We start from the raw sequence: 57,671 nt of genomic DNA, 5'->3' as shown, positions 1-57,671 counted from the left end.
GAATCGCGTTATCCATCGCCACGCCAACGCCAGCGTACTCGATCATCGCAATGTCGTTTTCCTGGTCGCCAATGGCCATGATCTCTTCCTGCTTGATACCCAGCACCTCGGCCAGTGATTTCACGCCGGTACCCTTATTGACGCGCTTATCAAGAATTTCGAGGAAGTACGGCGAGCTCTTCAGCACGGTGTATTTTTCTTTCACTTCCGGCGGAATACGGGCAATGGCTTTGTCGAGAATGGCCGGCTCGTCGATCATCATCACCTTCAGGAACTCGATAGACGGATCCATTTTCTCGGCTTCACAGAACACCAGCGGGATGGTGGCGACAAAGGATTCATGCACCGTGTAATAGCTGATATCGCGGTTGGCGGTGTACAGCGTGTTGCGATCCAGCGCGTGGAAGTGGGAACCCACCTTGCGGGACAGCTCTTCCAGGAAGCGATAGTCATCGTACTTAAGCGCGGTCTGCGCCACGGTGCTTCCGTCACCCGCCTTCTGGACCAGCGCGCCGTTGTAGGTGATGCAGTAATCTCCCGGCTCGTTCATGCCCAGCTCTTTCAGGTAGCTGTGCACGCCAGCGTAGGGACGCCCGGTGGTCAGAACCACGTTAACCCCTTTTGCGCGTGCCGCCGCGAGAGCGTTTTTCACTGCAGGAGAGATAGTGTGGTCCGGCAACAGCAATGTTCCGTCCATGTCGATTGCGATCAGTTTAATAGCCATGAGATCCCCAGGTTAAATGAGCCTGCCCTCATGCTAACTCGATTTAGCGCAAAAAACAGCAGCAAAGGCGGCTTTAAACGGGGATACAACGTGTTGCGCGTTCTCCCCTTTTGCATGGCCTTAGCCAAATAACTTACCGCCCTTGAGCAGGTCCATTCCGGCGGATAACAGGTCGTTGTGCGCCTGCGGATCGACCTCACCCTTCGGCGAGAGCGCATCGACGATTTTCGGCAGGTATTCCGCCAGCATCGTCGAGGCGGAGCTGGCATCGGTACCGAGCTTTTCACCGAGATCGGCAACGGCAGGCGTACCAAGCGCCGAAACCACCTGATCGCTGCTAATGGATTGATTATTTTGCTGATTACTTATCCAGGATGAGACAATGTCACCCAGCCCGCCGCTTTGCAGTTTCTCCAGCAGCGCCTGTATTCCCCCCTGCTCGTTGACCCAGCTCAGGATAGCCTGATATTTACCCGCATCGCCGCTGAGCAGCGAACCGACCACATCATCGAAAAGTCCCATTTTCCACCTCGAATTACGCTAAAGAGAAGACGTAGTGAAGTATAGTTCGCGTACGCAAGGCATAAAAAAACGCCTGAAAAAATTCAGGCGTTTTTCGCGTTAATTCCCCGACGTCGAGGCTACGATACGGATTAGATATCGATGTTCGCCGCCTTCAGGGCGTTCTCTTCGATAAACGCACGACGCGGCTCAACGGCATCACCCATCAGGGTGGTGAACAGCTGGTCAGCGGCAATCGCGTCCTTCACGGTAACGCGCAGCATGCGACGGCTGTCCGGATCCATGGTGGTTTCCCACAGCTGTTCCGGGTTCATCTCGCCCAGACCTTTATAACGCTGAATCGCAAGGCCACGGCGGGACTCTTTCACCAGCCAGTCCAGCGCCTGCTCGAAGCTGGCTACCGGCTGACGACGTTCGCCACGTTCAATGAACGCATCTTCTTCCACCAGACCACGCAGCTTCTCGCCCAGCGTGAAGATACGACGGTATTCAGCACCGTTAACGAATTCGCTATCCAGCACATAGTCGGTATCCACGCCGTGGGTACGCACGCGGATAATCGGCTCGAACTGCTGCTGTTCAGCATTGTGCTGAATATCAAACTTCCACAGGCTGCCGTGCTGCTCTTTTTCGTTCAGCTCGGTCACCAGCGCGTTCACCCAACGGGTGACTTTCTGTTCGTCGGAGAGATCGGCTTCCACCAGCGTTGGCTGATAGATAAGCTCTTTCAGCAGCGCTTTCGGGAAGCGACGTTCCATACGATTGATCATTTTCTGGGTGGCGTTGAATTCGGCAACCAGTTTTTCCAGCGGCTCGCCCGCTAACGCCGGAGCGCTGGCGTTGGTGTGCAGGGTTGCGCCATCAAGCGCAATGGAAATCTGGTACTGATCCATCGCTTCGTCGTCTTTGATGTACTGTTCCTGCTTGCCTTTCTTCACTTTGTACAGCGGTGGCTGCGCAATGTAGACGTGGCCGCGTTCAACGATTTCCGGCATCTGACGGTAGAAGAAGGTCAACAGCAGCGTACGAATGTGCGAGCCGTCGACGTCCGCATCGGTCATGATGATGATGCTGTGGTAACGCAGTTTGTCCGGGTTGTACTCGTCGCGACCGATGCCGCAGCCCAGCGCGGTAATCAGCGTCGCCACTTCCTGAGAAGAGAGCATCTTGTCGAAGCGCGCTTTCTCAACGTTGAGGATTTTACCCTTCAGCGGCAGAATCGCCTGGTTCTTACGGTTACGCCCCTGCTTCGCAGAGCCACCCGCGGAGTCCCCTTCCACGAGGTACAGTTCAGACAGCGCCGGGTCGCGTTCCTGGCAGTCGGCCAGTTTGCCCGGCAGGCCAGCGAGGTCCAGCGCGCCTTTACGACGGGTCATTTCACGGGCTTTACGCGCCGCTTCACGGGCACGCGCCGCATCGATAATCTTGCCGACCACGATTTTCGCGTCGGACGGGTTTTCCAGCAGGTATTCGGCCAGCAGTTCGTTCATCTGCTGTTCAACCGCCGATTTCACCTCGGAGGAGACCAGCTTGTCTTTGGTCTGCGAGGAGAATTTCGGATCCGGCACCTTCACGGAAACCACCGCAATCAGGCCTTCACGGGCATCATCACCGGTTGCGCTGACTTTGGCTTTTTTGCTGTAGCCTTCTTTGTCCATGTAGGCGTTCAGCGTACGGGTCATCGCCGCACGGAAGCCTGCAAGGTGGGTACCGCCATCACGCTGCGGAATGTTGTTGGTGAAGCAGTAGATGTTTTCCTGGAAACCATCGTTCCACTGCAGCGCCACTTCAACGCCGATACCGTCTTTTTCGGTAGAGAAATAGAAGATATTCGGGTGGATCGGCGTTTTGTTCTTGTTGAGGTACTCAACGAACGCCTTGATGCCGCCTTCGTAGTGGAAATGGTCTTCTTTGCCGTCACGCTTGTCGCGCAGACGGATGGACACGCCGGAGTTCAGGAACGACAGCTCGCGCAGACGTTTCGCCAGAATGTCATATTCGAATTCGGTGACGTTGGTGAAGGTTTCATAGCTCGGCCAGAAACGCACCATGGTACCGGTTTTTTCAGTATCACCCGTGACCGCCAGCGGTGCCTGCGGCACGCCGTGCTCATAGATCTGACGGTGAATTTTGTTATCACGCTGGATAACCAGCTCCAGCTTCTGGGACAGGGCGTTAACAACCGAGACGCCCACGCCGTGCAGACCGCCGGACACTTTATAGGAGTTATCATCGAATTTACCGCCGGCGTGCAGCACGGTCATGATAACTTCCGCCGCGGAGACGCCCTCTTCCGGGTGAATCCCGGTTGGGATGCCGCGGCCATCATCCTGTACGGAGACAGAGTTGTCGCTGTGGATGGTGACGATGATATCTTTGCAGTAACCAGCGAGCGCTTCGTCGATAGCGTTATCCACAACCTCGAATACCATGTGGTGCAGACCGGTGCCGTCATCCGTGTCGCCGATATACATACCCGGGCGCTTACGCACCGCATCCAGCCCTTTCAGGACTTTGATACTGGAGGAGTCATAAGAATTCGACATCAACGTTTCTCGCTCATTTAATCTTGGGTTAATCCGTTATTTTACCCTTTTCCACGGTAAACATCTTCGAATTTTCATCCGACATGTCCAGAACGTGTTCAGCGCTAATGGCGCTGACGAAAACCTGAGACTGCGTGGCTTTTAAACGGCTGGCCAGCAGGCCACGCCGCGCGTCGTCAAGTTCCGAGGCAAAATCATCTATCAGGTACAGGCAGCGTCTGCCGCTCTCGCGGGTCAGAAACTCGCCCTGCGCCAGGCGTAGCGCGCACATCAGCAGCTTAAGCTGCCCGCGCGATAAGGTGTCTTCCACCGGCGCGCCGTCGGCGCGAATGCGGAAGTCCGCCTTGTGCGGGCCGTGTGCCGTGTAGGTCAGCATACGGTCGCGTTCGAAGTTTCTCTCCAGCACTTCGGCATAATCGGTTTCTTTCTCCCAGCCGCGCTGGAAGGAGAAGGTCAAAGAGAACTCCGGAAGAAATTGTTGGCAGGTATCGGCCATATCTTCGGCGATACCGGCGCTGTATTCCGCCCGCCAGCGGCTGATTTGCTCGGCCAGCGGGATAAGTTCGAGATCCCATGGACGCAGCTGCGCGTAGCGGCTCACCTGGCGCAGCGCGGCATTGCGCTGCTTGAGCAACCGCTTCAGGTTGCTCCAGGCGTTGAAGAATCCGGCTTCGTTGTGGAAGCATCCCCAATCGAGGAACGCTCTTCTGTATTTGGGGCCGCCGTTGAGTAAAGTAAACCCCTCGGGCGTAATCAGCTGCATTGGCATCAACAGCGCCAGCTCGGCAACCTTGTGGCCGTCGGTGCCGTCGATGCGCACTTTGCTGTCACCCAGTTTGTCTTTGGTCAGGCCGATTGACGTTTCGCGCTCTGCGCCCTGTAAACGGCCATGCAGCACGAAAGATTCCTGCTCGTGGCGAATCACGCGGCCAATCTGCAAACTGCGAAACGCCCGGCCATGGCCGAGCGTATAGATGGCTTCCAGCACGCTGGTTTTGCCGCTGCCGTTGGCGCCAACCAGGAAGTTAAAGCCGGGGGATAAAGCAAGATCCGCGTTTTCAATATTGCGAAAATCGCGGATCAACAGACGGGTGAGCGACATTACAGTCTCATTGGCATAACAACGTAAGCAGCACTCTGAGACGCCGCATCTTCAATCTGTACGCTGGACACGGAGTCAGTCAGCATGATGCGCACATTTTCGCACTTCAGCGCATTGAGCACATCCAGTACGTAGCTGACGTTAAAACCGATTTCAAGCTCGGTTCCTGGATAGGTGACATCCAGGATCTCTTCCGCTTCTTCCTGTTCCGGGTTATTGGCGGTGATTTTCAGCTGGTTTTCGCTGACGTACAGGCGTACGCCGCGGAATTTCTCGTTCGAGAGAATCGCCGCGCGGGCAAAGGCCTGTTTGAGAATGTCGCAACCCGCTTCCAGATGTTTATCCGGATTCTTCGGCAATACGCGGCGATAATCCGGGAAACGACCGTCAACCAGCTTGGAAGTAAAGATAAAGTCGCCAACGTGCGCACGGATGTTGTTGCTGCCGATCTGCACGCGCAGCGGCGTTTCGCCACCGTCGAGCATACGCATCAGTTCAATGACGCCTTTACGCGGCACGATCACCGAATGGCTCGGCAGGGACTGGCCCACCGGCATGGAGCAAACCGCCAGACGGTGGCCGTCGGTCGCCACGGTACGCAGCTCTTCGCCTTCGGTTTCGAACAGCATACCGTTTAAGTAATAACGCACATCCTGATGGGCCATCGAGAACTGGGTGGCTTCAATCAGGCGTTTCATTGTGGCCTGCGGCAGCGTGAATTCCACGTCGCTCTGCCAGTCGTCAAGGTTCGGGAAGTCGGCGGCAGGCAGCGTAGAGAGCGAGAAGCGGCTACGGCCAGAGCGCACCAGCATACGGTCGCCCTCCAGCTGGACGGCTATTTCCGCGCCTTCCGGCAAGCCGCGGCAAATATCGAAGAATTTACGCGCCGGGACGGTAGTCGCGCCCGGTTCATGTGCCTGCAGCAGCGCCACGCGCGCTACCATTTCCATTTCCAAATCGGTACCGGTCAGCGACAGCGTGCCGTCCGCGACCTGCAGCAACAGGTTACCCAGAATCGGCAATGTCGGACGCCCGCCTAACGGGCCACTCACCTGTTGTAACGGTTTTAATAAATGTTCACGTTCTACGGTAAATTTCATAGGATCACGACGACAATGTTCTGATTAAATTGGAAAAGTCTTCTTTGATATCGTGGCTTTCTTCACGCAGCTGTTCAATCTTACGGCAGGCGTGCAGCACGGTGGTATGGTCACGGCCACCAAACGCATCGCCAATCTCCGGCAGACTGTGGTTGGTGAGTTCTTTCGCCAACGCCATCGCCATCTGGCGCGGACGCGCTACCGAACGAGAACGTCGTTTGGAGAGCAGGTCCGCCACTTTAATTTTGTAGTACTCCGCCACCGTCTTCTGAATATTGTCGATGGTGACCAGCTTTTCCTGCAATGCCAGCAGGTCGCGCAGCGCTTCGCGCACGAAATCGATAGTGATCGCCCGGCCAGTAAAGTTGGCGTTGGCGATAACGCGGTTCAGTGCCCCTTCCAGCTCACGCACGTTAGAGCGTAGACGCTTGGCAATGAAGAACGCCACCTCACCGGGCAGACGAATGTCGTTTTCGTCGGCTTTTTTCATCAGGATAGCGACGCGGGTCTCAAGCTCAGGCGGTTCGATCGCCACCGTCAGCCCCCAGCCAAAGCGGGACTTCAGACGATCTTCTACACCGTTGATCTCTTTCGGATAACGATCCGACGTGAGGATGATCTGTTGATTACCTTCCAACAGGGCGTTGAAGGTATGGAAGAACTCTTCCTGCGAGCGCTCTTTGTTGGCGAAGAATTGAATGTCATCGATCAGCAGCGCGTCAACGGAGCGGTAGTAGCGTTTAAACTCTTCGATCGCATTGTTTTGCAGGGCTTTTACCATGTCCTGGACAAAACGCTCGGAGTGCATATACACCACTTTGGCGTTCGGTTTACGGGCGATAATGCCGTTGCCCACCGCGTGCAACAGGTGCGTTTTACCCAAACCGGTACCGCCGTACAGGAACAGCGGGTTATAAGCGCCGCCAGGGTTATCCGCCACCTGTCGCGCCGCCGCGCGGGCGAGCTGGTTCGATTTACCTTCGACGAAGTTATCAAAGGTGTGTTTAACGTTGACGTTGGAGCGGTAAGAAGGCTCAGCGGGCGCCGGGACGTTATCCCAGCCTGCGCGCGGTGCCGGGGCGACGCGCGGCGCGTGCACCTGGGCGGTTTGCGCCGGAGCGCTGACGTTGGCCGTCTCTCTTAACGTTTGGGTCACGGGCTTGGTACCCACCTCAAAACGCAGCTGCGGGGCATCCGCACCGCAGAAATCATTCAACAGACCGTTGATGTTATTGAGGTATTTATCTCTTACCCAATCAAGTACAAAACGATTTGGCGCGTACAAAGCCAGCGTGTTATCGCTCAGTTCCGCCTGCAAAGGGCGGATCCACATGCTGAATTCTGTGGCTGGTAACTCATCCTGCAATCGGGCAAGACATTGCTGCCAAAGCGAAAGTGACACGGCGGACTCCACTCGAAAAAAGTCGATACACATCATCCTCCAGGCAAACCTGAAGGCTACCTCCTGACGATCCTGCCGTCAGCGAAACGCAATGCTGTCGGGGATTCATTCAGCCGCTGCGCAAATGCAGCCCGAACGATGCTGTGTATAAGATTAAAAATTCGTGATTTTTGGCACACGTCGAAAAGACCCGATGCAAGCGGGTGACGCGCGAACCGCTATCTGCGGTTTTCAACGGCCTCTCTCAGACACTGTGCTGAAAGAACGCGGTTATTTTCCCCTTTTACGATCCACCGATCGCGATCGGGCCGAGGATCATAGCGTAAACTGCGCCAGAGATCTTCTGTTTCTCACAGATTCTTCCCGATTTATCCACAGGGAGGATCCAGAAGCGCTAAGTGTAAACGATCCCGGCAGAGAGAAGGCACGATTTCCTTCGCATATTGGAAAAATTAATGACTAGCGACAAATTTCTGCTTAAATGATCTAACAAAGATCCAGGATGATCCTTGCGCTTTAATCGGCAGCCCGTATAATCCCCCACCCGGCGTGTACCGCTCGAATTTCGGTGAGGGACGCTGCCCATTTGCCGGGCAAAAAACAGCGGTCAAACGCGGTTTTTTACGCGGTAAATAAGGAAAGAGAATTGACTCCGGAGTGTACAATTATTACAATCCGGCCTCTTTAATCACCCATGGCTTCGGCATCCGTCGTTCGATTTTCGTTCGGATATCCAATAAAGCCATTGAATTTATTCAAGTTTAGGTAGAAATCGCCATGAAACGCACTTTTCAACCGTCTGTACTGAAGCGCAACCGTTCTCACGGCTTCCGTGCTCGTATGGCTACTAAAAATGGTCGTCAGGTTCTGGCACGTCGTCGTGCTAAAGGCCGTTCTCGTCTGACCGTTTCCAAGTAATAAAGCTAACCCCTCGAGTGGTTAAGCTAGCATTTCCCAGGGAGTTACGTTTGTTAACTCCCAATCATTTCACATTCGTCTTCCAGCAGCCACAACGGGCTGGCACGCCGCAAATCACCATCCTCGGCCGCCTGAATTCGCTGGGGCATCCCCGCATCGGTCTTACCGTCGCCAAGAAAAACGTTAAACGCGCACATGAACGCAATCGGATTAAACGTCTGACGCGTGAAAGTTTTCGTTTGCGTCAACATGAACTCCCGCCAATGGATTTCGTGGTGGTGGCGAAGAAGGGGGTTGCCGACCTCGATAACCGTGCTCTCTCGGAAGCGTTGGAAAAGTTATGGCGCCGTCACTGTCGCCTGTATCCCGGCTCCTGATAGGCCTCATTCGGGTCTATCAGCGCCTGATTAGTCCGCTACTCGGGCCGCATTGCCGTTTCACGCCAACCTGTTCTCAATACGGAATTGAGGCATTGCGCAGGTTTGGAGTGATAAAAGGCAGTTGGTTGACAGTGAAACGCGTATTAAAATGCCACCCTTTACACCCTGGTGGTGACGACCCCGTCCCGCCTGGACCATTTGATACCAGAGAACACTAACGATGGATTCGCAACGCAATCTTCTTATCATCGCTTTGTTGTTCGTGTCTTTCATGATCTGGCAAGCCTGGGAGCAGGATAACAATCCTCAGACCCAGCAGCAGACCACGCAGACTACGACCACAGCAGCGGGTAGCGCCGCCGACCAGGGCGTACCGGCCAGTGGCCAAGGAAAACTGATTACGGTTAAAACTGATGTGCTTGAACTGACTATCAACACTCGCGGTGGTGATATTGAGCAAGCGCTGCTTCCGGCATACCCGAAAGCGCTGAAGTCTAACGAACCGTTCCAGTTACTGGAAACCACGCCACAGTTCGTCTATCAGGCACAGAGCGGCTTAACCGGTCGTGACGGCCCGGACAACCCGGCTAACGGCCCGCGTCCGCTGTATAACGTCGATAAAGATGCGTTTGTACTGGCCGATGGTCAGAACGAAATCGTCATTCCGCTGACCTACACCGATAAAGCCGGTAACGTCTTCACCAAAACCTTCACCCTGAAACGCGGTGATTATGCGGTGAACGTGGGTTACGACGTGAAGAACGCCAGCGACAAACCGCTGGAAGTGTCTACCTTCGGTCAGCTGAAGCAGACTGCGGCCCTACCTACTGCGCGTGATACGCAGACCGGCGGCCTGTCTACCATGCACACGTTCCGTGGCGCAGCGTATTCAACGTCTGACTCCAAGTACGAAAAATACAAATTCGATACCATCATCGATAACGAGAACCTGAACACCAACACTAAAAACGGTTGGGTTGCCATGCTGCAACAGTACTTCACGACTGCATGGGTTCCAGAAAACAACGGTACGAATAACTTCTACACAGCCAACCTCGGTAACGGTGTAGTGGCTATCGGCTACAAATCTCAGCCGGTTCTGGTTCAACCAGGCCAGGCAGATAAGCTGAACAGCACCCTGTGGGTTGGCCCGGCAATTCAGGACAAAATGGCTGCCGTTGCGCCGCACCTTGACCTGACCGTTGACTACGGCTGGCTGTGGTTTATCTCTCAGCCGCTGTTCAAACTGCTGAAATGGATCCATAGCTTCCTGGGCAACTGGGGCTTCTCCATCATCGTTATCACCTTTATCGTTCGTGGCATCATGTACCCGCTGACCAAAGCGCAGTACACCTCCATGGCGAAGATGCGTATGCTGCAGCCTAAGATTCAGGCCATGCGTGAGCGTCTGGGCGATGACAAACAGCGTCAAAGCCAGGAAATGATGGCTCTGTATAAAGCTGAGAAGGTTAACCCGCTGGGTGGCTGCTTCCCGCTGATTATCCAGATGCCAATCTTCCTTGCGCTGTACTACATGCTGAGTGCCTCGGTTGAACTGCGTCATGCGCCGTTTATCCTGTGGATCCACGACCTGTCTGCACAAGACCCGTACTACATCCTGCCGATCATCATGGGCGCGACGATGTTCTTCATCCAGAAGATGTCGCCGACTACCGTGACCGACCCGATGCAGCAGAAGATCATGACCTTTATGCCGGTCATCTTCACGGTGTTCTTCCTGTGGTTCCCGTCTGGCCTGGTGGTTTACTATATCGTCAGCAACCTGGTCACCATTATTCAGCAGCAGCTGATCTACCGTGGTCTGGAAAAACGTGGCCTGCATAGCCGCGAGAAGAAAAAATCCTGATTCGGTGTTAAGCACAAGCTAAAATGGAAGGCGGTCGAATGACCGCCTTTTTTATTTGCATCACAGTTGAGAAAAACCATGAGCCAAAACGACACTATCGTCGCCCAGGCCACCCCACCGGGACGCGGTGGTGTGGGCATTCTGCGTATCTCCGGCCTGAAGGCGCGCGATGTGGCGCAGGCGGTGCTGGGCAAGCTGCCAAAGCCGCGCTATGCCGACTACCTGCCGTTTAAAGACGTCGACGGCAGCGCGCTGGATCAGGGCATTGCGCTGTGGTTCCCCGGCCCGAACTCCTTTACCGGTGAAGACGTGCTGGAGCTACAGGGCCACGGCGGCCCGGTGATCCTCGACCTGCTGCTGAAACGCATTCTGACGCTGCCGGGCGTGCGTATCGCTAACCCGGGAGAGTTCTCCGAGCGTGCGTTCCTCAACGATAAGCTCGACCTGGCGCAAGCTGAGGCGATTGCCGACCTGATTGACGCCAGCTCCGAGCAGGCGGCCCGCTCCGCGCTAAACTCGCTACAAGGTGCCTTCTCAGCACGTGTTAATCACCTTGTGGAAGCACTTACTCACCTGCGCATCTATGTAGAAGCGGCTATCGACTTCCCGGACGAAGAGATCGACTTCCTTTCCGATGGGAAAATCGAAGCGCAGCTCAACGATGTGATTGCCGACCTCGACGCGGTGCGCGCCGAAGCGCGTCAGGGCAGTCTGCTGCGTGAAGGGATGAAGGTCGTGATTGCCGGTCGCCCGAACGCCGGGAAATCGAGCCTGCTGAACGCCCTGGCGGGCCGCGAAGCTGCAATTGTGACCGATATTGCCGGCACCACCCGCGACGTCCTGCGCGAGCACATCCACATCGACGGTATGCCGCTGCATATTATCGATACCGCGGGCCTGCGCGACGCTAACGATGAAGTGGAGCGTATCGGTATTGAGCGCGCGTGGCAGGAAATTGAGCAGGCCGACCGCGTGCTGTTTATGGTTGATGGCACCACCACCAGCGCCACCGACCCGGCGGAGATCTGGCCGGACTTTATCGCCCGTCTGCCGAAAAATCTGCCGATTACCGTAGTGCGTAACAAAGCGGATATTACCGGCGAGACGCTGGGTCTGAGCGAAGTGAATGACTACTCACTTGTGCGCCTCTCCGCGCGCACCGGCGAAGGCGTCGACGTACTGCGTAACCATCTCAAACAGAGTATGGGCTTCGAAAACAACATGGAAGGCGGCTTCCTGGCACGTCGTCGCCACCTGCAGGCGCTCTCCGACGCCGCTGAGCACCTTCAGCAGGGCAAGGCGCAGCTGTTAGGCGCGTGGGCCGGTGAGCTGCTGGCAGAAGAGCTGAGGCTGTCTCAGCAGTGCCTGAGCGAGATCACCGGGGAATTTACCTCCGACGATCTGCTGGGGCGGATTTTCTCCAGCTTCTGTATCGGCAAGTAAGCAATCAAACCCGAATTCGCGCCAGTGAATTCGGGTTTTTACTTTCCGTCTTCCAACTGCTAAAACCAGATAACCCCTCATTAAAAGGTTATCGAGATGGTCGCTGAATATACCTTAATCCCCACCGTTCCCTCCGCTGAGGACTTTTGCCGCCTGCGCAAAATTTCCGGCCTGTCCCCCCGCCCGCTGGATGCCGCAAAGGCCGGTCTGCCGCGCAGCTGCTACGGCGTGCATATCCTCTGGCAAGGTACGCCAGTCGGCATGGGTCGCATCGTTGGCGACGGCGCGCTGAACTTTGATATCGTAGACATCGCGGTGGACCCTGATCATCAGGGAAAAGGCCTGGGTCGGCAGATCATGGAAGCGCTCATCGCCTGGCTGGACGCTAACGCTTTTAAAGGCGCTTATGTCACTCTGGTGGCGGATGTTCCGGAGCTGTACGCCAAATTTGGCTTTGAATCTGTCCGTCCGGAAAGCGAAGGGATGGCGAGAGTCTGGAAGTAGATTTCCTTTCAGGCAATCACTGTTGTCCAAATGGCAACTCGTCGCCTCGCGCGACACCCCGTATGCTTAGCGCCACACTTTTTGTGAGGCCGCCATGACACGCTTTCTTCTTTGTAGTTTTGCCTTAGTTTTACTTTATCCCGCCGGTATCGATATGTACCTGGTCGGGTTGCCCCGCATTGCGGCTGATTTGCAGGCCAGCGAGGCGCAGCTGCATATCGCGTTTTCGGTCTATCTGGCGGGGATGGCGACCGCGATGCTGTTTGCCGGCAAGGTGGCCGACCAGTCCGGACGTAAACCCGTCGCCATTGTCGGTGCGCTGATTTACATCGTGGCTTCCGGCCTCTGCGCGTTAGCGGAGAGCGGCACGCCATTTCTGGTTGGCCGTTTTATTCAGGGCGTCGGCGCGGGCTGCTGCTACGTGGTCGCATTCGCTATTCTGCGCGATACGCTCGACGATCGTCGCCGGGCCAAGGTGCTATCGCTGTTGAACGGCATTACCTGCATCGTGCCGGTACTGGCGCCAGTGATGGGGCATCTGATTATGCTCAAATACCCGTGGCAGAGCTTGTTCTACACCATGATTGGCATGGGCGTGGTCGTGTGTCTGCTGTCCGTGTTTATTCTGCGTGAGTCGCGCCCGAATGCGCTGGCTGCTTCTTCAAAATCCAACGATGGCGCCGAGTCGCTGGTAAACCGCTTTTTCCTCAGTCGTCTGGCGATAACCACCCTCAGCGTGTCGGTTATTCTGACCTTTGTGAATACTTCTCCGGTGCTGCTGATGGAAGTGATGGGCTTCGACCGCGGCGAATACGCGACGACCATGGCAATGACCGCAGGTATCAGCATGGCGGTCTCGTTCTCTACGCCGTTCGCTCTGAGCCTGTTTAAACCCCGGACCCTGATGCTCACCTCACAAGCGCTATTCATGGCTGCAGGCATTGTATTAATCCTTGCCACGACGCACGCATTCACCCTCTTTGGGCTGACCTTGATCTGTGCGGGCTTCTCGGTGGGATTCGGCGTGGCGATGAGCCAGGCGTTGGGTCCGTTCTCGCTGCGTGCAGGCGTCGCCAGCTCTGCGCTGGGTATTGCGCAGGTTTGCGGTTCGTCGCTGTGGATTTGGCTGGCGGCTATCCTCGGTATCGATGCGCTGAATATGCTGATCGGGATTCTGATTGGCTGTAGCATAGTGAGCATCATGCTGATTATCTCAGTTGCCCCTAACCGGTCCGCGCCTGCTCATGAAGAAATCGCTCACCAGTCTCGATCTTAATCTACTGCTCTGCCTGCAGCTCCTGATGCAGGAGCGCAGCGTCACCAAAACCGCCAAACGGATGAACGTCACGCCGTCGGCGGTGAGCAAGTCGCTGGCAAAGCTGAGGGCCTGGTTCGACGATCCGTTATTTGTGAACACCCCGCTAGGGCTGACGCCAACACCGCTGATGTTCAGCATGGAGCAGAGCCTGGCGGAGTGGATGCAGATGGGTAATCAGCTGCTCGATAAGCCGCATCATGAAACGCCGCGCGGGTTGAAATTCGATCTGGTGGCCGAGTCGCCGCTGATCATGATCATGTTCAACGCACTCTCCAGACAGATCTATCAACGTTATCCCCAGGCAACGATCAAAGTCCGTAGCTGGGACTATGATTCCCTGGATGCCATCATTCGCGGCGAAGTGGATATCGGCTTCACCGGCCGCGAAAGCCATCCACGATCCCGCGAACTGTTGAGTCTGCTGCCGCTGTCGATCGACTACGAGGTGCTGTTTACCGATTTGCCGTGGGTGTGGTTGCGCGAGGATCATCCCGCACTACAGGAAGAGTGGAATCTGGAAACGTTTCTACGCTATCCGCACATCAGCATCTGCTGGGAACAGAGTGATACCTGGGCGCTGGATGATGTGCTCCAGGAAATGGGGCGTGAGCGCAATATCGCCCTAAGCCTGCCGGGGTTCGAACAGTCGCTGTTTATGGCCGCTCAGCCGGATCACACCATGCTGGCCACCGCGCCACGCTACTGCCAGTATTATAATCAGCTCCACCAGCTACCTCTGGTGGCCCGCCCTCTGCCTTTCGATGCTGCGCAACGGGACAAACTGCAGGTGCCGTTTACCCTACTCTGGCATAAACGAAATAGTCACAACCCGAAAATAATTTGGCTGCGCGAAACGCTTAAAGCCTTATATCTCGCTGTTTCCTGATTGATTATTCGTAAAAATAGTCCATTTCAGTTAGGGGAAAGTGTAAAAGTCTCGTAATACCCCTTTTCAATCGCATTTTTAGGCAGTAAAACCTGATCATCAGTGTCGTAAATGATACTCTCCTCATCACCACAGTCCATTAATCACGGAGCGAAAAATGGCGACGCACTTTGCAAGAGGGATCCTTAAGGACGGGCATCTACTATCGGTACGGTTGTCCTCCACCAGTCATAACATCGCACGCCAGCTGCCGGCACACCGCCGTACGCGCTATCTGGCTTCGCGCGCGCTGCTGGCCGAGCTGCTTTTTATGCTTTACGGCATCAGTGAATTACCGGAAATCGTTACGCCTGAAGACGGCAAACCGTATTTCAAAGATAGCCATCTACCTGATTTTTCCATCGCCTATGCGGGTAACATCGTCGGCGTCGCGCTGACCACCGAAGGGCACTGCGGTCTCGATATGGAGCTACTGCGCGTGCTGCGCAACACCCCGCAGGCCACCATCATGGAAAACTACCGTTTTACCAGTAATGAAAATCTGTGGATCAACAATCAGAATGATCCGCATGAAGCGCGTGCCCAGCTGATTACGCTGCGCCAGAGCGTGCTCAAAATGTCCGGCGACGTGCACCATGATTCCCCGCAAATGCTCCAGCTACTGCCGGGTTCCGGTCGCCTGCGTTCAGCCAATACCGACCATCTCGAAGCAATCTGCGATGCGGAAGACGTGCTGGTGTGGTCGCTATGCGCCTCGCCGGCGATTGAAAAGCTGAAAGTGTGGGAGTTCGACGGTAAATACGGCTGGCGCAGCCTGCCCGACGCGCAGACGCGAGCCAACGAACCGGCGGCGAGGTTGATGAGATTCACCAGCCTACCGGCAGAGAAAGCGCTTATACTCAACTGATTCGGCTGGAAAACAGCCTCATGATGCAAAGGAGTAGTCATGTCAGAAACGTTGAAAGTAGTTACGTTATTGGGAAGCCTGCGCAAAGGTTCATTCAACGGCATGGTGGCACGCACCCTGCCTAAGATCGCCCCGGCGGGCATGAGCGTTTCCGCGCTGCCATCAATTGGCGATATTCCACTGTACGATGCCGATCTCCAGCAAGATGAAGGCTTCCCGCAGAGCGTTGAAACGCTGGCTGAGCAGATCCGCCAGGCCGATGGCGTGGTCATCGTCACCCCTGAATATAACTATTCCGTCCCGGGCGGGTTAAAGAACGCCATCGATTGGCTGTCGCGTCTGCCGGACCAGCCGCTGTCAGGTAAACCGGTGCTGATTCAGACCAGCTCAATGGGCGCTATCGGCGGCGCGCGCTGCCAGTATCACCTGCGTCAGATTCTGGTGTTCCTCGATGCGATGGTGATGAACAAGCCGGAGTTTATGGGCGGCGTGATTCAGAACAAAGTCGACCCGCAGCTGGGCGAAGTGATTGAGCAGGGAACGTTAGATCATTTGACCGGTCAGTTGACCGCATTTGGCGAGTATATTCAGCGCGTTAAAGCGTAAGTACGTTAAAAACCCTCACCCCGATGGGGCGAGGGTTCATTTCATCAGTGTGCGTCAATAAACACAATCTTCAGCACAAACAGCAGTGCGACAACAATCACGCACGGGCTGAGGTCGCGGAAACGACCGGTACCGATTTTCATCACGCAGTAAGAGATAAAGCCCAGCGCGATACCTTCGGTAATGGAGAAGCTGAACGGCATCATTACGGCGGTAATAAACGCCGGAACGGCTTCGGTCAGGTCATCCCACTTCACGCGTGACAGGCTGGAGGTCATCAGCACCCCAACGTAGATCAGCGCGCCCGCGGCTGCGTAGCCCGGCACCATACCCGCCAGCGGCGACAGGAAAATCACCAACAGGAACAGAATGCCCACGACGACCGCCGTCAGGCCGGTACGACCGCCTACGGAAACGCCGGAGGAAGATTCGATGTATGCCGTCACGGAAGAGGTACCGATAAAGGAACCGGCTACCGAGGAGACGCTATCGACAAACAGCGCCTGCTTCATGCGCGGGAACTTACCTTTCGCATCCGCCAGGCCCGCTTTATCGGTCACGCCGATCAGGGTACCGGAGGAGTCGAACAGGTTCACCAGCATGAAGGAGAAGATAACGCCCGCCAGACCGAGGTTAAACGACCCGGCCAGATCGACGTGGCCCACGACGGTAGTAATGCTCGGCGGCGCGGAGACAATACCGTTGTAATGCACATCGCCCAGCATCCAGCCCAGCAGGGTGGTCACGATGATAGAGACCAGCACCGCCGCGTGAATATTGCGCGAAGCCAGAATGGCGATAATAAAGAAGCCCAGCACACCCAGCAGCACGCTGTGTGAAGTCAGGTTACCAATGGAAACCAGCGTGTCCTGGTTTGCGACAATCACGCCCGCATTTTTCAGGCCCATCATGCCGATGAACAGACCAATACCGCTGGTGATACCGACGCGCAGGCTCACGGGGATATTGGCAATCATCCAGTAACGAACGCGGAAAATGGTCAACAGCAACAGGCCGACAGCGCCCCAGAAAATGGCGCCCATGCCCACTTGCCACGGCAGCCCCATAGCCTGCACAACCACGAACGCGAAGAAGGCGTTCAGACCCATCGCTGGCGCCAGCGCCACCGGCAGGTTAGCAAATACGCCCATCAGGATACTGCCCAGCGCCGCAATCAGACAGGTGGTCACGAACACCGCGCTGGTGTCCATTCCGGCCACGCCAAGAATTTGCGGGTTTACAAAAACGATGTAGACCATCGTCAGGAAGGTGGTGAAACCGGCGATCACTTCGGTGCGTGCCGTCGTGCCGTGCTCGCGCAGTTTAAACACGCGCTCCAGTATCCCCTGGCCGGAAGCCGGGGTGGTGTGTTGTTGACTCATTATCAATTTCCGCAGACAAGGAAGGAAAATTCGTCGCTATCCTATACCAAAATGCGACAATAGGCGCGGTTGTGAGATGTTTTTTTTCATTGATTTTGCTTATACGGCAACGATTGCGTCTCTCAATTCAGCATTACGTAAACGTTAAACTTGTTAAAAAGGAAATGACATGTCCGGAGTTGAAGCGGTTTTTTTCGACTGTGACGGTACGCTGGTCGACAGCGAAGTAATCTGTTCACGGGCCTACGTCCACATGTTCAAAACATTTGGCATCACGCTCGATCTGGAAGAGATTTTTAAACGTTTCAAGGGCGTAAAGCTCTACGAGATTATCGACATTATCAACGCCGAGCACGGGGTGAACCTTGCCCGGGCGGATTTAGAACCGGTTTATCGCGCCGAGGTCGCACGCCTTTTCGACTCGGAGCTGGAGGTGATTGCCGGGGCTAACGCATTGGTCGATTCCGTTGCGATTCCGATGTGCATCGTGTCGAACGGCCCGGTCAGCAAAATGCAGCATTCGCTGGGCAAACTGGGCATGTTGCATTATTTCGAAAACAAACTGTTTAGCGGTTACGACATCCAGCGCTGGAAGCCGGACCCGGCGCTGATGCACCACGCGGCAAAAGCGATGAACGTAAACGTGGAGAACTGCATTCTGGTGGATGACTCCAGCGCAGGCGCGCAGTCAGGCATTGATGCGGGGATGGAAGTGTTCTATTTCTGCGCCGATCCGCACAATAAGCCGATTGACCACCCGAAGGTGACGACGTTTACCGATCTGGCGGAGCTGCCGGGGCTGTGGAAGGCGCGCGGTTGGGATATTACGCGATAAGATAGCGCAACGCGCATGGATAGGCCGGATAGCGGCGCTTTGCGCCTTATCCGGCATTTCCGTTCAACGCCTCATCCGGCTACCTGTCACTTAAACAGTTTCTGCACAAACGTAGCGTAAGCCGGGCGCCACACATCCATTTCATGGTTCAACCCCGGATAGACCGTGTAATCGAATTTAATACCTTTCTGCTCAAGCTCTTTCTTAAGACCCGCAATATCCGCCCCGGTGACGCTATCTTTCTCGCCCACCACAACGGTGAAATTACGCAGTTGTTTATTGATGGCCTGCGGATGATTGAACTGCGACTCAACGCCAGCGTTCGGTACCGTTGTGGTTGTCACGCCGCTGAAAGTGGCCAGCCAGCCAAAACTGTCGAGATGATTCATTCCAGAGACCAGCGCCTGATATCCGCCTTGCGATAGCCCTGCCAACGCGCGGCCATCGGCATCCTTGCGGACATCAAAGCGCTCGCCGATCAGCGGAATAATATCGTGCATAAGCTCGTTGTCCGCAGCCTTCGCATTCAGCGGATAGAACGATTTCCTTCGCTCCTGCGGCGGGAAATTCTCGGCAACCGCTTCTGGTACGTCAGTTTCGGTATCCGGCACGACCACCAGCATAGGTTTGATTTTTCCCTCTGCCAGCAGGTTATCCATCATCTGCGGAATTCGCCCCTGGTCAATCGCCGACAGCCCGGTATCACCGAAGCCATGGTAGAAATAGAGTACCGGTAACGGCTCGCCGCTGCCGGTATATCCCGGCGGCGTCCAGACATAAACGCGGCGTTCGGCATTGAGCGCCGTCGAGTGGTAGGTTAGCGTTCGCACATCACCATGCGCGACAGCGCGATCGTCCAGAATGCTTCCCGGCACCAGAATCAGGCTGGTATTCACCTGTCGCTGCGGTTTTGGGTAACGACTGCCGGTATCAATCGAACGAAAACCATCGACATCAAAATAATACTCATACAGGTTGGGCTTCTGTGCATCGCTTCGCCACGTCCAGATCCCCTGCTCATCTTTGGTCATATCATGCGAGACAAAGCTGTCTGGCGTGGAGCCAGTTACAACGGACACCCGTTTTGCCGTTGGCGCGAACAGGCGGTAGGTGATGCTTTTGTCGGCATTAACCTGTGTGATGTATTGGCTGACGGGAATCGCCTGGCTCGGCGTAGCGGGTAACGGCGCGGCCACTGCAGATAAAGAGGCGCATCCCAGCACGCTGGAGATGAGAAAAGCTGCACAACTCAGTTGTCGTTTCACGTTATTTCCTTATCCATGTTTGAAGCAGAACGCTCAGGGTAACCGGGATAGGGAAACGCGCGGTGTGATATTCCGCCAGTTTTACGGGCAATAGCGCTAAGAGCTAAAGCCAGAAAGCAAAAACCTGCCGCTTCAGCGAAGACGACAGGTTTTGCGGCGCTGAATTCAGCGATTACTCTTTCGGGTCTTTCCCCGCCAGCAGCTTATCCAGCTCATCGCCGCCCACGTGACGGAAATCTTGCCCCTTCACGAAGTAGAAGATGTATTCGCAGATATTCTGGCAGCGGTCGCCGATACGCTCGATAGAGCGCGCGCAGAACAGCGCGGTCAGCACGCTTGGAATGGTGCGCGAGTCTTCCATCATGTAGGTCATCAGCTGACGCACGATGCCTTCATATTCCTGGTCAACTTTCTTGTCTTCACGGTAAATACGCACCGCTTCGTCGAGATCCATGCGCGCGAACGCATCCAGCACGTCGTGCAGCATCTGCACGGTGTGACGGCCCAGCGACTCCAGGCTGACCAGCAGCGGCTGGTGCTGCTGGGAGAATTTCTCCAGCGCAGTGCGGCAAATTTTATCCGCCACGTCGCCAATACGTTCCAGCTCGGCGATAGTTTTGATAATCGCCATCACCAGACGCAGGTCGCTCGCAGTTGGCTGACGCTTGGCGATGATGCGCACGCAGGCTTCGTCGATCGCCACTTCCATCATGTTGACGTTCTTATCGCCTTCAATGACGCGCTTCGCCAACTCGCTATCCTGGTTGTGCATCGCGGTAATGGCATCAGAAAGCTGCTGCTCAACCATGCCGCCCATGGTCATCACCTGGGTACGAATGCTCTCCAGTTCTGCGTTGAACTGGCCGGAAATATGTTTATTAAGGTTCAGATTGTCCACAACGCGCTCCTGAATCAACCGTAACGACCGGTGATGTAATCTTCTGTTTGTTTCTTCGCGGGCTTGGTGAACAGATCGTCCGTGTTGCTGAACTCAATCAACTCGCCCAGGTACATAAACGCCGTGTGGTCGGAACAACGTGCAGCCTGCTGCATGTTGTGGGTAACGATAACGACGGTGTAATCCTCTTTCAGCTCGGTGATCAGCTCTTCGATACGCCCGGTGGAGATCGGGTCAAGGGCTGAACACGGCTCATCCAACAGAAGCACTTCCGGGCGAATCGCGATACCGCGCGCGATGCACAGACGCTGCTGCTGACCACCAGAGAGAGAGTACCCGCTCTGGTGCAGTTTATCTTTCGTTTCATTCCATAATGCGGCCTTGGTCAAGGCCCACTGCACGCGTTCATCCATGTCGGTACGCGACAGTTTTTCAAACAGACGCACGCCAAAAGCAATGTTGTCGTAGATAGACATCGGGAACGGCGTCGGCTTCTGGAACACCATCCCAACCTTGGCGCGCAGCAGCGCGATATCCTGGGTGTTGGTGAGAATATTGTCGCCATCCAGCAGGATTTCGCCTTCCGCCCGCTGCTCCGGGTACAGCTCAAACATCTTGTTGAAGGTACGCAGCAGCGTTGATTTACCACAGCCCGACGGGCCGATAAACGCCGTCACCTGGTTTTTGGCGATATCCAGGTTGATGTTCTTCAGGGCATGGAATTTGCCGTAGTAGAAGTTCAGGTCACGAACTGAAATTTTACCCGGTGTTGTGTTAACCATACTCATCTCAATCTCTTCCTCATCCAGCGCCGCCGTCGTTGGCCGCGCCGTAAAAAATTAACCGTGTTTCTTCTTCGCGAAAATAACGCGCGCCAGAATGTTCAGCAGCAATACGCACAGCGTGATAATCAGCACCCCGGCCCAGGCCAGTTGCTGCCACTCCGCAAACGGGCTCATCGCAAATTTAAAGATGGTCACCGGCAGGTTGGCGATAGGCTGCATCATGTCGGTGCTCCAGAACTGGTTCGAGAGCGCGGTGAACAGCAGCGGCGCCGTTTCACCGGCGATACGCGCAATAGCCAGCAGGATACCGGTCATAATTCCGGAGATAGAGGCTTTCAGCGTAATCGCGGAGATCATCTTCCACTTCGGCGTACCCAGCGCATAAGCGGCTTCACGCAGGCTATCCGGCACCAGCTTGAGCATGTTTTCAGTGGTACGAATAACGATCGGTACCTGCAGCAGCGCCAGCGCAATCACGCCCGCCCAACCGGAGAAGTGCTGCATTTGCGCCACGACGATGGTGTAGACGAACAGGCCCACGACGATCGACGGTGCGGAAAGCAGAATGTCGTTAATAAAGCGAATGACTTCGGCGAGCCAGGATTTACGGCCATACTCGGCCAGGTAAATACCCGCCATAATGCCCAGCGGCGTACCAAACACGGTCGCCCACAGAATCAGCAGGCCGCTGCCCGCCAGGGCATTCGCCAGACCGCCGCCTGCGGTATTTGGCGGTGGCGTCATTTCGGTAAACAGCGCCAGGGACATCCCGTCTATACCACGAGTGATGGTCGCCATCAGGATCCACACCAGCCAGAACAGGCCGAAGATCATGGTCGCCATCGACAGCGTCAGCGCGATACGGTTCTTCATGCGGCGTCTGGCCTGCATTTTGCGACGGGACTCAGCCAGCGCAGCGGTGTTTTGCATTTCCAGCGTTGCCATTAGCGTGCCCCCTCATTCTTCGCCAGACGCATAATCATGAACTTCGATGCCGCCAGCACGATAAAGGTAATCGCAAACAGGATCAGACCCAGTTCCATCAGCGCAGAGACATGCAGGCCGGATTCCGCTTCGGCGAATTCATTCGCCAGCGCGGAGGTAATGCTGTTACCCGGCATATACAGAGACGCGCTGTCGAGCTGGTAGGTGTTGCCGATGATAAAGGTGACCGCCATGGTTTCACCCAGCGCGCGGCCCAGGCCGAGCATCACGCCGCCGATCACGCCATTTTTGGTGAACGGCAGAACGATACGCCAGATAACTTCCCAGGTGGTGCAGCCAATGCCGTAGGCCGACTCTTTCATCATCACCGGAGTTTGTTCGAATACATCACGCATTACGGCGGAGATATAGGGGATGATCATGATGGCGAGGATAACCCCCGCCGCCAGGATACCGATACCAAAGGCCGGGCCGGAGAACAGCGCGCCGACAAACGGGATGTTAGAAAGGATATTGCCGACCGGCTCCTGGAAGTAGGTCGCGAACAGCGGCGCGAAGATAAACAGGCCCCACATGCCGTAAACGATACTGGGAATGGCCGCCAGCAGTTCAATCGCGATACCTAATGGGCGTTTAAGCCAGTTTGGCGCCAGTTCGGTCAGGAAGAGAGCGATGCCGAAACTCACCGGAACGGCGATCAGCAGGGCGATAACGGAGGTCACGAGCGTACCGTAAATCGGTACCAGCGCGCCGTAAATGTCGTTAGGCGCATCCCACTCTTTGGTCCACAGGAAGGCGAAGCCGAACTTCTCCATACTGGGCCACGAGGAGATAACGAGAGAGACGATAATCCCGCCCAACATCAATAGCACAATCAGCGCAGCCAGTCTTACCAGCGCGCTGAATATCATGTCACCCTTTTTACCCGGTGGGTTAAAAGCAGGCTTAGTTGCAGCCATAAATCACTCTTTCCAGTTTAAAATCCGCCACGACATTTACAGCTGCCCGGCGTTCCCGCCGGGCGACCGTCATCAGTACAGCGCTTTACCGCTGCTGTCTTTTACGTTGGTCTTCCATGCAGCACGAACCTGCTCAACCACGCTTTCCGGCAGAGAAGCATAATCAAGCTCGTTCGCCTGCTTGCCGCCGTTTTTGTATGCCCAGTCAAAGAACTTCAGCACTTCAGCGCCCTGCTCAGGTTTCTTCTGCTCTTTGTGCACCAGGATAAAGGTGGTGGAGGTAATCGGCCACGCGTTGTCACCCTTCTGGTTAGTCAGGTCCTGCGCGAAAGATTTGCTCCAGTCAACGCCCTTAGCGGCGTTAGCGAAGTTGTCTTCGGTTGGGCTAACCGGTTTGCCGTCGGCAGAAACCAGTTTGGTGTAAGCCAGGTTGTTCTGCTTAGCGTAAGCGTATTCAACGTAGCCGATAGAGCCTGGCAGACGCTGTACGAACGCCGCGATACCGTCGTTGCCTTTACCGCCCAGGCCGGTCGGCCAGTTTACGGTAGAGCCCGCACCAATTTTCGATTTCCACTCTTCGTTCACTTTCGCCAGGTAGCTGGTGAACACGAAGGAGGTACCGGAACCGTCAGCACGACGCACAACGGCGATGTTCTGAGAAGGTAGCTTAACGCCTGGGTTCAGTTTGGTGATGGCTTCGTCATCCCACTTCTTGATTTTGCCCAGGTAGATGTCGCCCAGCGTTTTACCGTCAAGCACCAGCTCGCCGGATTTCAGGCCAGGAATGTTAACGGCCAGCACCACACCGCCGATGACAGTCGGGAACTGGAACAGGCCTTCCTGAGCCAGTTTTTCGTCAGACAGCGGTGCATCGGATGCGCCGAAATCGACGGTGTTAGCGGTAATTTGTTTTACGCCACCGGAGGAGCCGATACCCTGGTAATTGACTTTATTACCGGTTTCTTTGTTGTAGGTATCCGCCCATTTGGCATACACCGGCGCAGGGAAAGTTGCACCCGCGCCTGTCAGACTTGCCGCTGCAAATGCAGAGAAAGCGCTCATCGATAAGGTCGCGGCGACAACAGTTGCGACAGTGGTACGCATAACTTTCATAATGTCTCCTGCAAGAATCCGTAAATGATTGTTTAGTGGCTACGAGGAGCAAAATAGGACAATCAGGTGACAGTTATATGTAAGGTTTATGACAGTTTGATGACACAGAAAAATCAGATGTAACAGAAGTGAAATTTGAGCGGCCGCGAAGGCGGCCGTGAGGGGTTTAGTTCTTGATTTCCATAGTAATCGTAGCGTTTGCGCTAAATGTACCTGGCTGCGGGCGGGTTCCCGTCGCACTGGCAGGCGCGGCGAAAAAATTAAACTCGCCATTCTCCACGCCCAGACGAGAGCGGGTTCCCATGTCGGTTTCCATCCGCCCACCGTTCACATCCACTTCTTTATTATATTCATCGTAAACTTTGATACCGACATCGGCATTCGTCGTCTCAATGACGGTTGGCAACGATCCCACCTGTGTGGCATGTAATGAAACTTCCACATCCTGCCCGGAAGACATCCCCGTACAGGAGACAGAAACCGATATCGGTACTTTCCGATCCGTCAACGCCGCCCCTGGCGTAGAGGAAAATGCAGAGGCAGGGATTTTACTAAAATCAACTTCAATCACCTGGCCACCATTAATGGTACATTCCTGGGGCGCAGTAATATCACCAGCAATATACACATCCGCCAGGGGTTGTGACTCGTCAATGGCTACAGTGGAACTTACGGTACCGTACAAACGGGCAATCAGCGTTTGTGGAATAGTGATCGTACCGATGAAAGGTTCGTTGATGTAAAAATAGATCGTTGCTTTGGTGCCACTATCAAAGGTTATGCCGCCGGCTAATGTATTGCATTTATAATCTTCCGGTGGAGAATTCGGTTGATCGGTAAAGGGAGCATTAACAAATCCACGCCCATAAATTTCAATAGATAACCCTACATCAAGATATTCATCAAGGTTGTAATAGCTCACACCAGACCGCTTTGCGGTAGCCGTTAATGCCGAACTCATCTGTGCTGTATAATAAAGATTACTCAGTGAGCCTGTTGTTCCGGTTCGGCATTCACACTTACCCGGATATCTGTCCGAGTTAGAGGTTTCATAGTTAACTGTTGTTCCTGCCCTATTTTGTATTGCTGTTATCGTTTTACCATAAAATGGCAGCACACTGTGGTGAGCGCCATTGGTGGCAGTGCACATCCCACTGTTAGCAGCCCATGCCGGTATAGAAGCGATGACTCCGGCGCTCAACAATCCCAGGAACATTACTTTTTTCATCATTAATTCCATTTAATGGCACTCCACACCAAGCTGCATTAACTCGGCATTCTGTGGCTTATTGTTCAATGAATATTTAGCGGTACATTTTTCTGCGACATTATTTCCCCAGGTCAGCGTAAACGCCCCCGACTCCGGCATCCCCGACAAATAGAGTTCGCCATTATCGCCAACGATGCCGGTCACCGTTCCCGAATCGAGCTCCGCCGACGCCATTGCGCCAAATGGCGCAGGCTTGCCATTTGCCTGAGTCACATTAAACAGCACACGATAACCAACATGCGTCACAAACGCCGCTTTCACTACCGCGCCGCGCGTTGGGACCAGGTTCACCACGGTGTTATCCAGCTCAATATTGGCTTTGGCAAAATAATTACTGTCAATCGCCACACGGTTTTCATCGTAAGGGTTGAGCTGCGTTTTCACCGTATACCCACGCCAGTCGGTAGAGACCCCGGTCGCATTTTCAACCGATAGCCCATCTGCACCCGGCGCTTCCACCAGCGCGACCGTTTCCCCCAACTCCTGAGAGAAGGTTACGCCGTCGCCATGAACCAAAATACCGCCACGCGCGCCATAATTCAGGCGCTGCGAATCACGGCTCCAGGCGTAGCCGCCGTTTACCGAACCATAAGTACCGTCATATCCCATACTGGCATTACCACTGTAGGTATCTTCCGGCGTACTCATCCATGATTCCTGTACGTTATAAGAGAGGTTGTTCCCTTCCAGTAACGTACCGCCGACGCCAGCCTGCATCGTGCTGTCGTTATGGTTGTTCTGCGTCATCGAGTAGTTGACGTAGCTATTTTCCATCCAGCCGGAGAGCGGAATAGACACCGATAACATGAAGACCTGTTCATGATTGTTGTCGTCGTTGTTATCATCATCGTCATAATGGTCATTGCCATAATAACGGTTGATGGAATCGGTGTAGTTCCACGACACATTCCAGGATATCTGTCGCCAGTTATTGCTGTAACCCAGTTGAACCAGGCGTTCAACTTCATCGGTCTGCCAGTATTCCTGGCGACTGACCGTCAGATAAATATTCCCCCAGCCGCGACCAAACGACTGCGTCCAGGTCCCTTCTACACGGCTTCGTCGGTTACCGGTCACCCAGAAATCAGAACTATTATCCTGTCGAGACACCCATTCATCGAGGGTGTAGTAGCCTTCTGTTGAATAGCGATACCCCACCAGACGGAAATTCGTGTCGGTATCATCAAAACGTTTGGAATACAGAAAACGGTATGACTGGCCGCTTTCATCATCGCCATCATCAAAGTGCGAGCGCGCATGAGTCATATCAACGGATACGGCGCCAAACGATCCCATATCTTTACCCATGCCGAACGCTGCGGAGGCATAGTCATTCGCTATCTGCGTCCCACCATAGAGTGTGAGGCCCCACGGCAAACCACGCAGCACCTGCGCCTGAATAACATTGGGAGTAAATCCGCTTTCATCGCGCATTTCCCCCACGCTGATATCAAAGTCAGTCTGGCCTTCACGTTTGAGAACCGCCAGTGATGCATATGGCTGGATAAAGTGCTGCTCGCTACCATCCTCTTCTTTGATGGTCACATCGAGGTCGCCGCCGCCGCTGGTAGTGTTCAGATCGGTGATTTCGAAAGCGCCCTGCGGCACTGCCGATTGATAAATGACATATTTATTCTGTCGGATAATCACGGTGGCATTACTTTTCGCCACCCCGCGCACCACTGGCGCAAAACCATTCTGACTCGACGGTAACATATCGTCATCGGTGTATAACCTGACACCACGGATCTGGGTGCCGTCAAACACATCACTCGCTGTCCAGGTGTCGCCGACCATAATCTGGCTGCGCAGCGCGGCAATATCCCGCTGGACGTAACTACTAATTGAATGGTATTCCGTATTGCTGCCCGTCGCGCTCAGCGTGCTGTAGTTACGCAACCGCCAGGCGCCCAGGTTAATTCCGTTACGCAAGTTCAGATAATAAGTATCATCCTCTTCGGAGTCGTAATTCGACTCCATGGTATGCGTGCCGGAAAAATCATAGTTGACCATCATCGCGTTAATGCCCTCATCCCAACGGGAGGGGCTGATGTAGTCATACGCCGCAGTATTCAAATAAATCTGTGGAATGGAAATATTTAGCGCTAACTTATTGGCATCAAATGACCAGATAGCACCATCAATTAATGGAACAGGATTTACACAAGCTTTATTATCGACAGTCTGCAATGATTTTACTGCATCAACTTTGACACCATACGAGGATAAAGCATCCTTAATAGCGACAAAACAGGGATGTAGTTCAGCATCTGGTTTATCCTGCACAAATTTGACATCCCGGCGCTCAAACAGCTTCCCGTTAACGATAATATCGACCTTATAATCGCCAGGCGGGAGCGTATTCGAACGGTTGAACTGACGAATATCAACATCGACCGGATGATCGATTTCTAAAAGCTTTGGATTAAACAGACTGTCTCTGGCAAAAGCATGGGTAGCAACTCCCAGACAGGCGCTCGAAACCAGCGCGAGACAAAGACGCGAACGCATCATCGAGATATCCTTATCGGGAGGTTAAAGTGCTTGTTTTACTGGTTCGCTAATCGCGCCATAATCATTAATAAAGCGCCAGACTACAGAATGACCGGAAACGCCTGCAGGTAAATCCAGCGTCAGTGTTTCAAAAGGGCGAATCATATTAAGAGGAATGTTTTTACCATCAATAACAACGTCCATAATATTAATATGGATAGGGCTTTTATTCTCCACTACCAACTGGCTACCTTGCTTATGCCATTTGACTTTTGCAATAGCTTTTTCTGGAATTAAGTTGATGCCGGCTGGACGCCAGAATAATTTGATTCTTGTTTTAATGGCAATTTCCAGCGTACTGGTATCTTTTTTATCACTTGATGGCGGAATATTTTTAACATTCAACCAGAAAACAGACTCCCGGTCTGTTGGTAATTCACCGGCGATTTTCACAATACGCAGCACTTTTTCCTGTCCAGGTTCCAGACGAGAGACCGGTGGGATTGCCGTAAAAGGTGGTTTGCTTTTATCGTCTTTATTAAACGGATCAACCCACACCTGGATAAGATAAGGTAATGTCGTTTCTTTATTATAAATAGAGATAGTGGTATCAGGCGCGTTACCTGGGAAAATAACGCGGGTTCCCCCTACCACAATCCCGGCAAAAGATTGCATGGTATAAAAAAGCACAACTATAGAAAAAACAAATTTAATTAGCCGTGTCATCATATATTTAATCATCCCAGAAAAGAGCAAAAAGACGCCCGCGACTCCAGACAAAAGAGTGCCTTAATGACAGGCGTCATTTAATTAATAAAACAAATCAACAGAATTGATGTTTGTATTATTTCACGTATTCAATTGTGAACTGAGAATCCGCGTTAGCGGTACCTGCGGTGACTGTAGCGCTGGTTGCGATATAACGCGCAATAAACTTCATTGAAGCTGTACCCGCAGTCGCATCAATATTGCTATACGCAGAATCTTTGTACAGCTGAACCTGAGAGTTATCAGCACGGTTATAGATACGGATTGCTACGCCGGTAGCGGTTGTCGCGGTACCAGTGCCAGTGAAATCGCCAGGTGCAGAAGCGGTAGCCGGAGTACCTACAGCCAGGTCGCCATTGCCATCAGAAGCTTCGGTGCCATCAAAACGAACGGCCGCTTTTGTATATGTCGCCGGGCATTTGTCCAGATCGATATGGAATTCTGTTGGCGCTGCAGTGCTGCCAACCCCACTAAATGCGGTGCGGTTAACTTTACCCAGATCAACGTTCTGATCGGCAGTATCAGCAGTGACTTCACAGGTGCTATCAATGACTTCGCCACGGAAATGCACTGTGCCATCAGATGCGAGAACATTGCCAGCGAATACGGTAGAAGACAGAACTAAAGCGCCTGCAATTAAATTAAGTTTCATTACAACCCCATTAATAATATTATATCCTTGTGTTTTATTTATATTTCAAAAAATAAAACACACCATCCTTACGGCGGCGAATAATACACCCAAGAATAGGGATTACAATAAAAATATTTTAATTAGATATTCATTTAATATTAATAGATGAATATGGGGTATGTGTTGTTTATTAAATATTAATTTCCATTATATACAAAAAAGGTGATTTTAAATACACCAGCCTATATATTTAGGAATTTATCAATACCATTATTCAACACTCGTCTAAAATGGCTCTTTTTTATCCAATTTAACAAAATAGATTCATTCACCACAAAAACGAAGTTGAATGTAAAGTTAGTTAAGCAAATAAATAAGCAAACAAGAATATTTGTAACCAAACATTAATAAAGGACAAAAGGTATAAAAAAAAGGCTGCCGATCGTTCAGCAGCCTTTTAGGTGACACATTTACTCTACGGTGACTGATTTCGCCAGGTTACGCGGCTGGTCAACGTCGGTGCCCTTAATCAGCGCCACGTGATAAGCCAGCAGCTGTAGCGGCACGGTGTAGAAGATTGGTGCAATAACCTCTTCCACATGCGGCAGCTCGATGATGTGCATGTTGTCGCTATCGGTAAACGCCGCGTCCTGATCGGCAAAGACATACAGCTCACCGCCGCGCGCGCGAACCTCTTCGATGTTGGATTTCAGTTTTTCCAGCAGCTCATTGTTCGGTGCGACGACAATCACCGGCATATCGGCGTCAATCAGCGCCAGCGGGCCGTGCTTCAGCTCACCGGCGGCGTAGGCTTCCGCATGAATGTAGGAGATCTCTTTCAGCTTCAGCGCGCCTTCCAGCGCGATCGGGTACTGATCGCCGCGCCCCAGGAACAGCGCATGATGCTTGTCGGAGAAGTCTTCCGCCAGCGCTTCGATGCGTTTGTCCTGCGACAGCATCTGCTCAATGCGGCTTGGCAGCGCCTGCAGGCCGTGCACGATATCCTGCTCAACGGCGGCATCCTGACCTTTCAGACGGGCCATTTTTGCCACCAACAGCAGCAGAACGGTCAGCTGAGTCGTAAACGCTTTGGTGGAGGCCACACCAATCTCAGCGCCCGCTTTGGTCATAATCGCCAGGTCGGATTCGCGCACCAGCGACGAGCCCGCCACGTTACAAATCGCCAGCGAGCCCAGGTAACCCAGCTCTTTGGTCAGGCGCAGGCCAGCCAGGGTGTCGGCGGTCTCACCGGACTGCGAGAGGGTAATGACCAAGCTATTCGGGCGCACGGCGGATTTGCGGTAACGGAATTCCGATGCGATTTCAACATCGCACGGCATACCGGCCAGCGATTCAAACCAATAGCGCGCCACCATTCCCGAGTTGTAGGAAGTGCCACAGGCGATAATCTGGATATGCTCCACTTTCGCCAATAGCGCATCGGCCTCCGGCCCTAGCTCACTCAGATCCACCTGACCGTGGCTAATACGCCCGGTTAAGGTGTTTTTGATCGCGTTCGGCTGCTCGTAGATCTCTTTCTGCATGTAGTGGCGGTAGATGCCTTTATCACCGGCATCGTACTGCACGTTTGATTCGATATCCTGACGCTTCACTTCCGCGCCAGTCTTATCGAAGATAGCCACGGTACGGCGGGTCACTTCCGCGATATCGCCTTCTTCCAGGAAGATGAATCGACGGGTTACCGGCAGCAGCGCCAGCTGGTCAGAAGCGATAAAGTTCTCGCCCATCCCAAGGCCAATCACCAGCGGACTACCGGAGCGCGCTGCCAGCAGCGTGCTCGGATCGCGGGAGTCCATAATGACCGTACCGTAAGCGCCGCGCAGCTGTGGAATAGCGCGCAGCACCGCTTCACGTAAGGTACCGCCCTGTTCCATCTCCCAATGCACCAGGTGAGCAATTACTTCGGTGTCGGTCGCTGAAACGAAGACATAGCCGCGCGCTTGCAGCATTTCGCGCAGCGGTTCGTGGTTTTCGATGATGCCGTTATGCACCACCGCAATGTGTTCAGACACATGCGGATGCGCATTGCCTTCCGATGGTTCGCCATGGGTTGCCCAGCGGGTGTGGGCAATACCAGTGCCGCCGGACAGCGGTTGTTCTTCCGCGGCCTGAGCCAGCATCTGGACTTTTCCCAGACGACGCAGACGGGTCATATGACCTTCTGCATCCACCACCGCCAGACCCGCAGAGTCGTATCCACGGTATTCCAGACGACGGAGACCTTCGAGAAGGATTTCAGCTACATCACGTTGCGCGACTGCGCCAACAATTCCACACATAAGTTTATGTTCCGATTTTTTACGCGTTGTCGGTCAACCTGTTGCCCGTATACCGGGCGCCCCGAGCCTTGTAGAGAGTGGGGTTATTTTTATAGGTACTGCATGGTGGGCGGGAGATTATGTTATCTCCTCGCCTTTGTTGCCTGATGCGGCTACGCCTTATCAGGCCTACTTCTTAATCTTCACCGGACGCTGCCAGCCTTGCTTGTGTACCTGCGGTACGCGGCTCAGGACCAGTTCGTTATCCGCGACGTTGCGGGTGACGGTAGTCCCGGCGGCAATCGTCACGCCTTTGCCAATGGTGACCGGTGCCACCAGCTGGCTGTCGGAACCAACAAAGACGTCATCGCCAATAATGGTTTTAAACTTATTCGCGCCATCGTAGTTGCAGGTAATGGTCCCTGCACCGATATTCACGTTGTCGCCAATTTCCGCGTCGCCGAGGTAGGTCAGATGGCCGGCCTTCGAGCCTTTACCCAGACGCGCTTTTTTCATTTCGACGAAGTTACCGACGTGAGCGCCTTCCAGCAGTTCAACGCCCGGACGCAGACGCGCAAACGGCCCGATGGTGCAGGCGGCTTCCAGATGCGCATCTTCCACCACGCTGTACGGACTGATTTCACAGTCATCGCCGATGGTGGCGTTTTTAATCACACAGCCCGCGCCGATTTTGACGCGATTACCCAGCACCACGTTGCCTTCAAGGATAACGTTAGTATCAATTTCGACATCGCGCCCGTGAGACAAGGTACCGCGCAGATCAAAACGCGCCGGGTCACGCAGCATCACACCCGCCAGCAGCAGCTTTTCAGCCTGCTCAGACTGATAAATACGTTCAAGGCGGGCAAGCTGCAGACGGTTATTCACACCGTCGGTTTCACTGATACGCGCCGGATGTACCGCGGCAATTTCACGCCCTTCCTGATACGCCATGGCGATAATATCGGTGATATAGAACTCGCCCTGCGCATTGTTATTGTCGAGCTTCGCCAGCCAGCGCTTCATATCCGCGCCGTTGGCAATCAGGATACCGGTGTTAATTTCCTGAATCTGACGCTGTGCTTCGGTGGCATCTTTGTGCTCGACAATACCGGTCACTTTGCCGTTTTCACGGGTAATGCGGCCATAGCCGCTCGGATCGTCCAGCACCACCGTCAGCAGACCTATTCCGCCCTGCGGCTTGGCTTCGCGCAGACGCTGCAGCGTTTCTACCGATATCAGCGGTACGTCGCCGTACAGCATCAGAATATCTTCGTCATCCGCGAAGAACGGCGCAGCCTGCTGCATCGCATGACCGGTGCCTAGCTGTTCCGCCTGCAGCACCCAATTCAGGTTATCGTCGGATAAAGCTTGCTTAAGCAAATCACCGCCGTGACCGTACACCAGGTGAACCTGGTTTGCGCCAACATGATTCGCGGCATCAATGACATGCTGCACCATCGGCTTGCCAGCCAGGGTGTGCAGCACTTTAGGAAGATCGGAATACATACGCGTGCCTTTGCCAGCGGCAAGGATCACAACGCTCATGGTACGGTTAGACATAGGTATCCTGTCTGTAGATTAAGTATGAAGTAAACCGGGTTCTTGTTGAAAATTCTACATATTTTGCAGCATGAAATGGCTTGCTGATAAAACGTTCAACATCCCCTTACGTCCTGACTTTCTGTCCTTATTTTCGTCTATATCAAATCTATTTGTCTTGTAAGAAATCAGACCCAGCGCCATATTCTGCGCTATCTCACTGCTTATCTTGTTTTTTTATCACCTGAATAAAGGATTAACCATTTCAAAACGGCGTTTTATTTACTCATTATTGTGACGAGCAAAAAAGAAACAACGTTTTAATTTGTTGATAATTACGTCGATCAACCATTCAGGAAGATAATATGAACAAGAAGATACCTCTGGCTCTTACCCTTTGTAGTGCAGCGCTTTCTCTCGCGGCGCAGGCCCAGACGCCCCAGCAATGGAAGGCGATTGCTTTTGGGCAGTCTACTGACATTAACTTCTCCTCCAACGTTCTTCCGGAGAAAGTGGGCGTAAACAACGTCACTATCGATGGTAAGAAGCTGACATCACAGCAAATTGCCGACCTCAGCAAACCTATCACCATCGAAAGTCGCGGCGGCAAAATCGCCAACTCGCACGACGGTTTGACCTTCTTCTACACCACGTTACCGAGCGATGAGAACTTTGTGCTATCGGCCACGGTAACCGTCGATCAGTTTGGCCCGGAAAACGGCGCTAAACCGGCCGCACAGGAAGGCGCGGGGCTACTGGTGCGCGATATCATCGGCATCCCACGCCAGGAACCGCTGAAAGAAGGCTATGAAGAGTTCCCTGCGGCATCAAATATGGTGATGAACGCCATTATGACCCAGGACAAGAAAGATGATTACCGCGTGAAGCTACAGGCGATCGCACGTAACGGTATAACCCAACCATGGGGTAACGCCGGATCCGAGATTAAGAAAGTCAGTTACAAGGAAGGGGTTGATCTGCGTCAGTCGCCGACGTTCCGCCTGAAGCTCGAACGGACAAATGACGGCTTCGTTACCGCCTGGGCGCCGGAGGGAAGTGAAGAGTGGGTGACTGAGCGCGTGCCGCACGCAGATATGATCTCCGTGCAGGATAAAAAACAGTATTACGTGGGCTTCTTTGCGTCACGTAATGCCAAAATTACCGTTAAAGACGCTTCGCTGACCACTTCTGAGGCGAAAACCGTGGCCTCTAAACCGTTCGTCGCCAAATCATGGCCGGTGGTGATGCAGGTCGCTTCAGGCAGTAAGAGCCTGACGCCAGAGTACACGCTTCAAGCGCGTGCCAACTACGACGGGCTGTTTACCGTTCGGCACAATGAAGTGGTGATCGGGGAGAATAAAGCGGTGAAGGCCGGCGAGATGTTCACTCAGCCCGCCACGCTGAAAGAGAGCAATACCTTCCAGGTGACCTTTACCCCCACCAGCGGTAAAGACCGGACGCCGGTTGAGCAGCAGTTGACCGTTAACCAGCAGAAAGGTATCTCCACCAGCACGCTGTACGCGGCAGCAAACGGCAAGGCAGATGCAAAAGGTACCGCCGACGCGCCAATGGATTTGCAAACAGCCATCGAGCTGGTCGCGCCGGGCGGAAAAATTGTGCTGGCGGCAGGTGATTATCCGAAGACCGACATTCCGCTCTCAGCCAGCGGTCTTGAGAATGGTCGTAAAACGCTGGAAGCCAACGGTAAAGCGGTTATCCACGGTATGCTGCTGGACGGTAACTACTGGACGCTACGCGGCGTGGATATCACCGGGAAGAGCCTGCGTATTCAGGGCAGCCATAACCTGATCGAGAATGTAACGGCTTATCGCAATGATGATACCGGGATTCAAATTTCCTCGGTCGATAAGATTGGTCGTCCGCTGTGGGCAAGCTATAACCGCGTGGTAAACTCGGAGTCCCACAGCAACGAGGATCCAGGCAAGATCAACGCTGACGGTTTTGCGGTGAAGATGCGCGTGGGTGAAGGCAACCGACTGGAAGGATGCTACTCACACAACAACATTGATGATGGCTTCGATCTGTTTAATAAGATTGAGGACGGCGCCAACGGCGTGGTGGTAATCGAGAACTCTGTCGCCCGCGACAACACCAGCAACGGCTTCAAGCTGGGCGGCGAAGGGCAGCCGGTGGCGCACGAAATCCGCAACAGTATCGCGATCGGCAACCATCTTGATGGCTTCACCGATAACTTCAACCCAGGCAAGCTGGTGGTGGTCAATAACGTCGCCGTCGACAACCAGCGCTTTAACTTTATCTTCCGTCCAAGCCCTTATGGCGATGCATCTACGCAGGGTGTATTCAGCGACAACATTTCGCTGCGCAGCCAGCCGGGGAAATATGATGATGCGGTGGTGGGCAACATTGATGCCACGAACTACTTCATCGAGAAGGGCAAAAGCGTGAACACGGAAGGGAAGGAACTGCGTGCGCAAGATTTCCAGTCGCTGACATTACCACAGCCGCTGGAGCGTAATGCGGACGGCAGCTTTAAGACCGGTGATTTCCTGAATAAGGATTAAGGCGTAGGTTGTACTACTGGTCAAAATACAAAGGTCGCCGTAAGGCGACCTTCTTCATTTTTGGGTTCTGTTTACACCGCATGTGTTGTCGTTTTCGTTAGCGGTACAGCGCATCACAGAACAGCATCTGACCTACAGGTGGGCGGCCAGTGCGGTCATCAACCTTACAGGTTGAAAGTACCGAAAGAGATGTTCATAGAGCTGAAGAGAGCGATGATTTTGTTGATCAGTTTCATGATTTTTATCCTGCGATAGTAGTGATATTTTTTGTGACTCAACTCACAAAACAAAGTCTACTCCTCCGGATTTTATCGATCAACAGTTTTGTGACTCAAATCACAAAATATTTAAAATACCTTTTCAGTTTCATTTAAATTAAAACAAAGCATAAAAAAAGCCAGTCTGAAACCAGACTGGCTTTTTGACTTTCAAGCCGGTGTTACATCGCTTTTTTGGTCAACTCGATAACGCGCAGTTTAGCGATCGCTTTGGCCAGTTCCGCAGACGCCTGAGCGTAATCCACGTCACCATGAGAGCTCTTAATGTGCTCTTCGGCCTTACGTTTCGCTTCCAGAGCTCGCGCTTCGTCGAGATCCTGGCCGCGAATCGCGGTATCAGCCAGTACGGTCACGGTGCCAGACTGCACTTCAAGAATGCCGCCGGACAGATAGATAAACTCTTCGTGGCCGTGCTGTTTAACGATGCGAATCATACCAGGCTTAATGGCGGTGAGCAGCGGGGCGTGGCCCGGGTAAATACCCAGCTCACCTTCGCTACCCGTTACCTGGATTTTCTCGACCAGACCAGAGAACATTTGTTGCTCTGCGCTGACGACGTCCAGGTGGTAAGTCATTGCCATATCACCCTCCGATTAAGGCGTTAAAGTTTTTTGGCTTTTTCCACTGCTTCGTCAATGGAACCGACCATGTAGAACGCCTGCTCCGGCAGGTGATCGTATTCGCCGTCCATGATGCCTTTAAAGCCACGGATGGTGTCTTTCAGCGAAACGTATTTACCCGGAGAACCGGTGAATACTTCTGCTACGAAGAACGGCTGGGACAGGAAGCGCTGAATCTTACGAGCGCGTGCTACCACCAGTTTATCTTCTTCAGACAGTTCATCCATACCCAGGATGGCGATGATGTCTTTCAGTTCCTGATAACGCTGCAGGATGGACTGAACGCCACGCGCGGTGTCGTAGTGTTCCTGACCAACAACCAGCGGATCCAGCTGACGGCTGGTGGAGTCCAGCGGGTCAACCGCAGGGTAGATACCCAGGGATGCGATCTGACGGCTCAGTACTACGGTTGCATCTAAGTGAGCAAAGGTAGTTGCTGGGGATGGGTCAGTTAAGTCATCCGCAGGTACGTATACCGCCTGTACGGAGGTGATAGAACCGGTCTTGGTGGAGGTGATACGTTCCTGCAGAACGCCCATCTCTTCCGCCAGAGTCGGCTGGTAACCTACCGCTGAAGGCATACGACCCAGCAGTGCAGATACTTCTGTACCGGCCAGGGTGTAACGATAGATGTTATCGACGAACAGCAGTACGTCACGACCTTCGTCACGGAATTTCTCAGCCATGGTCAGGCCGGTCAGCGCAACGCGCAGACGGTTTCCCGGCGGCTCGTTCATCTGGCCATACACCAGGGATACTTTATCGATAACGTTGGAGTCGGTCATTTCGTGGTAGAAGTCGTTACCCTCACGAGTACGTTCACCTACGCCCGCAAACACAGAGTAACCGGAGTGCTCGATCGCGATGTTACGGATCAGCTCCATCATGTTTACGGTTTTACCTACGCCCGCACCACCGAACAGACCGACTTTACCGCCCTTCGCGAACGGACACATCAGGTCGATAACTTTGATACCGGTTTCCAGCAGTTCCTGAGAGCTGGACAGCTCTTCGTAGGAAGGTGCAGCGCGGTGGATAGCCCAACGCTCTTCTTCACCGATGTCGCCTTTCATGTCTACCGGGTGACCCAGTACGTTCATGATACGACCCAGTGTTGCTTTACCTACCGGAACTTCGATCGGGTGCTCGAGGTCTTTAACTTCCAGACCGCGACGCAGACCGTCGGAGGAACCCATGGCGATGGTACGCACGATACCGCCACCGAGCTGCTGCTGAACTTCCAGCACCAGCACTTCATTACCATTCTGTACCTCAAGGGCTTCGTACACGCGCGGTACGGCATCCTGAGGGAATTCGACGTCAACTACGGCGCCGATTACCTGGACAATTTTTCCAGTAGCCATCTTGAATCCTCTACGAATTAACCTGGTTATACCGCGGATGCACCACCGACGATCTCGGTGAGTTCCTGAGTAATGCTGGCCTGACGAGCTTTGTTGTATACCAACTGCAGCTCTTTAATCAGGCTGCCGCCATTGTCGGTCGCGGCTTTCATCGCAACCATACGTGCGGCCTGCTCGCTGGCCAGGTTTTCTACCACGCCCTGATAGACCTGAGATTCGACATAACGACGCAGGAGGGTATCCAGCAGCGCTTTCGGATCGGGTTCGTACAGGTAATCCCAGGTTTTACGTTTCAGATCATCATCTTCTGAAGCCGGTAACGGCAGCAGCTGGGTGATCGTCGGCACCTGAGACATGGTGTTAATAAATTTGTTGCTGACAATATAAAGCTTGTCCAGACGACCTTCGTCGTAGGCCTGCAACATCACTTTTACCGGACCGATCAGTTCGGACAGGGCTGGTTTATCGCCCATACCGGTAACCTGAGCGACAATGTTGCCACCTACGGAATTAAAGAAGGACACACCTTTAGAGCCGATCATTGCGAGGTCGCACTGAACGCCTTTTTCGGTCCATGCCTTCATATCCGCCAGCAGTTTCTTGAACAGGTTAATGTTCAAGCCACCGCACAGACCACGGTCGGTAGACACCACCAGGTAGCCCACGCGCTTAACGTCGCGTTCTTCCAGGTACGGGTGCTTATATTCCAGATTACCGTTCGCAAGGTGACCAATCACTTTGCGCATGGTATCTGCATAAGGACGGCTGGCCGCCATGCGATCCTGCGATTTACGCATTTTGGAAGCGGCGACCATCTCCATCGCTTTAGTGATCTTTTGCGTGTTCTGGACGCTTGCGATCTTACTACGTATCTCTTTTGCGCCGGCCATGAGCTTCTCCTCAATGCCTACGGCCTGCCCTAAGACAGGCCGTCAGACTTTACCAGGATTGGGTTGCTTTGAAGGAATCGAGGATGCCTTTCAGCTTGCCTTCGATTTCGTCGTTATAGCCACCGGACTGGTTGATCTCTTGCATCAACGGAGCGTGATCACGGTCGACGTAAGCCAGCAGAGCGGCTTCGAAGCTACCGATTTTCGCCAGTTCTACATCCGCCAGATAACCACGTTCTGCCGCGAACAGAACCAGAGACTGCTGCGCGACGGACATCGGCGCATACTGTTTCTGTTTCAGCAGTTCAGTTACTTTCTGACCGTGGTCCAGCTGCTTACGGGTTGCATCGTCAAGGTCAGATGCGAACTGGGAGAATGCTGCCAGTTCACGATACTGTGCCAGTGCGGTACGGATACCACCGGACAGTTTCTTCATGATCTTGGTCTGAGCTGCACCACCAACACGGGATACGGAGATACCCGGGTTAACCGCAGGACGAATACCGGCGTTGAACAGGTTGGTTTCCAGGAAGATCTGACCATCGGTAATGGAAATTACGTTGGTCGGAACGAATGCGGAAACGTCACCAGCCTGCGTTTCGATAATCGGCAGCGCGGTCAGAGAACCGGTTTTCCCTTTCACTTCACCTTTGGTGAAGGTTTCAACGTATTCGGCGTTAACACGCGCAGCACGCTCCAGCAGACGAGAGTGGAGATAGAATACGTCGCCCGGGAATGCTTCACGTCCTGGTGGACGGCGCAGCAGCAGGGAGATCTGACGGTATGCGACAGCCTGTTTAGACAGGTCATCATAAATGATCAGCGCATCTTCGCCGCGGTCGCGGAAGTATTCGCCCATTGCGCAACCGGCATACGGCGCCAGGTATTGCAGTGCAGCAGATTCAGACGCGGTTGCCACAACAACGATGGTGTTAGCCAGCGCGCCGTGTTCTTCCAGTTTACGTACCACGTTAGAAATGGTGGACGCTTTCTGGCCGATAGCCACGTAGACGCACTTGATGCCGGAATCACGTTGGTTGATGATGGCGTCGATTGCCAGCGCGGTTTTACCGGTCTGACGGTCGCCGATGATCAGTTCACGCTGACCACGACCGATTGGGATCATGGCATCAACGGATTTATAACCGGTCTGAACCGGCTGATCGACGGACTGACGTTCGATTACGCCCGGTGCGATAGCTTCAACGGCGGAGAAGCCGTCGTTGTCCAGCGCGCCTTTACCATCGATTGGTGCACCCAGAGTGTTAACCACACGGCCCAGCAGGCCACGGCCAACCGGAACTTCCAGGATACGACCAGTACACTTGACGGTCATGCCTTCGGCAAGGTCAGCGTACGGACCCATAACTACAGCACCAACGGAGTCGCGCTCCAGGTTCAGTGCGATAGCGTAACGGTTACCCGGCAGGGAAATCATCTCACCCTGCATACAATCGGCCAGGCCGTGGATGCGGATAACACCGTCACTTACAGAAACAATAGTACCTTCGTTGTGAGCTTCACTCACAACATTGAACTGAGCAATGCGCTGCTTGATCAGTTCGCTGATTTCGGTGGAATTCAGTTGCATGCTCCAGTCCCCTTAAGACTGCAAGACGTCTGCAAGGCGTTCAAGACGGCCGCGTACGCTGCCATCAATGACCATATCACCCGCACGGATGATAACGCCTGCCATTACAGACTTATCGATTTTGCAATTCAGCTTAACTTTGCGTGACAGACGCTTTTCCATCGCGGCGGTGATTTTCGCGAGCTGCTCTTCACTCAACGCATTAGCGGAAATGACTTCTACCTCAGAGGTAGCTTCACTCGCGGCGCGCAGGTGTACAAACTGCTCAAGAACATCAGGGAGCACTTTAAGACGACCGTTTTCAGCCATCACCTTAATCAGGTTCTGACCGTTTTCGTCCAGTTGCTCACCGCATACTGCGATAAACGACGTAGAGAGCGTTTCCGGCGCCAGTGCGCCAGACAGAAGCTCTGCCATTTGTTCGTTCTTCGTCACTTCGGCGGCAAACGCCAGCATGTCCTGCCAGCGATCTACGCTTTTGTGTTCGACGGCAAAGTCAAAAGCTGCTTTGGCGTAGGGGCGAGCTACCGTAACAAATTCAGACATCAGCCCCTCCCTCCTTACAGTTCAGCGACAAGTTTATCCACGATGTCGCTGTTAGCAGCTTCATCCACGGAACGTTCGATGATCTTCTCGGCGCCAGCAACAGCCAGGATAGCGACTTGCTTACGCAGTTCTTCGCGAGCACGTTTACGCTCGGCGTCGATTTCTGCCTGAGCCTGTGCCACGATTTTAGTACGTTCCTGCTCTGCTTCAGCTTTGGCTTCGTCCAGGATCTGGGAGCGACGTTTGTTCGCCTGCTCGATGATAACCTGGGCTTCCGCTTTTGCTTTTTTCAGCTGGTCGGTCGCATTGGCCTGTGCAAGGTCCAAATCCTTTTTAGCTCGTTCTGCAGAAGAAAGACCGTCAGCAATCTCTTTTTGACGTTTTTCGATGGCAGCCATTAACGGCGGCCATACGTATTTCATGCAGAACAGAACGAACAGGACAAACGCGATGGCCTGGCCGAGGATTGTTGCGTTAAGATTCACAGCACAATGCCTCTTATCTAGTTAACGTTCTGATATTGCTCTTACTTAATTCAAAGCAACGCTTACTACGCGACAGCGAACATCACGTACAGACCCAGACCTACAGCGATCATCGGGATAGCATCCACCAGACCCATAACGATAAAGAACTGAGTACGCAGCAGAGGAATCAGATCCGGTTGACGCGCTGCGCCTTCCAGGAATTTGCCCCCGAGGATGCCGATACCGATCGCAGCACCGATTGCCGCCAGACCCATCATCACAGCGGCAGCCATGTACAGCAGATCCATATTCAGGTTTTCCATGACAGTCTCCAGTTTGTTTCAGTTAAAACGTAGTAGTGTTGGTAAATTAATGCTCTTCAGACGCCATCGACAGATAGACAATCGTCAGAACCATGAAGATGAAGGCTTGCAGCGTAATGATCAGGATGTGGAAAATGGCCCAAGGCACATTCAGAATCCACTGTGACCACCACGGCAGCAGGCCAGCAATCAGAATGAAAATCAGCTCACCGGCATACATGTTGCCGAACAGTCGCAGACCCAGAGATACTGGTTTGGACAGCAGGCTTACCCCTTCAAGGATTAAGTTGACAGGAATAAATGCCCAGTGATTGAACGGCTGCAGTGTCAGCTCTTTAGCGAAGCCACCGATGCCTTTCATTTTGATGCTGTAGAACAGAATCAGGATAAACACGCCCAGAGCCATAGACAGGGTAATGTTTACGTCCGCAGACGGAACCACGCGCAGCGCCGGCAGGCCCAGTATATGCTCAGCAATATACGGCAGCAGGTCGATAGGCAGTAAGTCCATCAGGTTCATCAGGAAGACCCAGACGAAGATAGTCAGGGCAAGCGGGGCGATAACCTTGCTTTTGCCATGGTACATGTCTTTGACACTGCCATGAACGAAGCCGATTACCAGCTCAATCGCGGTCTGAAATTTACCTGGTACGCCGCTGGTCGCTTTTTTGGCAACGCTACGGAACATAAGCAGGAACAACAGACCCAGCACCACCGAGAAGAACATGGAGTCAATATTGAGCGTCCAGAAGGTGGCTGGGGGGTTATGCGGATCTACCAGCGAGAAAGTACGCAGGTCCAGCTGAAGGTTATTCAGGTGGTGCCCTATGTATTCCTGCGGCGTCATATTTTCAGAAGCCATGATGCCTTTTACCCTTTGTTGTTAATTACAGCGGGTGCCAGTATCTGAACCACTAGCACCAAAATCCATGTAACGATCAGCGGTAAGAATACCGCCTTTAAAACCGCCAGCGCCACAATCAGTAACACCAGCATCGCTAGCACCTTAAACGCTTCGCCGAAGGCGAACGTCCAGGCCACTTTGCCCTTCGCGGGTGTATGCGCCTGGTGACGCCAGGCAAAAATCATAAACAACATATTAGGCAGTAACACTGCCAGGCCTCCACACACGGCGGAGATGCCCCAGAAGGGGTCTTTTAGGCTGAACAGCAATCCGCTTGCTATCACTGCCAGAAGCTGAATGAACAGAAGCTTACGAGCAACGTTTCGACTCACGAGCGACATAGACATCACGTTTCTACTCCTGCTCCCTTTGAGGTATGCCGCGTGTCGTATAAAACGTTCTTTAAAGCTCGGAGTCAAGCATCAAAAAGCGGTCAAATTATACGGTGACGCCCCGTGATTTCAAACAATAAGTAGCCAAAACGTGAATAAATATTTAAATATTTTTCATTCACGCTATTTTTCCACTTTTCGCCAAAGTGTGAACGATCGTACAAAACTGCAAATACAGCTAAAACAGTGGTTACAAAGCGTGCACGAGATCACATATTAAACATTTTAGCGCTCATCATCTGTATCAACGTAGCAAAAGATGACATCTCATCGTTTTGATATCTAAGACGAAATCAGAGCACTCTTTTAAAAACAGGTAGAAACAGAACAAAAACCATTCATTGACATTCATAATAACTTATTAACATGACAAAATGGCTAACGTGATGACTTATAGCACGCTGATATTTTCCATGTTTACTATTTTCATCATTAACAAAAAAGCTTGGTTATTGAGAAGATAAAAACACGTTAAACTTGAGTTAAATTAAGCGAGTCACTGGCGCGTAGTGTCGCCAATTTGTTAACACCAGAGACCGCATTTTTTTCTACTTTTTTTGATAATTATTAAATTTTCTTTGGTGCAATAATCACCAAATGACGCTCCCCTTCCAGCTGAGGAACCCGCAATTCAACAATGGATTCGACGCTGAACTGCGGCGGAAGCTGCGTAATCTCATCTTCAGGCAACTGGCCTTTAAGTGCATAAAAACGACCTTCTTCACCCGGCAGGTGATGGCACCAGCTCACCATATCGTTCAGCGAGGCGAAGGCGCGGCTGATAACGCCATCAAACGGCGGCTCGGCCGGAAACTCTTCAACACGACTCTGCACCGGCGTGATGTTAGTCAGCGCAAGCTCATGCTGAACCTGGCGCAGGAAGCGAACGCGCTTGCCCAGACTATCGAGAAGCGTAAAGTGCGCATCCGGAAGAACGATAGACAGCGGTATTCCCGGCAGGCCCGGCCCGGTGCCGACATCAATAAAGCGTTCACCTTTCAGCGACGGCGCCACCACGATGCTGTCGAGGATGTGGCGCACCAGCATCTCGTTTGGATCGCGTACCGACGTCAGGTTGTACGCTTTGTTCCACTTGTGCAGCATATCGACATAGCCAACAAGCTGATTTTTCTGGTGATCGGTGAGCGAAATACCTGCTTCATCCAGCAGACGAGAAAGTTTGTTGAGCACGTTGATGACCCTATCAGAAAATAACTGCCCGGTAGCATGACGCGTACCGGGCCGATGAATCAAGTGGGCGAGCGTAAGATGCTCGCCGGAAGAGCCGCCGGGGCGGTAATCAGGCGCTGCGGCGCAGCAGACCTTGTTTTTTCAGCCATACCAGCAGAATCGAGATCGCCGCCGGGGTGATCCCGGAGATACGCGATGCCTGGCCGATCGAAACCGGTTTGTGATCGTTGAGCTTGGCAATGACTTCGTTCGACAGTCCGTTCACCTGACGATAGTCGAGGGTGGCCGGCAGCAGCGTGTTTTCATTGCGCTGTTGTTTTTCGATCTCATCCTGCTGACGCGCGATGTAACCTTCGTATTTCACCTGGATTTCCACCTGCTCTGCCGCCTGAGCGTCTTTCAGCGCAGGAGAGAACGGCGTCAGGGAGGTCAGCTGCTCGTAGGTCATTTCCGGACGACGCAGCAGATCTTCACCGTTGGCTTCGCGAGACAGCGGTGCAGTCAGGTGAGCGTTCACTTCGGCTGCTGATTCCGCCGATGGCGTTACCCAGGTCGACTTCAGACGCTGGCGCTCGCGCTCGATGTTTTCCAGCTTCTCGTTGAAACGCGCCCAACGAACGTCATCCACCATCCCCAACTCGCGACCGATTTCGGTCAAGCGCAGATCGGCGTTGTCTTCACGCAGCATCAAACGATATTCGGCGCGGGAGGTGAACATGCGGTACGGTTCTTTTGTCCCCAGCGTACAGAGATCGTCCACCAGCACGCCGAGATAAGCCTGATCGCGACGCGGCGCCCAGCCGTCTTTATCGGCGGACAACCGTGCGGCGTTCAGACCCGCCAGCAGCCCCTGTGCCGCGGCTTCTTCGTAGCCGGTGGTGCCGTTGATCTGGCCAGCAAAGAACAGACCGTGGATAAATTTGCTTTCCAGCGTCGGTTTCAGGTCGCGCGGGTCGAAGAAATCGTACTCAATAGCATAGCCTGGACGGACGATTTTCGCGTTTTCCATCCCCTGCATCGAGCGGACGATCTGCATCTGCACGTCAAACGGCAGGCTGGTGGAGATACCGTTCGGGTAAATTTCGTTGGAGGTTAGCCCTTCCGGCTCCAGGAAGATCTGGTGCTGGTTACGATCGGCAAAGCGCATGACTTTGTCTTCGATCGACGGACAGTAGCGCGGGCCGATGCCTTCGATCACGCCAGCATACATCGGGCTACGATCGAGGTTATTACGGATCACGTCATGGGTTTTCTCGTTGGTATGCGTGACGTAGCACGGCATCTGGCGCGGGTGCTGAGACACTTCGCCAAGGAACGAGAAGACCGGCATTGGGTCATCACTGTTTTGCTGAGCCAATACGCTGAAATCGATGGTGCGCGCGTCAATTCGCGGCGGCGTCCCGGTTTTCAGGCGGCTGACGCGCAGCGGCAGTTCGCGCAGGCGACGGGACAGCGGGATAGATGGCGGATCGCCTGCGCGGCCACCGCTGTAGTTATCCAGGCCAATATGGATTTTGCCGTCCAGGAAGGTCCCGACGGTCAGCACGACCGCTTTTGCACGGAATTTGAGGCCCATCTGGGTGACAGCGCCAACAACACGATCGTTTTCGACAATCAGATCTTCAACCGCCTGCTGGAAGATCATCAGGTTAGGCTGGTTCTCCAGTGCAGTACGGACCGCCTGACGGTAGAGCACGCGATCCGCCTGAGCGCGAGTGGCGCGAACGGCCGGGCCTTTACTGGCGTTTAGTATCCTAAACTGAATGCCGGCGTGGTCGATCGCCGTTGCCATCAGGCCGCCGAGCGCATCCACTTCTTTTACCAGGTGTCCCTTCCCAATGCCGCCAATCGCCGGGTTGCAGCTCATCTGCCCCAGAGTGTCGATATTGTGTGTCAAAAGCAGGGTCTGCTGACCCATTCGCGCTGCGGCCATCGCGGCCTCAGTGCCTGCATGACCCCCGCCAATGATGATGACGTCAAAAGGATCCTGATAAAACATGGTGGTTTGCCTCGCGTACTGCGGTTTTTAAATGGATTGAAGTCCGGGCGTGGATTCTACTCAACTTTAGTCGATGGAGAAAGCGTCTGGATCCTGGGTATTAAAAAGAAGATCTTTTTATTTAGAGATCTGTTCTATTGTGATCTCTTATTAGGATCGCCAACCTTTGTGGATAAGTACGATCCGGGCATTAAGATCAACCGTTTAAGACGGATCATTATCTGTGAATGATCGGTGATCCTGGTCCGTATAAGCTGGGATCAAAGTGAAGGGTTATACACAACTCAAAAACTAGCCAACGGTTATTCTTTGGATAACTACCGGTTAATCCAAGCTTTTAACCAGAGTTACCCACATAAAAAAGTACGATCTTTACAAATCTCTGAGCAATGGATGCCATGATCCCAGCCAAATTTCAGCCGGATCTTCCGGTATCTCATGTTCAAGGACGTTGATCCGCAGCGTTTCACCAACCTGTTTTGCGCCACAAGCCTTCAGTTCAGCTTCCAGTTTGTCGATCGCACCGCAAAACGTGTCGTATTCACGGCTACCGATACCAACGGCACCGAAGCGAACGCGGGAGAGATCCGGTTTCTGCTCGCATAATGCTTCATATAAAGGAAGCAGGTTGTCAGGAATATCGCCCGCACCGTGTGTAGAGCTGATCACCAGCCAGATCCCCTCAGCAGGAACCTCATCCAGCATCGGGCCATGCAGCATTTCGCTGGAAAAACCAGCGTCGTCCAGCTTTTCCGCCAGATGTTCCGCAACATATTCAGCACTGCCAAGCGTGCTGCCGCTGATTAGAGTGATGTCTGCCATGCTCGCCCACCGTTATAAAGAAGGCGCATTGTACGCTGTGAGCGAGCTGGGATCTACCTGTGGAAAAATGTGGGATTAAAAAAAGCGATCACGGCTTGATGGTACGCATGATCGGGTTCTGCAGGACGATCAGCGTTTCGGTGGACTGAATTTCATCAATTGTTTGGATCTTGTTGATAAGTACCTGTTGGAGGGCGTCGATCGATTTGCACATCACCTTAATAAAGATGCTGTAGTGCCCGGTGGTGTAGTACGCCTCGGTCACTTCATCCAGGCTTTCCAGCCGTGCCAGCGCCGACGGATAGTCTTTCGCGCTCTTGAGAATAATGCCGATAAAGCAGCCCACGTCATAACCTAATTGTTTGGGGCTGACGTCGACGTGCGCGCCGGTAATGATCCCGGCCTGTTTCATCTTCTCTACGCGAACGTGGATGGTGCCCGGGCTGACGGCGAACTGCTTAGCCAGTTCCGCGTAGGCGGTACGGGCGTTGGCCATCAGGGCCTCAAGAATGCCGCGGTCCAGATTGTCGATCTGATAATTTTCCATAGGTTTTTCTTATGAAGATTAATGATTACCTCTATTTTAGCCTTTATTTTTAATGAATCAAAAGTCGATAAGGCTTTTTGTTGTTTGATTATTGAATTGCGGGCCTGTTTTGTTGCTTAATCAATTGCAACAGGACGCAGGAGTAAAAATAATGAAAACCGCATACATCGCAAAACAACGCCAGATCAGTTTCGTTAAATCCTATTTTTCCCGTCAGCTGGAAGAGAAGCTAGGGCTCGTAGAAGTCCAGGCGCCGATCTTAAGCCGCGTGGGGGATGGGACACAGGACAACCTGTCTGGTTGCGAGAAGGCGGTTCAGGTGAAAGTGAAAACACTGCCAGATGCCCAGTTCGAAGTGGTTCATTCCCTTGCGAAGTGGAAGCGTCAAACCCTGGGACAACACGACTTCAGCGCGGGCGAAGGGCTGTACACGCATATGAAGGCCCTTCGCCCCGATGAAGACCGACTCTCTCCGATTCACTCCGTTTACGTTGACCAGTGGGACTGGGAACGTGTGATGGGGGATGACGAACGCCACGCCGGCACGCTGGAAAGTACCGTAAAGGCGATTTGGGCGGGCATTAAAGAAACCGAAGCTGCTGTAAGCAAAGAGTTTGGGCTGACACCGTTCCTGCCAGAACAAATTCACTTTGTGCACAGTGAAACGCTGCTGAGCCGCTATCCGGGCCTTGATGCAAAAGGCCGTGAGCGCGCCATCGCTAAAGAGCTGGGGGCGGTGTTCCTGATTGGCATCGGCGGTAAACTCTCCGACGGTCAGCGCCACGATGTACGCGCCCCGGACTATGACGACTGGAGCACCCAGACCGCCTCCGGCCTGACGGGGTTGAACGGTGATATTCTGGTGTGGAACCCGGTGCTGGAAGACGCGTTTGAACTCTCTTCTATGGGGATCCGCGTGGATGCGAAAGCGCTGAAACATCAGCTGCAGATCACCGGCGACGAAGATCGTTTACAGCTGGAGTGGCACCAGGCGCTGCTGCGTGGTGAAATGCCGCAGACTATCGGCGGCGGTATTGGTCAGTCTCGTCTGACGATGCTGTTGCTGCAACTGCCCCATATCGGCCAGGTACAGTGCGGCGTATGGCCGGCTCAGGTACGTGAAAGCGTCTCCGCTCTGCTGTAACCCAATCTAACGCCGCCAGCGCCTCAGCAGGCGGCTTCTTAACCCGGTATCAAAGCGCCAGATATGATCGAAAATGCGCATGATCCCGGGTTTGCCATGAGCGGACATCGCCACCGCGTGAAAACGATGCTGATGTTTATGCTGAAGATCCCCCACCTTTTTGACCACCTCATCCGGTAGCCGCTGGGCGATAAAATCGGAAATCACCACCGCGTCGGCATCCTGCCACTGCGGGTTTTGCAGATGCTCGATAATGGCGCGGAAGCAGCTGGCCATATCGGTACCGCCGCGAAAACGCTGGCTTAAAAAGCGGATCGCCTGCTCCAGCCCCTGACGCCCGGTTAACTCGTAGCGCACCACTTCGCTGGAGAACAGCATAATGTAGCAGCGACGGTTATCCGCCAGCGCCACGCGCATCAGCGCGAGGCAGAACGCTTTGGCGCACTGCTCGTTGAAGCCGCCCATCGAGCCGGACGTATCCACGCAGACAATAAACGGCCCGCGCGGCTGTTCATCAACGTCCTGATGTACGACCGGACGCTCGGTCACCTTCTCGCGCCAGGCGTCGCCGTGTAGACGGTAGGTTAGCAGCTGTTTCTCCACCAGCCGCCGGTAAAACTCATATTCCAGCTCGGTGATGCCAAGCGTTGCCAGCTCCGGCGGCAATAAACGCAGAATATCGTCGCTTTGCTGGATACCATCAACCTGCTCGGGCACGGTGGAGGGCTCGCGCACCAGCGAACGGAAAGTCTCCATGGGGGAATCTTTCTTCGGCACTGATTTGGCCTCGCGCGAACGGCCCAACTGCTCGGCCAGGCGCAGCAGCTCCGGCTGCTGGCTGAGAAACTCACCGTATTTCACAATCAGCTGATAGTCGCCGCGCTTAAGCTGTCCGGCGCTCATATCCCACAGCCGCCCACCGGCGCTATCGTTTTCCACCAGCACCGGATCCAACTGACCGCTTAACGTCATTCGTTCCTGTACTTCGCTCAATAACTGTTCACGCTCTTCTTCCAGCAGTTGCTGATTGAGGGAGGTGACCTGAACCACCAGGCTTAAGCGCCAGCGTTGCAGGAAAAGGGTGTGTAGCGCAGGGGTAAAAGTGGCGTTATTTGCCGCCAGCTGCTGAGCCTGAGCGGCAAAAGGCGACTGGACGCGAGTGAGTAGCGCCAGAATCTGCGGCAGTTGAACGATAAACTGGCTGGTGGAGAGTATCTGGCTCTGCTGATAGCAGATGACCTCCTCTTCCAGCTCGTGTGGCACCGGGGCGCCTTTGAGTCGGTTTCTAAAGGTTTCGCGCCAGCGGGGAAGATCGTCGGTAATGGCGCTTTTCAGGCGTGGAAATTTTTCAAAGAACACGGCCAACTGCGGGGAAGCCAGCAGGGCGATGATCATCTCTTCGATCATCCCCTCTTCGCCGACCGCCAGCATGACGTTGAGCGTATCGATGGTCAGCATTAACTCTGCGCCTGCTTAATTTGTGCGGCCACGTCCTGAAGGCTGGCTTCGATACGTCCCAGCCATTCGTCATGAATGAACAGACATTTTTGCTGCTCGCTAAAGCGGTTATGCTGCTGGTGCCACTCTTCATCTAAGGCGAGCAGCTGCTGGCGGATCTCGGTCGGCATACTTTCTGCTGAGCCCGAACCCGGCAGGGACAGACGGGTACCCTGAAGGCTGATGTCGCGCACGACCAGATGCTGTGCTGCATCCACTTCCATATTTAACGTCAGCGCAAAACCGATACCGTTGAGCTTACCGCGAATCTCGCCGCCCTTCTCCAGCCAGTTTTCCAGCGCCTGGCGCTCGAAAGTAATGTGAATGACCTCAATATCGTGCAGCTTGAGCGGCTGCTGGAGCAGCAGGGTCACCGTTGGCGTTTGAATCTCCGGCGGCAGCTCATAATGCGGTTTGCGGCTAAACATGCCGCCCAGACGGGTGACTTTCAGCGCGGTTTTGTCGCTTTGTTGCTGCTGAATTTGCAGGCGCTGCTGGGTGATGGCGCCCAGCTTGTTGAGCATGGCCTGCTGCTGCCATGCATGCCCGGTCATCAAAATATCTATTTGTTGTTGAAGAAGATTTCGGCTTTCCGCATCGTGCCACAGGCACTCTTTTAGCAGGATCAGATCGATAGGCGCGATCGTGTCGCGGCCGCTGAAGAAAGCGCAGGCTTGCAGCAGACGGATCGCCTTTTTCCAGCGACGATCGGAAACGTAAGGCGCATTTGGTAGATTATCCAGCTGTTGGCGCAGGGTAAAAATCAGTTCAAACACCGCATCCGGCAGCTTCACGTTGCCGATATCTTTCTGCCACTGGAAGTACTCTTCGTCGGTAACCTGCAGATTGGCCGGAATCGGGTTGTCGTTTTCATCCTGCTGGCTAATCAGCATCGAGCGGAAATTGCCCTTATCCTGCACTTTATCGAGCCACAGGCGAATCAGCATGCGGTCGTACAATGCTTCGAGACTGCTTTCGGCTTCCGGCAATTCATTCGAGGCGGTGACCAGCAGGCGCATGGGAATCTTTTCCACGCTGGCGCCGTTGCGGAAGTGACGTTCGTTGATGGCGGTCAGCAAGGTGTTCAGGATGGCCGGGCCCGCTTTCCAGATTTCATCAAGGAAGACGATCTCAGCCTCAGGTAGATAGCCGGCAGTCAGGCGCTCATAGCGGCCTTCATCTTTTAACGCCTGAATAGAGAGCGGCCCAAAGACCTCTTCCGGCGTAGAGAAACGGGTCATCAGATATTCGAACGCGCGGGCGTGCTGGAAGGCGAACTTCAGGCGGCGGGCAATCAGGCTTTTCGCGATCCCCGGTGGACCAAGTAAAAAGACACTTTCGCCGCTCAGGGCTGCCAGCAGGCAGAGGCGAATAGCGTGACTACGTTCAAATAGCCCTTTCTCCAGCGCGCTGCTCAGCCGCGAAATTCTTTCTGCTAATAAATGTGGTTGGGCCATAATTAACTTGCGTCCTTTCGCCGTTTAATCAGCTAACTGGCTGAGTATAGACGTTTAAGTCTTTAGGTGAATAGCCTGAATAGTACCTCGCAATTTCTTGAGGCAGGTTAATATGACGTGATTAAGGGGTACGATTTTGACGCTAATCGTGCATACTGTGCGCTTTTCGTGGGCCAAGGGACTAGGCACACATTTGTTTCATAAACGAAAGACTAGTCTATGAGCACTGATAATAAACAATCTTTATCAGCGATTACACTCGCTGCAATTGGCGTGGTATACGGCGATATTGGTACCAGCCCTCTTTATACGCTTCGTGAATGTTTATCTGGCCAGTTCGGTTTTGGCGTTGAACGTGACGCGGTTTTTGGCTTTCTGTCATTAATCTTCTGGCTATTGCTGTTAACGGTATCTCTCAAATACATCACCTTCGTGATGCGGGCGGACAACGCCGGCGAAGGGGGGATACTGACGCTGATGTCTCTGGCGGGGCGTAATACGTCCGCGCGCATGACTTCTGTACTGGTGATTCTCGGGCTGATTGGCGGCAGCTTCTTCTATGGTGAAGTGGTCATCACGCCGGCGATTTCGGTGATGTCGGCGATAGAAGGTCTGGAAATCATCGCCCCCCAGCTTGATACCTGGGTGGTTCCCATCTCCATTATTGTTTTGACGCTGCTGTTTGCGATTCAGAAGCACGGTACCAGCATGGTCGGTAAACTGTTTGCGCCGATTATGCTCATCTGGTTCCTGCTGCTGGCAGGCCTCGGCGCGCGCAGCATTATCGCTAACCCGGAAGTGTTGCAGGCGTTGAACCCTTATTGGGCGGTCAATTTCTTCCTGCAATACAAAACCGTCTCCTTTATTGCATTGGGCGCGGTGGTGCTGTCGATTACCGGCGTGGAAGCGCTGTATGCCGATATGGGGCACTTTGGGAAGCTGCCGATTCGCCTGGCCTGGTTCTCGGTGGTGCTGCCGTCACTGGTGCTGAACTACTTTGGTCAGGGCGCGTTGCTGCTCAAGCATCCGGAAGCGATTAAGAACCCGTTCTTCCTGCTGGCGCCCGAATGGGCGTTGATTCCGATGCTGATTATCGCTGCTCTGGCGACGGTCATCGCCTCTCAGGCGGTGATCTCCGGCGTCTTCTCGCTGACGCGCCAGGCCGTGCGTCTGGGGTATCTGTCGCCGATGCGCATTATTCATACCTCAGAGATGGAATCGGGGCAGATCTATATCCCGTTCATCAACTGGCTGCTGTATATCTCCGTGGTTATTGTGATTGTCAGCTTCGAGCACTCCTCAAATCTGGCGGCGGCATACGGGATTGCGGTTACCGGGACGATGGTCCTGACGACCATTCTGTTCACCACGGTGGCGCGTAAAAACTGGCACTGGAATAAGTTCCTGGTTGCGCTGCTGTTTGTGGCGTTTATGTGCATCGACATTCCGCTGTTCTCGGCAAACCTGGATAAGATTGTCTCCGGTGGTTGGCTGCCGCTGACGCTGGCGCTGATCATGCTCACCATCATGACCACCTGGAAAAGCGAGCGTTTCCGCCTGCTGCGCCGGATGCATGAACACGGTAACTCTCTGGAAGCGATGATCGCCTCGCTGGAGAAATCGCCGCCGGTACGCGTGCCGGGCACCGCGGTCTATATGTCGCGCGCGCTGAACGTCATTCCGTTTGCCATGCTGCATAACCTCAAGCACAACAAGGTGCTGCATGAGCGCGTCATTCTGCTGACGCTGCGTACCGAAGATGCGCCGTATGTGCATAATGTGCGTCGCGTGCAGATTGAGCAGCTGTCGCCAACCTTCTGGCGCGTGGTGGCCAGCTACGGTTGGCGTGAAACCCCGAACGTGGAAGAGGTGTTCCACCGCTGCGGTCTGGAAGGTTTAAGCTGCCGGATGATGGAGACGTCGTTCTTTATGTCGCATGAGTCGCTGATCGTCGGCAAACGGCCATGGTATCTACGCCTGCGCGGCAAGCTGTATCTGCTGCTGCAGCGTAACGCGCTGCGCGCGCCGGACCAGTTCGAGATCCCGCCAAACCGCGTTATCGAGCTGGGCACCCAGGTCGAAATCTAACGCCATCAACGCCCTCCCTCATTTTGACGGAGGGCGTTTTTTTATCCCCTCTTCTCTGTTCGCGAAACGTTTCGATGGCGATCACATTTCTATAACCTGGTGATGGTTTTCTGCGCGTTCTTCAGACTACACTTATGACAGCGAAACGTTTCGCTAGTGGAGCAAGAAAACAAAATGAAGAAAGGCACGGTACTCAACTCTGAAATCTCGTCGGTTATTTCCCGTTTGGGCCATACCGATACGCTGGTGGTATGCGATGCGGGTTTACCCATCCCTCGTAGCACGGCGCGCATTGATATGGCGCTAACCCAGGGCGTTCCCACCTTCATGCAGGTGTTGGGCGTGGTGACGCAAGAGATGCAGGTCGAGGCCGCCATTCTCGCCGCGGAAATTCAACACCATAATCCGCAGCTTCACGAAACGTTGCTCAAACACCTTGAGCAGCTGCAGCAACACCAGGGAAATAGCATTGACGTTCGTTACGTCTCACATGAGCAGTTCAAACAACAAACCGCAGACAGTCAGGCGGTGATTCGCAGCGGGGAATGTTCCCCGTATGCGAATATCATTCTCTGTGCTGGCGTCACCTTCTGAGGCCATCATGGACGCACTCTTACAACTGAAAGGGATCGATAAATCGTTCCCGGGCGTGAAGGCGCTAGCTGGCGCCGCGCTGAACGTCTACGCTGGCCGCGTGATGGCGCTGGTGGGCGAAAACGGCGCGGGCAAATCCACCATGATGAAGGTGCTGACCGGGATCTACACCCGCGACGCTGGCTCTTTGTTATGGCTGGGTAAAGAGACCACCTTTAACGGCCCAAAATCCTCGCAGGAAGCCGGTATCGGCATCATCCACCAGGAGCTGAACCTGATTCCACAGCTGACGATTGCCGAGAACATTTTCCTTGGCCGTGAGTTTGTGAATCGCTTTGGCAAAATCGACTGGAAGAAGATGTATGCCGAGGCCGATATCCTGCTGGCCAAACTCAATCTGCGCTTTAAGAGCGACCGTCTGGTGGGTGACCTCTCTATCGGCGATCAGCAGATGGTGGAAATTGCCAAGGTGCTGAGCTTTGAGTCGAAGGTCATCATTATGGACGAACCGACCGATGCCCTGACCGATACTGAAACCGAATCCCTGTTCCGCGTCATCCGCGAGCTTAAATCACAGGGGCGCGGCATTGTCTATATCTCCCACCGTATGAAAGAGATCTTCGAGATCTGCGACGACGTGACCGTCTTCCGCGACGGGCAGTTTATTGCCGAACGCGAAGTCGCCAGCCTGAATGAAGATCTGCTGATTGAGATGATGGTGGGGCGCAAGCTTGAAGATCAGTACCCGCATCTGGATAAAGAACCGGGTGAGATCCGCCTGAAGGTGGACGCACTGTGCGGGCCTGGCGTGAACAGCGTCTCCTTTACCCTGCGCAAAGGTGAAATTCTTGGTGTGGCGGGGCTGATGGGCGCCGGGCGCACCGAATTAATGAAAGTGCTGTACGGTGCGCTGCCGAGAACCAGCGGCTACGTGACGCTAGACGGCCATGAAGTGGTGACGCGTTCACCGCAGGATGGTCTGGCGAACGGCATTGTCTATATTTCCGAAGACCGTAAGCGTGATGGCCTGGTGCTGGGCATGTCGGTGAAAGAGAACATGTCGCTGACGGCGCTGCGCTATTTCAGCCGTGCTGGCGGTAGTTTGAAGCATAAAGACGAACAGCAGGCGGTGAGCGATTTTATCCGTCTGTTTAACGTCAAAACGCCGTCTATGGAGCAAGCGATCGGTCTGCTCTCCGGTGGTAATCAGCAAAAAGTCGCCATTGCGCGCGGCCTGATGACTCGCCCGAAGGTACTGATCCTTGATGAGCCGACGCGCGGCGTCGACGTGGGGGCGAAGAAAGAAATTTATCAGCTGATCAACCAGTTCAAGGCCGACGGCCTGAGCATCATTCTGGTCTCCTCGGAGATGCCGGAAGTATTGGGGATGAGCGATCGCATTATTGTGATGCATGAAGGGCATCTCGGCGGTGAGTTTTCACGCGAGCAGGCCACCCAGGAAGTATTAATGGCTGCCGCTGTGGGCAAGCTTAACCGCGTGAACCAGGAGTAAAAAAGATGACAACCCAGTCTGTGGCGGGTCGCCGCTATTTCACTAAAGCATGGCTGCTGGAGCAAAAATCGCTGATAGCTCTGCTGGTGCTGATAGCGATTGTCTCGACCATGAGCCCCAACTTTTTTACCGTCAATAACCTGTTCAACATCCTGCAGCAAACCTCCGTGAATGCGATCATGGCGGTTGGGATGACGCTGGTCATTTTAACGTCGGGGATCGACCTGTCCGTCGGTTCCCTGCTGGCGTTGACCGGCGCGGTCGCCGCCTCGATTGTGGGCATCGAAGTTAATGCGCTGGTGGCGGTTGCTGCCGCACTCGCATTAGGTGCCGCAATTGGGGCCGTTACCGGCGTGATTGTTGCTAAAGGGCGGGTGCAGGCATTTATCGCTACGCTGGTGATGATGCTGCTGCTGCGCGGTGTGACCATGGTCTACACCAACGGTAGTCCGGTCAATACCGGCTTTACCGACAACGCCGACGTGTTTGGCTGGTTCGGTATTGGCCGCCCGCTGGGTATCCCAACGCCGGTGTGGATCATGGCGATTGTCTTCCTCGCGGCGTGGTACATGCTGCACCACACGCGTCTGGGTCGTTATATCTATGCGCTGGGCGGTAATGAAGCGGCAACGCGTCTTTCCGGTATTAGCGTCAATAAAGTCAAAATTATCGTCTACTCTTTGTGCGGGTTACTGTCGGCGCTGGCGGGTATTATTGAAGTGGCGCGCCTCTCCTCGGCACAACCGACTGCGGGTACCGGCTATGAGCTGGATGCTATCGCGGCGGTAGTACTGGGCGGTACCAGTCTGGCAGGCGGTAAGGGTCGTATCGTCGGCACGCTTATCGGTGCGCTGATTCTTGGGTTCTTGAACAACGGTTTGAACTTGTTAGGCGTTTCTTCTTATTACCAGATGATCGTTAAAGCAGTCGTCATTTTGCTGGCGGTGCTGGTGGACAACAAAAAGCAGTAACAAACGACACTACAGGACATCTTAGATATGAACATGAAAAAACTGGCTACCCTGGTTTCCGCGGTTGCGCTGAGCGCCACCGTCAGTGCGAACGCGATGGCGAAAGATACCATTGCACTGGTTATCTCTACCCTGAATAACCCGTTCTTTGTCTCCCTGAAGGACGGCGCGCAGAAAGAAGCGGACAAACTGGGCTATAACCTGGTGGTTCTGGACTCACAGAACAACCCGGCGAAAGAGCTGGCTAACGTTCAGGATTTAACGGTTCGTGGCACCAAAATTCTGCTGATCAACCCGACGGACTCCGACGCGGTGGGTAACGCCATCAAGATGGCAAACCAGGCTAAAATCCCGGTGATTACCCTCGACCGCGTGGCCTCTAAAGGTGAGGTTGTGAGCCATATCGCGTCTGATAACGTGCTGGGCGGTAAAATCGCCGGTGACTATATTGCGAAGAAAGCCGGTGAAGGCGCTAAAGTCATCGAACTGCAGGGTATCGCCGGGACTTCTGCCGCGCGCGAGCGTGGTGAAGGCTTC

52 protein-coding genes (2 of these 52 cut by a window edge) are annotated in these 57,671 nt (G+C 53.8%); 18 read left to right on the top strand and 34 right to left on the bottom strand.

Annotated features, from left to right (window positions below):
• From yidA to dnaA, 6 genes are all read right to left on the bottom strand, one after another.
• Positions 1 to 724, bottom strand: the 5' portion of a protein-coding gene (gene yidA / locus K7B04_RS05315) for a sugar-phosphatase (RefSeq protein WP_167574691.1). 89 nt of this gene lie to the left of the window's left edge; only the first 724 of its 813 coding nucleotides appear in the window; the start codon lies at positions 722 to 724; the stop codon falls past the left edge of the window.
• A gap of 120 nt (positions 725 to 844) precedes the next feature.
• Complete coding sequence (locus K7B04_RS05310) at positions 845 to 1,246, bottom strand: YidB family protein (protein WP_163447646.1); 402 nt, start codon at positions 1,244 to 1,246, stop codon at positions 845 to 847.
• 131 nt (positions 1,247 to 1,377) lie between these two features.
• Positions 1,378 to 3,792 carry a DNA topoisomerase (ATP-hydrolyzing) subunit B gene (gene gyrB / locus K7B04_RS05305; protein WP_167574690.1) on the bottom strand — a complete coding sequence of 805 codons (2,415 nt, stop codon included), beginning with the start codon at positions 3,790 to 3,792 and terminating at the stop codon, positions 1,378 to 1,380.
• Between the two features lie 28 nt (positions 3,793 to 3,820).
• Positions 3,821 to 4,894, bottom strand: coding sequence for a DNA replication/repair protein RecF (recF, locus tag K7B04_RS05300; RefSeq protein ID WP_163447644.1), 1,074 nt, complete (start codon positions 4,892 to 4,894; stop codon positions 3,821 to 3,823).
• Complete coding sequence (gene dnaN / locus K7B04_RS05295; RefSeq protein ID WP_223803618.1) at positions 4,894 to 5,994, bottom strand: DNA polymerase III subunit beta; 1,101 nt, start codon at positions 5,992 to 5,994, stop codon at positions 4,894 to 4,896. The genes recF and dnaN overlap by 1 nt, the downstream gene beginning before the upstream one ends.
• Positions 5,995 to 5,998: 4 nt before the next feature.
• Positions 5,999 to 7,396: a chromosomal replication initiator protein DnaA gene (dnaA, locus tag K7B04_RS05290; RefSeq protein ID WP_163447642.1), complete on the bottom strand. Its 1,398-nt coding sequence runs from the start codon at positions 7,394 to 7,396 to the stop codon at positions 5,999 to 6,001.
• A 777-nt stretch (positions 7,397 to 8,173) separates the two neighbouring features.
• On the opposite strand from dnaA, the gene rpmH reads away from it, so the two are divergent.
• From rpmH to K7B04_RS05240, 10 genes are all read left to right on the top strand, one after another.
• Positions 8,174 to 8,314: a 50S ribosomal protein L34 gene (gene rpmH, locus K7B04_RS05285; RefSeq protein WP_003849659.1), complete on the top strand. Its 141-nt coding sequence runs from the start codon at positions 8,174 to 8,176 to the stop codon at positions 8,312 to 8,314.
• Between the two features lie 17 nt (positions 8,315 to 8,331).
• On the top strand, positions 8,332 to 8,691 hold the full coding sequence (gene rnpA / locus K7B04_RS05280) for a ribonuclease P protein component (RefSeq protein WP_064540669.1): 360 nt from the start codon (positions 8,332 to 8,334) through the stop codon (positions 8,689 to 8,691).
• On the top strand, positions 8,655 to 8,912 hold the full coding sequence (gene yidD, locus K7B04_RS05275; protein ID WP_074398703.1) for a membrane protein insertion efficiency factor YidD: 258 nt from the start codon (positions 8,655 to 8,657) through the stop codon (positions 8,910 to 8,912). Before rnpA ends, yidD begins: the two co-directional genes overlap by 37 nt.
• 2 nt (positions 8,913 to 8,914) lie before the next feature.
• A complete protein-coding gene (yidC, locus tag K7B04_RS05270; protein ID WP_167574688.1) occupies positions 8,915 to 10,561 on the top strand; it encodes a membrane protein insertase YidC in 1,647 nt (548 codons plus the stop codon).
• Between the two features lie 78 nt (positions 10,562 to 10,639).
• Entirely contained in the window at positions 10,640 to 12,004 is a 1,365-nt protein-coding gene (gene mnmE / locus K7B04_RS05265) for a tRNA uridine-5-carboxymethylaminomethyl(34) synthesis GTPase MnmE (RefSeq protein ID WP_223803617.1), read from the top strand.
• Positions 12,005 to 12,100: 96 nt separating this feature from the next.
• The gene (locus K7B04_RS05260; RefSeq protein ID WP_163447639.1) at positions 12,101 to 12,508 is read left to right on the top strand and encodes a GNAT family N-acetyltransferase; all 408 of its coding nucleotides are present in this window, start codon (positions 12,101 to 12,103) and stop codon (positions 12,506 to 12,508) included.
• A gap of 94 nt (positions 12,509 to 12,602) precedes the next feature.
• Complete coding sequence (locus tag K7B04_RS05255) at positions 12,603 to 13,784, top strand: MFS transporter (RefSeq protein WP_223803616.1); 1,182 nt, start codon at positions 12,603 to 12,605, stop codon at positions 13,782 to 13,784.
• Positions 13,753 to 14,712, top strand: a complete 960-nt coding sequence (yidZ, locus tag K7B04_RS05250; protein WP_163447637.1) for an HTH-type transcriptional regulator YidZ — start codon at positions 13,753 to 13,755, stop codon at positions 14,710 to 14,712. Before K7B04_RS05255 ends, yidZ begins: the two co-directional genes overlap by 32 nt.
• Before the next feature lie 157 nt (positions 14,713 to 14,869).
• A complete protein-coding gene (locus K7B04_RS05245) occupies positions 14,870 to 15,619 on the top strand; it encodes a hypothetical protein (protein WP_167574686.1) in 750 nt (249 codons plus the stop codon).
• A 39-nt stretch (positions 15,620 to 15,658) separates the two neighbouring features.
• Positions 15,659 to 16,225, top strand: coding sequence for an NADPH-dependent FMN reductase (locus K7B04_RS05240; RefSeq protein WP_223803615.1), 567 nt, complete (start codon positions 15,659 to 15,661; stop codon positions 16,223 to 16,225).
• 44 nt (positions 16,226 to 16,269) lie between these two features.
• Here K7B04_RS05240 and adeP read toward each other — a convergent pair whose 3' ends face one another.
• On the bottom strand, positions 16,270 to 17,607 hold the full coding sequence (gene adeP, locus K7B04_RS05235) for an adenine permease AdeP (RefSeq protein ID WP_163447634.1): 1,338 nt from the start codon (positions 17,605 to 17,607) through the stop codon (positions 16,270 to 16,272).
• A gap of 169 nt (positions 17,608 to 17,776) precedes the next feature.
• On the opposite strand from adeP, the gene yieH reads away from it, so the two are divergent.
• Positions 17,777 to 18,442: a 6-phosphogluconate phosphatase gene (gene yieH, locus K7B04_RS05230; protein ID WP_223803614.1), complete on the top strand. Its 666-nt coding sequence runs from the start codon at positions 17,777 to 17,779 to the stop codon at positions 18,440 to 18,442.
• Between the two features lie 86 nt (positions 18,443 to 18,528).
• On the opposite strand, the gene K7B04_RS05225 is transcribed toward yieH, so the two are convergent.
• The 12 genes from K7B04_RS05225 to glmU form a co-directional block, all read right to left on the bottom strand.
• Entirely contained in the window at positions 18,529 to 19,695 is a 1,167-nt protein-coding gene (locus K7B04_RS05225) for an alpha/beta hydrolase-fold protein (RefSeq protein ID WP_223804125.1), read from the bottom strand.
• A gap of 184 nt (positions 19,696 to 19,879) precedes the next feature.
• Complete coding sequence (phoU, locus tag K7B04_RS05220) at positions 19,880 to 20,605, bottom strand: phosphate signaling complex protein PhoU (protein WP_008500182.1); 726 nt, start codon at positions 20,603 to 20,605, stop codon at positions 19,880 to 19,882.
• A 14-nt stretch (positions 20,606 to 20,619) separates the two neighbouring features.
• Positions 20,620 to 21,393, bottom strand: a complete 774-nt coding sequence (gene pstB / locus K7B04_RS05215; RefSeq protein WP_035893601.1) for a phosphate ABC transporter ATP-binding protein PstB — start codon at positions 21,391 to 21,393, stop codon at positions 20,620 to 20,622.
• 51 nt (positions 21,394 to 21,444) lie between these two features.
• Positions 21,445 to 22,335, bottom strand: coding sequence for a phosphate ABC transporter permease PstA (pstA, locus tag K7B04_RS05210; protein WP_106930134.1), 891 nt, complete (start codon positions 22,333 to 22,335; stop codon positions 21,445 to 21,447).
• Positions 22,335 to 23,294 carry a phosphate ABC transporter permease PstC gene (pstC, locus tag K7B04_RS05205; protein ID WP_064540617.1) on the bottom strand — a complete coding sequence of 320 codons (960 nt, stop codon included), beginning with the start codon at positions 23,292 to 23,294 and terminating at the stop codon, positions 22,335 to 22,337. Before pstC ends, pstA begins: the two co-directional genes overlap by 1 nt.
• Positions 23,295 to 23,366: 72 nt before the next feature.
• Positions 23,367 to 24,407 carry a phosphate ABC transporter substrate-binding protein PstS gene (gene pstS, locus K7B04_RS05200; protein ID WP_163447632.1) on the bottom strand — a complete coding sequence of 347 codons (1,041 nt, stop codon included), beginning with the start codon at positions 24,405 to 24,407 and terminating at the stop codon, positions 23,367 to 23,369.
• A gap of 166 nt (positions 24,408 to 24,573) precedes the next feature.
• On the bottom strand, positions 24,574 to 25,647 hold the full coding sequence (locus tag K7B04_RS05195) for a fimbrial protein (protein ID WP_223803613.1): 1,074 nt from the start codon (positions 25,645 to 25,647) through the stop codon (positions 24,574 to 24,576).
• The gene (locus K7B04_RS05190) at positions 25,648 to 28,191 is read right to left on the bottom strand and encodes a fimbria/pilus outer membrane usher protein (protein WP_223803612.1); all 2,544 of its coding nucleotides are present in this window, start codon (positions 28,189 to 28,191) and stop codon (positions 25,648 to 25,650) included.
• Positions 28,192 to 28,212: 21 nt separating this feature from the next.
• Positions 28,213 to 28,899 carry a fimbrial chaperone gene (locus K7B04_RS05185; protein WP_223804124.1) on the bottom strand — a complete coding sequence of 229 codons (687 nt, stop codon included), beginning with the start codon at positions 28,897 to 28,899 and terminating at the stop codon, positions 28,213 to 28,215.
• A gap of 115 nt (positions 28,900 to 29,014) precedes the next feature.
• Positions 29,015 to 29,590 (bottom strand): chaperone-usher fimbrial major subunit, encoded by a 576-nt coding sequence (locus tag K7B04_RS05180; protein WP_167574680.1) that lies wholly within the window; start codon positions 29,588 to 29,590, stop codon positions 29,015 to 29,017.
• A 452-nt stretch (positions 29,591 to 30,042) separates the two neighbouring features.
• Positions 30,043 to 31,872, bottom strand: a complete 1,830-nt coding sequence (glmS, locus tag K7B04_RS05175; protein WP_223803611.1) for a glutamine--fructose-6-phosphate transaminase (isomerizing) — start codon at positions 31,870 to 31,872, stop codon at positions 30,043 to 30,045.
• A 168-nt stretch (positions 31,873 to 32,040) separates the two neighbouring features.
• Positions 32,041 to 33,414: a bifunctional UDP-N-acetylglucosamine diphosphorylase/glucosamine-1-phosphate N-acetyltransferase GlmU gene (gene glmU / locus K7B04_RS05170; RefSeq protein WP_223803610.1), complete on the bottom strand. Its 1,374-nt coding sequence runs from the start codon at positions 33,412 to 33,414 to the stop codon at positions 32,041 to 32,043.
• Between the two features lie 344 nt (positions 33,415 to 33,758).
• Here glmU and K7B04_RS05165 point away from each other — a divergent pair, with 344 nt between their 5' ends.
• Entirely contained in the window at positions 33,759 to 35,936 is a 2,178-nt protein-coding gene (locus tag K7B04_RS05165) for a right-handed parallel beta-helix repeat-containing protein (protein ID WP_223803609.1), read from the top strand.
• 439 nt (positions 35,937 to 36,375) lie between these two features.
• Here the strand turns inward: K7B04_RS05165 and K7B04_RS05160 are convergent, their stop codons facing one another.
• The 13 genes from K7B04_RS05160 to asnC all read right to left on the bottom strand — a co-directional run bounded on the left by K7B04_RS05160 (position 36,376) and on the right by asnC (position 47,870).
• Positions 36,376 to 36,795, bottom strand: coding sequence for a F0F1 ATP synthase subunit epsilon (locus tag K7B04_RS05160; protein ID WP_064540602.1), 420 nt, complete (start codon positions 36,793 to 36,795; stop codon positions 36,376 to 36,378).
• Between the two features lie 20 nt (positions 36,796 to 36,815).
• Complete coding sequence (gene atpD / locus K7B04_RS05155) at positions 36,816 to 38,198, bottom strand: F0F1 ATP synthase subunit beta (protein ID WP_064540598.1); 1,383 nt, start codon at positions 38,196 to 38,198, stop codon at positions 36,816 to 36,818.
• Between the two features lie 26 nt (positions 38,199 to 38,224).
• Positions 38,225 to 39,088, bottom strand: coding sequence for a F0F1 ATP synthase subunit gamma (gene atpG, locus K7B04_RS05150; protein WP_035893615.1), 864 nt, complete (start codon positions 39,086 to 39,088; stop codon positions 38,225 to 38,227).
• 49 nt (positions 39,089 to 39,137) lie between these two features.
• The gene (gene atpA, locus K7B04_RS05145) at positions 39,138 to 40,679 is read right to left on the bottom strand and encodes a F0F1 ATP synthase subunit alpha (RefSeq protein WP_064540595.1); all 1,542 of its coding nucleotides are present in this window, start codon (positions 40,677 to 40,679) and stop codon (positions 39,138 to 39,140) included.
• Between the two features lie 12 nt (positions 40,680 to 40,691).
• The gene (gene atpH / locus K7B04_RS05140; protein WP_064540592.1) at positions 40,692 to 41,225 is read right to left on the bottom strand and encodes a F0F1 ATP synthase subunit delta; all 534 of its coding nucleotides are present in this window, start codon (positions 41,223 to 41,225) and stop codon (positions 40,692 to 40,694) included.
• A 14-nt stretch (positions 41,226 to 41,239) separates the two neighbouring features.
• On the bottom strand, positions 41,240 to 41,710 hold the full coding sequence (atpF, locus tag K7B04_RS05135; RefSeq protein WP_064540589.1) for a F0F1 ATP synthase subunit B: 471 nt from the start codon (positions 41,708 to 41,710) through the stop codon (positions 41,240 to 41,242).
• 65 nt (positions 41,711 to 41,775) lie between these two features.
• Entirely contained in the window at positions 41,776 to 42,015 is a 240-nt protein-coding gene (gene atpE / locus K7B04_RS05130; protein ID WP_000429386.1) for a F0F1 ATP synthase subunit C, read from the bottom strand.
• 46 nt (positions 42,016 to 42,061) lie between these two features.
• Entirely contained in the window at positions 42,062 to 42,877 is an 816-nt protein-coding gene (gene atpB / locus K7B04_RS05125; RefSeq protein ID WP_005121454.1) for a F0F1 ATP synthase subunit A, read from the bottom strand.
• Between the two features lie 8 nt (positions 42,878 to 42,885).
• Positions 42,886 to 43,266: a F0F1 ATP synthase subunit I gene (atpI, locus tag K7B04_RS05120; protein ID WP_223803608.1), complete on the bottom strand. Its 381-nt coding sequence runs from the start codon at positions 43,264 to 43,266 to the stop codon at positions 42,886 to 42,888.
• 612 nt (positions 43,267 to 43,878) lie between these two features.
• A complete protein-coding gene (gene rsmG, locus K7B04_RS05115; RefSeq protein ID WP_163449341.1) occupies positions 43,879 to 44,502 on the bottom strand; it encodes a 16S rRNA (guanine(527)-N(7))-methyltransferase RsmG in 624 nt (207 codons plus the stop codon).
• 109 nt (positions 44,503 to 44,611) lie between these two features.
• Positions 44,612 to 46,501, bottom strand: a complete 1,890-nt coding sequence (mnmG, locus tag K7B04_RS05110) for a tRNA uridine-5-carboxymethylaminomethyl(34) synthesis enzyme MnmG (protein ID WP_163449342.1) — start codon at positions 46,499 to 46,501, stop codon at positions 44,612 to 44,614.
• A 372-nt stretch (positions 46,502 to 46,873) separates the two neighbouring features.
• The gene (mioC, locus tag K7B04_RS05105) at positions 46,874 to 47,323 is read right to left on the bottom strand and encodes an FMN-binding protein MioC (protein ID WP_163449343.1); all 450 of its coding nucleotides are present in this window, start codon (positions 47,321 to 47,323) and stop codon (positions 46,874 to 46,876) included.
• Between the two features lie 88 nt (positions 47,324 to 47,411).
• The gene (gene asnC, locus K7B04_RS05100) at positions 47,412 to 47,870 is read right to left on the bottom strand and encodes a transcriptional regulator AsnC (RefSeq protein ID WP_035893632.1); all 459 of its coding nucleotides are present in this window, start codon (positions 47,868 to 47,870) and stop codon (positions 47,412 to 47,414) included.
• 151 nt (positions 47,871 to 48,021) lie between these two features.
• Between asnC and asnA the strand changes: the two genes are divergently transcribed.
• Entirely contained in the window at positions 48,022 to 49,014 is a 993-nt protein-coding gene (asnA, locus tag K7B04_RS05095; RefSeq protein WP_065357333.1) for an aspartate--ammonia ligase, read from the top strand.
• Between the two features lie 6 nt (positions 49,015 to 49,020).
• Here the strand turns inward: asnA and viaA are convergent, their stop codons facing one another.
• Positions 49,021 to 50,472: an ATPase RavA stimulator ViaA gene (gene viaA / locus K7B04_RS05090; RefSeq protein WP_163449486.1), complete on the bottom strand. Its 1,452-nt coding sequence runs from the start codon at positions 50,470 to 50,472 to the stop codon at positions 49,021 to 49,023.
• Positions 50,472 to 51,968, bottom strand: a complete 1,497-nt coding sequence (gene ravA / locus K7B04_RS05085; protein ID WP_064540571.1) for an ATPase RavA — start codon at positions 51,966 to 51,968, stop codon at positions 50,472 to 50,474. The genes viaA and ravA overlap by 1 nt, the downstream gene beginning before the upstream one ends.
• Before the next feature lie 219 nt (positions 51,969 to 52,187).
• Here ravA and kup point away from each other — a divergent pair, with 219 nt between their 5' ends.
• From kup to rbsB, 5 genes are all read left to right on the top strand, one after another.
• Positions 52,188 to 54,056 (top strand): low affinity potassium transporter Kup, encoded by a 1,869-nt coding sequence (gene kup / locus K7B04_RS05080; RefSeq protein WP_163449487.1) that lies wholly within the window; start codon positions 52,188 to 52,190, stop codon positions 54,054 to 54,056.
• Between the two features lie 174 nt (positions 54,057 to 54,230).
• A complete protein-coding gene (rbsD, locus tag K7B04_RS05075) occupies positions 54,231 to 54,650 on the top strand; it encodes a D-ribose pyranase (RefSeq protein ID WP_163449488.1) in 420 nt (139 codons plus the stop codon).
• Positions 54,651 to 54,657: 7 nt separating this feature from the next.
• Positions 54,658 to 56,163: a ribose ABC transporter ATP-binding protein RbsA gene (gene rbsA / locus K7B04_RS05070; RefSeq protein WP_163449489.1), complete on the top strand. Its 1,506-nt coding sequence runs from the start codon at positions 54,658 to 54,660 to the stop codon at positions 56,161 to 56,163.
• A 5-nt stretch (positions 56,164 to 56,168) separates the two neighbouring features.
• Entirely contained in the window at positions 56,169 to 57,134 is a 966-nt protein-coding gene (gene rbsC / locus K7B04_RS05065) for a ribose ABC transporter permease (RefSeq protein ID WP_065357329.1), read from the top strand.
• Between the two features lie 27 nt (positions 57,135 to 57,161).
• Positions 57,162 to 57,671, top strand: partial view of a ribose ABC transporter substrate-binding protein RbsB gene (rbsB, locus tag K7B04_RS05060; protein ID WP_106930081.1) — the 5' portion only. 381 nt of this gene lie beyond the right edge of the window; only the first 510 of its 891 coding nucleotides appear in the window; its start codon is at positions 57,162 to 57,164; the stop codon falls past the right edge of the window.

Source organism: Kluyvera sp. CRP, assembly GCF_019930565.1.
GTDB lineage: Bacteria > Pseudomonadota > Gammaproteobacteria > Enterobacterales > Enterobacteriaceae > Kluyvera > Kluyvera georgiana_A.
The sequence above is the reverse complement of the archived record's forward strand: the minus strand, read 5'-3'. Positions and strand labels throughout refer to the sequence as shown.

Coding starts and splice junctions, on each gene's coding strand:
- K7B04_RS05160 (WP_064540602.1), bottom strand. CDS start 36,795: ATGGCAATGACTTACCACCTGGACGTCGTCAGCGCAGAGCAACAAATG.
- glmS (WP_223803611.1), bottom strand. CDS start 31,872: ATGTGTGGAATTGTTGGCGCAGTCGCGCAACGTGATGTAGCTGAAATC.
- K7B04_RS05165 (WP_223803609.1), top strand. CDS start 33,759: ATGAACAAGAAGATACCTCTGGCTCTTACCCTTTGTAGTGCAGCGCTT.
- K7B04_RS05310 (WP_163447646.1), bottom strand. CDS start 1,246: ATGGGACTTTTCGATGATGTGGTCGGTTCGCTGCTCAGCGGCGATGCG.
- ravA (WP_064540571.1), bottom strand. CDS start 51,968: ATGGCCCAACCACATTTATTAGCAGAAAGAATTTCGCGGCTGAGCAGC.
- pstA (WP_106930134.1), bottom strand. CDS start 22,335: ATGGCAACGCTGGAAATGCAAAACACCGCTGCGCTGGCTGAGTCCCGT.
- glmU (WP_223803610.1), bottom strand. CDS start 33,414: ATGTCTAACCGTACCATGAGCGTTGTGATCCTTGCCGCTGGCAAAGGC.
- asnC (WP_035893632.1), bottom strand. CDS start 47,870: ATGGAAAATTATCAGATCGACAATCTGGACCGCGGCATTCTTGAGGCC.
- pstB (WP_035893601.1), bottom strand. CDS start 21,393: ATGAGTATGGTTAACACAACACCGGGTAAAATTTCAGTTCGTGACCTG.
- yidD (WP_074398703.1), top strand. CDS start 8,655: ATGGCGCCGTCACTGTCGCCTGTATCCCGGCTCCTGATAGGCCTCATT.
- K7B04_RS05185 (WP_223804124.1), bottom strand. CDS start 28,899: ATGATGACACGGCTAATTAAATTTGTTTTTTCTATAGTTGTGCTTTTT.
- yieH (WP_223803614.1), top strand. CDS start 17,777: ATGTCCGGAGTTGAAGCGGTTTTTTTCGACTGTGACGGTACGCTGGTC.
- rbsD (WP_163449488.1), top strand. CDS start 54,231: ATGAAGAAAGGCACGGTACTCAACTCTGAAATCTCGTCGGTTATTTCC.
- kup (WP_163449487.1), top strand. CDS start 52,188: ATGAGCACTGATAATAAACAATCTTTATCAGCGATTACACTCGCTGCA.
- gyrB (WP_167574690.1), bottom strand. CDS start 3,792: ATGTCGAATTCTTATGACTCCTCCAGTATCAAAGTCCTGAAAGGGCTG.
- atpB (WP_005121454.1), bottom strand. CDS start 42,877: ATGGCTTCTGAAAATATGACGCCGCAGGAATACATAGGGCACCACCTG.
- K7B04_RS05195 (WP_223803613.1), bottom strand. CDS start 25,647: ATGGAATTAATGATGAAAAAAGTAATGTTCCTGGGATTGTTGAGCGCC.
- atpE (WP_000429386.1), bottom strand. CDS start 42,015: ATGGAAAACCTGAATATGGATCTGCTGTACATGGCTGCCGCTGTGATG.
- K7B04_RS05260 (WP_163447639.1), top strand. CDS start 12,101: ATGGTCGCTGAATATACCTTAATCCCCACCGTTCCCTCCGCTGAGGAC.
- rbsC (WP_065357329.1), top strand. CDS start 56,169: ATGACAACCCAGTCTGTGGCGGGTCGCCGCTATTTCACTAAAGCATGG.
- yidZ (WP_163447637.1), top strand. CDS start 13,753: ATGAAGAAATCGCTCACCAGTCTCGATCTTAATCTACTGCTCTGCCTG.
- adeP (WP_163447634.1), bottom strand. CDS start 17,607: ATGAGTCAACAACACACCACCCCGGCTTCCGGCCAGGGGATACTGGAG.
- yidC (WP_167574688.1), top strand. CDS start 8,915: ATGGATTCGCAACGCAATCTTCTTATCATCGCTTTGTTGTTCGTGTCT.
- atpG (WP_035893615.1), bottom strand. CDS start 39,088: ATGGCCGGCGCAAAAGAGATACGTAGTAAGATCGCAAGCGTCCAGAAC.
- K7B04_RS05180 (WP_167574680.1), bottom strand. CDS start 29,590: ATGAAACTTAATTTAATTGCAGGCGCTTTAGTTCTGTCTTCTACCGTA.
- asnA (WP_065357333.1), top strand. CDS start 48,022: ATGAAAACCGCATACATCGCAAAACAACGCCAGATCAGTTTCGTTAAA.
- atpH (WP_064540592.1), bottom strand. CDS start 41,225: ATGTCTGAATTTGTTACGGTAGCTCGCCCCTACGCCAAAGCAGCTTTT.
- atpD (WP_064540598.1), bottom strand. CDS start 38,198: ATGGCTACTGGAAAAATTGTCCAGGTAATCGGCGCCGTAGTTGACGTC.
- pstS (WP_163447632.1), bottom strand. CDS start 24,407: ATGAAAGTTATGCGTACCACTGTCGCAACTGTTGTCGCCGCGACCTTA.
- K7B04_RS05240 (WP_223803615.1), top strand. CDS start 15,659: ATGTCAGAAACGTTGAAAGTAGTTACGTTATTGGGAAGCCTGCGCAAA.
- dnaN (WP_223803618.1), bottom strand. CDS start 5,994: ATGAAATTTACCGTAGAACGTGAACATTTATTAAAACCGTTACAACAG.
- K7B04_RS05190 (WP_223803612.1), bottom strand. CDS start 28,191: ATGATGCGTTCGCGTCTTTGTCTCGCGCTGGTTTCGAGCGCCTGTCTG.
- mnmE (WP_223803617.1), top strand. CDS start 10,640: ATGAGCCAAAACGACACTATCGTCGCCCAGGCCACCCCACCGGGACGC.
- viaA (WP_163449486.1), bottom strand. CDS start 50,472: ATGCTGACCATCGATACGCTCAACGTCATGCTGGCGGTCGGCGAAGAG.
- rbsA (WP_163449489.1), top strand. CDS start 54,658: ATGGACGCACTCTTACAACTGAAAGGGATCGATAAATCGTTCCCGGGC.
- mnmG (WP_163449342.1), bottom strand. CDS start 46,501: ATGTTTTATCAGGATCCTTTTGACGTCATCATCATTGGCGGGGGTCAT.
- rpmH (WP_003849659.1), top strand. CDS start 8,174: ATGAAACGCACTTTTCAACCGTCTGTACTGAAGCGCAACCGTTCTCAC.
- mioC (WP_163449343.1), bottom strand. CDS start 47,323: ATGGCAGACATCACTCTAATCAGCGGCAGCACGCTTGGCAGTGCTGAA.
- recF (WP_163447644.1), bottom strand. CDS start 4,894: ATGTCGCTCACCCGTCTGTTGATCCGCGATTTTCGCAATATTGAAAAC.
- K7B04_RS05255 (WP_223803616.1), top strand. CDS start 12,603: ATGACACGCTTTCTTCTTTGTAGTTTTGCCTTAGTTTTACTTTATCCC.
- pstC (WP_064540617.1), bottom strand. CDS start 23,294: ATGGCTGCAACTAAGCCTGCTTTTAACCCACCGGGTAAAAAGGGTGAC.
- atpA (WP_064540595.1), bottom strand. CDS start 40,679: ATGCAACTGAATTCCACCGAAATCAGCGAACTGATCAAGCAGCGCATT.
- atpI (WP_223803608.1), bottom strand. CDS start 43,266: ATGTCTATGTCGCTCGTGAGTCGAAACGTTGCTCGTAAGCTTCTGTTC.
- K7B04_RS05245 (WP_167574686.1), top strand. CDS start 14,870: ATGGCGACGCACTTTGCAAGAGGGATCCTTAAGGACGGGCATCTACTA.